Consider the following 57231-nt stretch of genomic DNA (forward strand, 5'->3'; position numbering starts at 1 on the left):
ATCTGTCACCTATGTATCCGGTCATACAGAAGCGCCACCGGGCAATAATCACTGCGCAACGGGTGGGGCGATAACGTTACTACCTGATACCACACCCGCCTGCATGGTCTGCGTGACCTGCTGCTTCTCTGCATTCACCGCATGTAACTGGCCGTTGACTGTGGGCTTGAGCGACGTATCGGCCTGAATGTTGCCGCTGGCGGTGAGCTGAATGTTACCGTCACCGGAAAGCGGCAGTGCGGGCCAGCCCCACTGTTGCAGGATAGTCATTGGCACGCCGCGCCCGTTCAGGCTGACCTGTGCCTGACGCTGAGGCAGTTGCGAAATGCTGGCGGTGGCCTCCAGCAGCCCTTTTTCTGTATAGGCGCTTAGTTCGCTGATATTGATAGTACTGTTGTTCGCCGTTAGCGCCAGCGAAGGACGGCGCACATCGGTGCGATTAAAGGTGGCAGCTGCAGCGTTGAGCGTGGCGTTACCGCTCCAGATCCCCCACTGATTATTCTGTACCAGTCCGAGGTTAGCGCCGTAACCGTCCAGTGCGGTGAGTTGCCACGGGAAGGCCGGGTCGATGTCGATCACCAGATTACGGCTGGCGCTGAATTTCTTCAGCGTCAGGCTGTTTAGCCAGGCTGGCAGAGGCTTCATCCATAGCTGTTTCCAGTTTTCCGGTAGCGTATATTCCAGACCGGCAATCGCGGCATCGTCGAGAACCAGCGCTTTGTTGTTACGCATCCAGTTTCCGGATGTTCTGAGCATTCCCCCTTCCCAGCGGGTCGTGAACTGGCGCAGCGCAATGCCCTGCGGCGAGAACTCAGCGTTCAGAATCGGATCGAAGAAATGCAGTGAACCGTAGATAAACTCGCTGGCGTTCATCGACAGTTTTCCTTCCTGTGTTTGCCAGTCATCTTTGCTAAACGTCATGTTGCGCAAGCTCAGATCAAGGTCCGTGACCGCCCAGTCAGGACCTTGCAGACGGGCATCCGTCACTTCCAGACGACCAATTTGCAAGGATGGAATAGTGGTTAGCGGCGCAAAAAAGTCGGCCAGCGATTTGTCACTTTGCAGCCGGATATCGTTCAGGCGCAGATTCTCTACCACCCAGCTACCGTCGGTATTACGCTGCGCCACGCCGGTTAATGCGCCACGCGCGACGTCTGCGCCAATATTACTTAGCATCACCCGACCATGGTCAATGCTGCCTTCAATCAATACGTTGGTGGTGGGGACATCGTTCAGCGTCAATGAGCTGGCGCTGAGCTGAATTTGTGCTTTGCTGCCGAGAATTTTACCTGCCTCAGGGCTCCAGGGGATCACGCCGCCGTTCACGCGCTGGGCGCTCAGGTTCCACTCGCTGCCGGGGCTGTTGAGCGCCATATCCTGTAACTGCAGGCGATCGGCCTGGAACGGCAGCGGTGCGGTTTGTTGGGACAGATTCAGCGTGCCGTTTTGCAAGAGGATAGTGTCTACGTGCAACGGGTCGGTGATTTGGCGACTGCTCAGCCCGATGTCGACCGTTTTGGCGACCAGCGTCGCGGGCTGACCATCCCGGCCAAAGGTGACGTTTTCCAGCAGAATATGGGAAGGGGAAGAAAACCGGTGATCGATGGCATCAAAGGCCAGATGGTAGCTGCTGTTCTCCGAGACCCAGGCGCTGACGTGCTCTGCGCCCCAACGGGTTTGCAGTAGAAAATAAAGGCCGAGAATCGCCACTGCACAGGCGATCAGCACATAAAGAAGCAGCTTTCCAATAAATTTCATGGTCTTCCATCCCGCGAAGTGCACATAGTCAAGTTATGCACGATTTAGAGGCAATGCTCAAGGCGGGAATGGTGAAAGAGCGTTACAGCGGCGTTGATTCAGAACCAACGCCGCATTTTGCTTATTGCTTCTCTGGTGGGAACACCAGATTCAGAACGATAGCGGTGATACCGCCTGCGGCAATGCCAGAAGAGAGCAGATTTTTCACCCAATCCGGGGCAAATTGCAGAATCAGCGGCTGCTGGGAGACACCCAGGCCAACGGCCAGCGACAGCGCAATAATCAAAATAGCGCGGCGGTTCAGCGGCTCGCGAGACACAATACGCACACCAGATGCGGCGATAGTACCGAACATTACCAGGGTTGCGCCGCCCAGTACCGGTTCAGGAATATGCTGTACAAAACCGCTGACTGCCGGGAACAGGCCCAGTGCGATCAGCATCAGCGCCACCACAAAACCGACGTAACGACTGGCTACGCCTGTTAACTGAATGACCCCATTGTTCTGTCCAAAACAAGAGTTCGGGAAGGTATTGAACACAGCGGAAACAAACGAGTTCAGACCGTTCGCCAGCACGCCACCTTTCAGGCGTTTCATGTACAGCGGACCAGAAACCGGCTGTTCGGAAACATCGGAGGTCGCCGTAATATCACCGATGGTTTCCAGCGACGTAATCATAAAGACCAGCATCAGCGGCAGCAGTAAGCTCCAGTCGATGCCGAGGCCGTAGTACAACGGCGTTGGCACCATGATCAGGTCCTGGCTTACCGGTGCGGTATTTTGCGGCAGCATGTCCATAAACCAGGCCAGCAGGTAGCCTGCCGCCATCGCAATCACCAGGGACGCAACACGCAGGTACGGGTTGCGTTGGCGGTTAAGCAGGATGATCAGCGCCAGCACGACGCCGGCCAGCAGTAAATTCTTCGGTGCGCCAAAGGTGTTATCACTCATTGCGGCATAACCACCGCCAATCGACGTCAGACCCACCTGAATCAGCGACAGGCCGATAATCATCACCACCACGCCTGAGACCAGCGGGGTAATAATCCGCCGCGCCAGATGCAGTACACGCGAGATTACCATTTCAGTACAGCTCGCCAACATCAGCGTACCGAACAGGGCCGCCATCATGGTTGGGACATCTGCGCCACCGGTTTTTAGCGCCGTGCCACCCATAATCAGCGGCGCAACAAAATTAAAGCTGGTGCCCTGAATAGATAACAGTCCGGAACCAACCGGCCCCCAGGCTTTGATCTGAATGATAGAAGCTACGCCGGAAGCGAACAGCGACATACTGATAATGTGTTGAGTATCCTGAGCCGGTAAACCGAGCGCCTGGCAAATTAACAGCGCCGGGGTGATCACCGCAACGAACATGGCCAGCAGGTGCTGACAGGCGGCAAACAGGGTATGGGCTAGCGGGGGGCGATCTTCAAGACGGTAAATCAGTTCACTGTTGTGAGTCTGCGCAACCGGTTGCGCATTTGTTGACTCTACGGCGTTAACGGACATCAGAGGCAATCCCATGGTGGAAAAGCGGTGATTTTATCTGACCAGGGCGGAAAAGCAAACGTTTGCCAGTAGTTATTCTTAATATTTAAAACGGATAAACAAACTTTTTTATATAACTTTTCATCATTTTCTGCTTAAAATCCACCCCGAAAACTCAATAAGAGCTAAAAATCGGTCTGGAATGCATCGTGCGTGATTGTGCTAAACGCACTAATGGAGCTGTAAATGTTTTATCTCGATACGTTATCTACTCTGGTTGCGGCAACCCTTGTATTGCTGCTGGGACGTAAGCTCGTCCAGTCTGTCTCCTTCCTGAAAAAATACACCATTCCCGAACCTGTAGCCGGTGGATTGCTGGTGGCGATTGCGTTGCTGGTGCTGAAAAAAAGCATGGGCTGGGAAGTAAACTTCGATATGACCCTGCGCGATCCGCTGATGCTGGCGTTCTTCGCTACCATCGGCCTGAACGCTAATATCGCCAGCCTGCGCGCCGGTGGCCGCGTGGTGGGTATTTTTCTGATTGTCGTTGTGGGACTGCTGTTGATGCAGAACGCCATCGGTATCGGTATGGCGAGCCTGCTGGGCCTGGATCCGTTGATGGGCCTGATTGCAGGTTCGATAACGCTCTCTGGCGGACACGGAACCGGGGCTGCGTGGAGTAAGTTGTTTATTGAGCGCTACGGTTTTGCCAATGCGACGGAAGTCGCAATGGCTTGCGCAACCTTTGGTCTGGTGTTGGGGGGACTGATTGGTGGCCCGGTGGCACGCTATCTGGTTAAACACTCCACCACGCCTGACGGTATGCCGGACGATCAGGCTGTGCCGACCGCGTTTGAAAAGCCGGACGTTGGACGCATAATCACCTCGCTGGTGCTGATTGAAACTATCGCGCTGATCGCTATCTGTCTGACGGTAGGTAAAATCGTTGCGCAAATGCTGGTCGGAACGGTGCTCGAACTGCCGACCTTCGTCTGCGTGCTGTTTGTTGGTGTGATCCTCAGTAATGGCCTGGCACTCATGGGCTTTTATCGGGTGTTTGAACGGGCGGTTTCAGTGCTGGGCAACGTGAGCCTGTCGCTGTTCCTGGCGATGGCGTTGATGAGCCTGAAACTGTGGGAACTGGCATCTCTGGCGCTGCCGATGCTGGCGATACTGGTTGTGCAGACGATTTTCATGGCGTTGTACGCGGTATTTGTTACCTGGCGCATGATGGGCAAGAACTATGATGCCGCTGTTTTGGCTGCCGGCCACTGCGGTTTTGGCCTCGGCGCGACGCCAACGGCGATTGCTAACATGCAGGCAATTACCGAACGCTTTGGGCCATCCCATATGGCGTTCCTGGTGGTGCCGATGGTGGGGGCGTTCTTTATTGATATCGTCAACGCGTTAGTGATTAAACTGTATCTGCTGCTGCCAATTTTTGCGCAATAACGGCTGTGCGGCGGAGTAACATCCGCCGCGATAAGTCGATTATGCGTTGGAGTAACGTTCGGTTTCCGGCATCCAGCGCTCTATCAGCGCGGCAGCCTGTTGCGGATAACGTTCGTGAATATGGCGGGCTATACGCTGAACTTCCGGAATAATAGCCTGATCGCGCAATAAATCCGCTACTTTGAATTCTGCCGTTCCGGTCTGGCGCGTACCTAACAGCTCGCCGGGTCCGCGGATCTCTAAATCTTTTTGTGCAATCACGAACCCGTCATTGCTGTCCCGCAGAACCTGCAGGCGTTTCTGCGCCGTTTTTGACAGCGGCGATTTGTAGAGCAGGACGCAGTGGGAAGCCACGGCGCCGCGGCCTACGCGGCCACGCAACTGGTGCAGCTGCGCCAGGCCTAATCGCTCCGGGTTTTCAATGATCATCAGGCTGGCGTTTGGCACGTCCACACCCACTTCAATCACCGTGGTGGCGACCAGCAGATGTAATTCACCCTGCTTAAAGGCGGCCATCACCGACTGCTTCTCGGCGGGCTTCATGCGCCCATGCACCAGACCAATATTCAACTCTGGTAAGGCAAGCTTAAGTTCTTCCCACGTGGCTTCTGCCGCCTGAGCTTCTAATAAATCAGACTCCTCGATTAACGTACAAACCCAGTACGCCTGACGCCCTTCGTGGGTACAGGCGTTGCGCACACGGTCAATGATGTCGCTACGGCGGGTGTCGGGGATAGCCACCGTGGTGACCGGCGTACGCCCTGGCGGCAGTTCGTCAATGACAGACGTGTCGAGATCGGCATAGGCGGTCATGGCCAGCGTACGCGGGATCGGTGTGGCGGTCATAATGAGTTGGTGCGGGTGGAAACCCTGCTGCTGGCCTTTCTCCCACAGCGCCAGACGCTGATGCACGCCAAAACGGTGCTGTTCGTCGATAATCACCAGCGCCAGTCCGTTGAACTGAACTTGTTCCTGGAAAATTGCGTGCGTGCCGACAATCATCTGCACCTGACCGCTGGCGATGGCTTCCTGCTGTGCCTGGCGTGCTTTACCTTTTTGCTTACCCGCCAGCCAGCCCACTTCAACACCCAAAGGTTCGAACCAGGTGCGGAAATTATTTGCGTGCTGTTCAGCCAGCAACTCAGTGGGAGCCATCAGCGCTACCTGCTTACCATGCGCAATCGCGCGCAGGGCGGCAAGTGCTGCCACCAGCGTTTTACCGGAACCCACATCGCCCTGCACCAGGCGCATCATTGGGACATCCAGCGCCATATCGCGTTCAATTTCGGCTGTGACCCGTGCCTGCGCGCCAGTTGGCTTAAAGGGGAGCGCCGCCAGCAGTTGATCTTTCAGCCGATTGTCAGGACTCAGCGGTTGGGCGTGAAAACGTTGCGCTCCGGCGCGAAGCGCCAGCATGCTGAGATTGTGCGCCAGGAGTTCTTCCAGAATCAGGCGCCGCTGTGCCGGATGTTGCCCGGTTTCAAGATCGCTAAGCTGTAGCGTCGGCGGCGGGCGGTGCAATGTGCGCAACGCTTCCGGCAGGCTCATCATGCCTTGCAATAACTCAGGAGGTAAAAGCTCGGCAATGGCGCAGGTATCGAGCAGATCCAGCGCCTGATCGGTCAGTTTGCGCAGCGTTGCCTGCTTAACGCCTTCCGTGGTCGGATACACCGGTGTGAGCGTTTCCTGCAGTTCCGGCGTGTTGAGATCGCCCTGTACGCGGTATTCCGGATGGATCATTTCTGCGCCGTACTTGCCACGTTTAGCCTCGCCATAGGCCAGTACCCGACGCCCGGTGGCGAGGCTGTTTTTCATTGCTGCGCTGAAGTTGAAGAAGCGCATAGTGAGAATGCCGGAGCCATCGCTTATCTGGCAGGTCATCATCCGGCGGCCACCGAAAGTGATATTGCAGTTCAGCACTTCGCCTTCAACGGTGGCATAGACGCCCGGCAGCAGTTCACCAATGGGGTACAGATGAGTACGGTCTTCGTAGCGCAGAGGGAGGTGGAGCAGGAGGTCCTGCACGGTGTGCAAGCCAATTTTCGCCAGTTTACTGCTTTGTGCTGCGCCAACGCCCGTCAGAGAGTTGAGCGGGATGGCATCCAGTAAACGGCCTTTCATCGCGTTTATTTCGCAGACTGCATAGTGGCCCACCACGTTGCATCGGCTTCAATTTCGCCCTGCGTGTTTACGTGAGGGTAGGGAAGTCCTTTGCGCTTAGCGACATTCGCCAGCACCGGATAACCGCCTTCAAACAGCAGGCGCTGCTGCTCATCTTCCGGCAACATGCTGTTTTCTCGTCGGTACATGCCAGCATTTTGTCGCTGGCGCTGTGCTTCGTACAGAATCAGCGCAGAGGCAACCGAAACGTTCAGCGATTGCACCATGCCAATCATCGGAATGATGATATCCTGGTCCGCCAGATCGAGTGCTTCCTGAGTGATGCCGGTTTTTTCCTGACCCATCAGGATGCAGGTCGGTCGCGTGTAATCAATCTCGCGAAAATCGACGGCTTTATCAGAGAGATGGGTCGCCAGAACCTGCATGCCCTGGCTTTTTAACTGCGTGACCGCATCGCTAATGGTGGAGTGGGTCTTAACCTGCACCCAACTGTTACTGCCCGCGGCAGAAGAGGCCATGGTACGCATACGGCTACCCGGCCAGACGGCGTGGACTTCATGTACGCCGACTGCGTCTGCGGTACGAATGATCGCAGAAACGTTATGAGGTTTATGGACCTGCTCCATGCAGACGGTCAGATCGGGCTGACGCCTGGCAAGCATTTCGCAAATGCGCTCATAGCGTTTTGAGTTCATATCTCTAGTTTCGGTTGCGGGTGACTTTAATCACGTCCGGCATGACGCGGATTTTGCGCATAATATTCGCCAGATGCACGCGATCGCGAGCGGTCAGGCGAATAAAGGCGCTATAAACACGACCGTCTTTCTCTTCAGTATTCAGACTTTGAATATTGGAGGTCGTCGTGTTGATTGCCGCCGTCAGGTTCGCCAGAGCACCCTGGTGGTTAAACATATCCACCTTAATTTCGGTGATGAACTCCTGCTCTGTCTCTTTATCCCATTCCACCGCCATAAATTTCTCTGGCTCTTTCTGGTAGCCACGAATGTTACGGCAGGACTCATGGTGAATCACCAGACCTTTACCCGGACTGACGTGGGCAATGATCGGATCGCCAGGAATGGGACGACAGCATTTGGCGAAGGTGATCAGTACGCCGTCTGCGCCTTTGATTGGCAGATGACCATGACCAGATGGCGCAGGAACGTTCGCCGATGCTTCACCCTGCTGAAGGTTTTTCGCAACCACCACGCTCATGGCGTTGCCCAGACCGATTTCCGCTAACAGATCGTCAAGCGTGGCGAGCTTCATACGCTCAAGCTCACGCTGGATACTTTCCTGCGGGATTTCAGCCAGTTTACGGCTACCACCCAGGGCATGGTTAAGCAGTCGACGCCCCAGACTGACGGAATCATCGCGCTTAAGGTTTTTCAGCAGTTGGCGAATTTTTGCACGCGCTTTCGAGCTGACGACAAAGTTGAGCCATGCCGCATTCGGCCGGGCGCCTGGTGCAGTAATGATTTCAACGGTCTGACCGCTAAACAGCGGTTGGGAAAGCGGATAAGGCTGTCTGTCGACACGTGCGCCAACGCAGGCATGACCGATATCGGTATGTACGGCGTAGGCGAAGTCGACAGGCGTTGCACCGGCAGGCAACTCGACAATGCGCCCTTCCGGTGTGAAAACATAAATCTCATCCGGGAAGAGATCAGATTTAACGCTTTCAATAAATTCAAACGAGCTACCGGCGCTTTGCTGCAGTTCCAGCAGGCTTTGCATCCAGCGTTGGGCGCGGATTTGTGCCGTGGTGCTGGTTTCGCCATGCTCTTTGTACGCCCAGTGTGCCGCGACCCCCATCTCCGCCATCTGGTCCATGTCTTCGGTACGAATTTGTACTTCAACAGGCACGCCGTGCGGGCCGATCATTGAGGTATGCAAAGACTGGTATCCGTTCGCTTTGGGAATGGCGATATAGTCTTTCACGCGACCTGGACGCGGTTTGTACAGGCTGTGCATCTGACCGAGTACGCGATAGCAGGTATCGGAGTCATGAACGATGACGCGGAAAGCGTAAATGTCCATGATCGAGTGAAAACGCTGCTCTTTGAGTACCATTTTGCAGTAGATAGAGTACAGGTGTTTCTCGCGACCGCTTACGCGACACGGAATGCCTGCTTCCTGCAAACGCCCTTCGATTTCTGAGAGGATTTTTTGGATCATCTCTTTGCGGTTGCCGCGGGCGGCTTTTACCACTTCTTTAATCACGCGATAGCGGTTCGGGTACAGTGCTTCAAAACCCAGCTCTTCCAGCTCGGTCTTAATGTGATGAATACCTAAACGGTGCGCCAGCGGACTGTAGATTTCGAGGGTTTCACGGGCGATGCGGCGGCGCTTATCGGGGCGTAATGAGCCCAGCGTGCGCATATTGTGGGTACGGTCGGCAAGTTTGATGAGAATGACGCGGATATCCTGCACCATCGCCATAATCATCTTGCGAAAGTTTTCAGCTTGCGCCTCTTTCTTATCGCGAAACTTAAGCTTATCAAGCTTCGATACCCCTTCTACCAGCTCTGCAACGCTTTTACCAAAAAGCTGTTCCATATCCTGGTAGGTGGCCGGAGTATCTTCAATCACGTCATGCAGCAGCGCAGCCATCAGCGTTTCGTAGTCGAGTTTCATCTCGGCCAGAATGCAGGCTACCGCTACCGGGTGCGTGATATAGGGTTCACCGCTTGAACGTGTCTGGCCCTCGTGAGCGTCACGTGCAACGAGATACGCCTGCCGAAGACGCTTAATCTGGTCTTCCGGCAGGTAGTTTTGAATCAGCTGATTCAGGCTTTCAAACAGATACAAGGGCGACCCGCTTTGTGATTAACGACGACCTTCAGCAATAGCGGTAACGGCTTGTAATTCAGCGGCTTCCTGCTCTTGCTGTTCCTGGCGCTCACGCACGTCGAGGATCTGGTTGTTGATCAGACCTTCTTCGATTTCGCGCAGCGCGATAACGGTAGTTTTATCGTTTTCTTCCGGTACGAGCGGATCCTTTCCGCCTACCTGCATCTGACGAGCGCGACGCGCGGCGACCAGTACCAGGTCAAAACGGTTACCAATTTTCTCTACAGCGTCCTGAACAGTTACGCGTGCCATACTTAAAATGCTCCACAGGTGAAGAAATGACTGGGCATGATACTGAATGTGGGTTCAGTCTGCCAACAGTTTGCTGATTAAAGCGTCATGACGCTGCTTTTGGCGGCTCATGCGCAGACGTTCGGCGCGAATGATGGTTTTCAAATCGCCCAGGGCGGTATCGAAATCATCGTTCACAATAAGATAATCATATTCGGCGTAATGGCTCATTTCTGCAACAGCTTGCGCCATACGTTTTGCGATCACGTCTTCGCTATCCTGACCTCGACCACGAAGACGGCGGTCCAGCTCAATCTTAGATGGCGGCAAAATAAAAATACTGCGCGCATGCGGCATTTTTTGACGAATTTGCTGCGCACCTTGCCAATCGATATCTAAAAAGACGTCTACGCCGGATGCTAATACTTGCTCAATGGTCTCACGCGAGGTGCCGTAGTAATTACCGAAAACCTCAGCGTGTTCCAGGAACGCGTCTCTGCCAATCATGGCTCTGAATTCGTCATGGTTCACAAAGAAATAGTGTTCACCGTGCACTTCCCCCGGGCGCGGTGCGCGCGTGGTGTGCGAAACAGAAACCTGGGTGTCATACAACGGTTGGGTCTTTAATAAAGCCTGAATCAGGCTGGATTTACCCGCGCCACTGGGGGCAGAAACAATATAAAGCGTGCCTTGAGCCATGAGTATCTTAATGTATGTGATTGTCGAAAGAGAGCCTACATACGGGCTTATTATACACGTAGCCGCTATGTGACGTAGCCTTTGTCACACTTTTTGCGCATGTTTATTGCGTTTTGCGTACCCGTTTCCCGTTTTACCGGCAATTTGCAGCAATACGTCAAAATGTCAGGGAGGCTGCTCGCACGATGAATTTTTGTCGCTCTGTTTCGGTTGCACTCCGCGCTATACCTGTCGGGAAGCACATTGGTTAACGGAGGTAATATGGGGCGATGGAAATGCCTTGGCATAGTTTTACTGGTCTGGAATTTGCCGGTCTGGGCGGTATGCCCGGTCTGGTCTCCAGCCCGGGCAGGCGAGGAAATTTCACGATTACAGCAGCAGATAACACGGTGGAATGACAGTTACTGGAAACAGGGTGTCAGCGCCGTTGATGACGGCGTTTATGACCAGCTCAGTGCGCAACTCATCCAATGGCAGCGCTGTTTTGGCGATGATGCTCCACCAGATCTGTCTGCGCCTCCAATAAGTGGCACAGTCCCGCATCCAGTGCCTCACACGGGGGTCCGTAAGCTGGCAGATAAGCAAGCGTTACAGCAATGGATGCGTGTGCGCAGCGATCTCTGGGTACAACCAAAGGTCGACGGCGTGGCGGTAACGCTGGTCTATCGCAATGGCAATCTGGTAAGAGCGATTAGCCGAGGTAATGGCCTGAAAGGTGAAGACTGGACGCAAAAGATTCTTCAGATCCCTTCCGTACCACACACAACCAAAGGTCTGCTGGCGAACAGTACGTTGCAGGGCGAGATTTTTTTACAGCAGGAAGGGCATATCCAGCAACAGAGCGGGGGAATGAACGCACGTTCAAAGGTCGCTGGAATGATGATGCGCCAGAGTAACCCGGAATTGTTACGCTCGTTGGCTATTTTTATCTGGGCCTGGCCTGATGGTCCGGCGGTCATGTCGGAAAGGCTGGAACAACTCACTTCTGCCGGGTTCAGTTTCACGCAACGCTATACCCAGCCCGTGAAAAATGCGGACGATGTCGAGCATGCCCGTGCCCGGTGGTGGACTTCGGCACTCCCTTTTGTGACGGATGGCGTCGTGGTGCGATCGGGGAAAGAACCGCAAGCGCGATACTGGTTACCCGGGCAGGGAGACTGGCTGGCGGCGTGGAAATATCCGCCCGTGGCTCAGGTATCCGAGGTCACAGATATTCAGTTTTCAGTCGGTAAAAGTGGGAAAATTGCCGTAGTCGCGCTGCTGGCACCCGTCATGCTGGATGATAAGCGCGTACAACGCGTGAATATTGGCTCTGTACGTCGCTGGAATGAATGGGATATCGCGCCTGGAGATCGGATCCTGATAAGCCTGGCCGGACAGGGGATCCCTCGTATCGACGAAGTGGTCTGGCGCAGCACTCAACGCACTAAGCCAGCGCCGCCTGAGGGGCGCTTCAATTCAATGACCTGCTTTTATGCCACGCCGGCGTGTTATGAGCAGTTTATTGCCAGACTGGTTTGGCTGGGCGCGAAAGGAGTGCTGGAATTAGAAGGTATTGGTGAAGCGGGATGGCGTGACCTTCATCAGGCGTATCACTTTGAACATATCTTTTCCTGGCTCGGATTAACTCAGGAGCAGCTCCAGTCCACATTAGGCGTAAGCAAAGGGGAGAAGATGTGGCATCAGTTCAACCTGTCGCGCCATCTTCCGTTCACACGTTGGGTTATTGCCATGGGAATACCGTTAACACAGGCAACCCTGAATGCCAGTCGGGATGCTTCGTGGCAACAATTGCAGGACCGTGATGAGCAAAGCTGGCGGCAGCTCCCTTTAATGGGGGAACGCCGGGCACGACAGATCATTCAGTGGCTGGAGACCAGGGAGGTCATAGCGCTGAGCAACTGGCTGGCTGCTCAGCGTATTACGGGCTTTATACCTTAATGACCTTCATGGCGATAATAAAATACCGGCAGGCCCAACTTCAGGCGCAGCGCCAGTAACCGGGCGGTAAAGCCGAAGAGTAGGGTAGAGATAACCACCACATCGTGGCTGGAAACGTAATGTTGCAGCACGATGTAAAGCACGGCAGCGGCAAAAGAAACTCCAGCATACAGTTCTTTCTGGAACACTAATGGAATGCGTTTGCAGAACATGTCGCGTAACACGCCACCGAAGACGCCGGTAGTGACCGCAGCGACCACGGCGATAATCGGCCCGTGGCCCATATCCAGTGCCACCTGTGCGCCAATAATAGAAAAGACCACCAGGCCCAGCGCATCCAGTACAAGGAATATTTTACGCAGATAGGGCATGACAGGAGCGATAATGGTGGTGAGTACCGCAGCGGCCGCCACGATAATGACGTATTCAGGATGCTTTACCCAGCCAAGCGGATAGTGGCCGAGAAGAATGTCGCGTACCGAACCACCGCCGATGGCGGTCGCAGTGGCAATAATAATAACGCCAAATGTATCCATACGGCGACGCCCCGCCGCAAGCGCGCCTGTCATGGCTTCGGCAGTAATACCAATTAAATATAAAACGTGTAACAGCATGTATTCCCCCTGATGTGCTGGGGGCTAAGGTTATCGATTTGTGCGCATTGTCACGATTGAGATTTTCTAAGGTGAAACGATTTTAATAACTACAGCTAATGTGAATATGTCAGAAATGCGTTATGGCATGCTGTTTAAAATGTGGTGGATGATAATAAACGATGAGAAAATATAATTCGAAGTAAAGGAGCGGAAGCGAAACGCCGGGAAAAATACGTAGTCCCGCCGTTTACTGGCGGGCTACGTTGAGTAATGGCTTACTCGATGTTCTGAATCTGCTCGCGCATTTGCTCGATCAAAACTTTCAGTTCAATTGCGGAGTTAGTCACCTCAGCATTGATAGACTTGGATGCCAGGGTGTTCGACTCACGGTTGAATTCCTGCATCATGAAGTCCAGACGACGGCCAACCGCCTCTTTTTTCTTCAGAATGTTGTAGGTTTCTTTGACGTGAGCTTCCAGGCGATCCAGTTCTTCAGCCACATCGATACGCTGTGCCATCAGCACCAGCTCTTGCTCAAGACGGTTATTTTCCAGTTGCACCTGTGCGTCTTCCAGTTTGGCTACCAGACGCTCGCGCTGCCATTGCAGAATTTCCGGCATGTGCGCACGTACCTTCGTCACTTCAGCGCTGACGCCTTCCAGACGCTGCTCGATCAACGCTTTCAGCGCCTGACCTTCGGTTTCACGCGCAACGATAAAGTCATCCAGCGTACCGTCAAGCGCGGCGAGGATTTCGGCGGCGATGGCATCCAGGTCTTGCTCCTGCGCTGCCATTACCCCTGGCCAACGAAGGATATCAACCGGATTAATTTCACCTTCATCACTCTGCATTTTGACCCAGTTAGCAGCGCTCACGAGCTGTTTAGCGAGCTTTTCATTCAGGATCAGCTCGCCTTGCGCGCTGGCATCCGGCTCAAAACGCAGTGTACATTCGATTTTACCGCGCGTCAGACGCGAGCGAATGCGTTCGCGAACCACGGGTTCGAGACTACGGAACTGTTCCGGCAGGCGAAAATAAGTTTCCAGATAACGCTGGTTTACCGAGCGCATTTCCCAGGTTGCGCTACCCCATTCACCCTTGATTTCACGCCGGGCGTAGGCGGTCATGCTGCGGATCATAGACGTTCCTGTTTTTAAAGATGAGATGGGAGGATTATAGCCATCCACGTCTTGTCAGGATAGGAATAACCGTCGGAAGTCCGTATAATGCGCAGCCACATTCGTTTCAAGCCGGAGATTTTATCATGCGTCCAGCAGGTCGTAGTGCCAATCAGGTGCGTCCCGTTACCCTGACCCGTAATTATACAAAACACGCTGAAGGCTCCGTGCTGGTCGAATTTGGTGATACCAAAGTGCTGTGTACCGCTTCTATTGATGAAGGCGTCCCACGTTTTCTGAAAGGTCAGGGCCAGGGCTGGATCACCGCAGAATATGGCATGCTGCCACGCGCCACGCACACCCGTAACGCCCGTGAAGCGGCGAAAGGTAAGCAGGGCGGCCGTACCATGGAAATCCAGCGCCTGATCGCTCGTGCGCTGCGCGCCGCCGTTGACCTGAAGACGCTCGGTGAATTCACTATTACGCTGGACTGTGATGTTATTCAGGCAGATGGCGGTACGCGTACTGCATCGATTACTGGCGCATGCGTTGCGTTGGCGGATGCGCTGAACAAGCTGGTGGCGAGCGGTAAGCTGAAAACTAACCCGATGAAAGGGATGGTTGCCGCGGTTTCCGTGGGGATTGTCAATGGTGAAGCGCTCTGTGATCTCGAGTACGTTGAGGATTCAGCGGCAGAAACTGACATGAACGTGGTGATGACTGAAGGCGGTCGAATTATTGAAGTGCAGGGCACGGCGGAAGGCGAGCCGTTCAGCCATGAAGAACTTCTCACCCTACTGGCCTTGGCCCGAGGGGGAATCGAATCCATTGTAGCGACGCAGAAGGCGGCGTTAGAAAATTGATTTTAAAGGCGACTGAAGAGTCGCCTTTTTTTTGTCTGTAATAAAGTGAGATGAGGAGCGAATCCATGAAACCGTATCAGCGCCAGTTTATTGAGTTTGCGCTTAGCAAGCAGGTACTAAAGTTTGGCGAATTTACGCTGAAATCCGGGCGCAAAAGCCCCTATTTCTTCAACGCCGGGCTGTTTAATACCGGGCGCGATCTGGCACTGTTAGGCCGTTTTTATGCTGAAGCGCTGGTGGATTCCGGCATCGAGTTCGATCTGCTGTTTGGTCCTGCGTACAAAGGTATTCCGATTGCGACTACTACGGCTGTAGCACTTGCGGAACATCACGATAAAGATATGCCGTACTGCTTTAACCGCAAAGAGGCGAAGACCCATGGCGAAGGCGGTAATCTGGTAGGTAGCGCACTTGAGGGGCGTGTCATGCTGGTAGATGATGTTATCACCGCAGGTACGGCTATTCGTGAGTCGATGGAGATTATTCAGGCTAATGGCGCTACGCTTGCTGGGGTATTGATTTCTCTCGATCGTCAGGAGCGTGGTCGGGGCGAGATTTCGGCGATTCAGGAAGTAGAGCGTGATTATGGTTGCAAGGTGATTTCTATCATTACCCTGAAAGACCTGATTGCGTATCTGGAAGAGAAGCCTGAAATGGCAGAACACCTGGTAGCCGTGCGGGCGTATCGCGAAGCATACGGCGTATAAGAGTATAAGAACTGTAGATGCCGCTGCGCGTATCCGGCCTACGGGTTACGTAGGCCGGACAAAACGAAGCCGCTACTGCAATTGAGCAGCAACCAGCGGCCAGCGGGTGTCAAAATCATCCGTTGGACGATATTTAAATTCGCTACGTACAAACCGGGACAACATACCTTCGCAGAAAGCCAGTAACTGGCTGGCCAGCAGCGTTTCATCCACGGTGTAACCTTCACCTTCACGCATTCTTTTTTCGCGCAGAACCTGGCGCAGCTGGGCCTCAATACGTTCGAAAAGCTGGTTAATGCGGCCTTGCAGACGATCCTGTTCAAACATGAGCGCATGCCCGGTCAGAATGCGCGTCAGACCGGGGTTACGTTCACCGAAGCCTAAAATCAGCAGAACGATCAGACGCAGACGTGCGCTGGTGTCCTTTTCGTCTTTTAAGATCAGATTGATACGGGTAATCAGACTATCTTCGATAAACTCAATCAGACTATCGAACATGCGGGTCTTGCTGGGAAAATGGCGATACAAGGCCGCTTCGGAAACGCCTACAGAGGCTGCCAGTTTCGCTGTCGTGATGCGTTGGCTTCCATCGCTGGACTCAAGCATCAGTGCCAGAGACTGAAGTATTTCTTCGCGACGATTCCTTTTCGCAGTTTGTTTTTCTACCATGTTACAAAATACCCCTGAAAATAAGCTCTTGCCAGGCAGGCATCCACACAGCGACCGCAAACGGCTGTTTGCGGTGTGTTATTGCGTTATTACGCTGTGGGATACTTTTCTGCGGGTTACTTGCGCCCGGAATGGCCGAAGCCACCTTCGCCACGATCGGTGGCTTCAAACTCTTCCACCAGATTAAATTCAGCCTGCACGACCGGTACAAATACCATCTGTGCGATACGTTCGCCCGGTTCAATCGTGAAGCTGTCCTGACCACGGTTCCAGATAGACACCATCAATTGTCCTTGATAGTCGGAATCAATCAGACCGACCAGGTTGCCCAGTACGATGCCGTGCTTATGACCCAGCCCGGAACGTGGCAACATCACCGCCGCCAGAGAGGGATCGGCAATATGGATGGCTAACCCGGTTGGCACCAGCGTGGTTGCACCCGGCGCCAGCTCTACGGCGTCATCAAGACAAGCACGCAGGTCAAGTCCGGCAGAGCCAGAAGTGGCGTACGTTGGGAGCGGAAATTGTTGCCCTACGCGCGGGTCCAGAATCTTAACGTCGATTTTTTTCATCATAACGGGTCACGATCTCGTCGAGTAATAATTGGCCCAGGAGTTCTTTACGCTCAAGCGGTAAGACTTTATCTCCATCCTGCCAAAAAAGGTGTAATGCGTTGCTGTCGCTGTTAAATCCTTGATTTGATAACGAAACGTCGTTCGCACAGATCACATCAAGGTTTTTGCGGATGCGTTTTTGCCGGGCATATTCTTCCACATTATTTGTTTCGGCGGCAAACCCAACGACAAAAGGACGATTAGCATCCAGTGCGGCAACACCGGCGATAATATCCGGGTTTTTGACCATTTTTACTGTTAATTCATCACCCTGCGTCGCCTGTTTTTTGATTTTTTCGGGGGCGACGGTCTCGGCGCGATAATCAGCGACTGCGGCGCAGCCGATAAAGATATGCTGTTGTTGCACCGCAGATTGCACGGCGGCTTCCATCTCCAGTGCGGTCATCACATCAATGCGCTGCACAAATGGCGGTGTGGGTAACGAAACAGGTCCCGACACCAGCGTGACGTTTGCCCCGCGTTTTGCGGCAGCGGCTGCGATAGCAAACCCCATCTTCCCGGAACTGTGATTGGAAATGTAACGCACGGGATCCAGCGGTTCACGCGTCGGGCCCGCCGTAATCATGATGTTGAGATGTTGCAGATCGTTGACAGGCGAGAAATGTTCTGCGGCCATATCGACAATCGTCAACGGATCCAGCATGCGGCCAGGACCGACATCGCCACATGCCTGGCTACCGCTGTCAGGGCCCCAAATGAGCAAACCTCGCGAGGCAAGAATGCCCAGATTGTGCTGGGTCGCGGCAGCACGGTACATCTGCTGGTTCATGGCTGGCAGCACAGCAACAGGAGCAGGCGTTGCCAGACAGATCGTTGAAACCAAATCGTTAGCCATACCTGCGGCGACGCGGGCTATCAGGTCTGCCGTAGCAGGGGCCAGGATAACCAGGTCGGCCCATTTCCCCAGCTCAATGTGGCCCATCGCGGCTTCGGCCGCGGGGTCAAGCAGGCTGTCGGAAACGGGATAACCCGAAACCGCTTGTAAGCTCAGGGGAGTAATAAACGCTTTTGCCGCTTCGGTCATCGCCACGCGGACGTCAGCGCCGCGTTCCCGCAAACGACGCACCAGTTCAGGGGTTTTGTACGCAGCAATGCCGCCACTGACGCCAAGTACGATTTTTTTACCGGCCAGGCTCATCATGATCTTTCCTGTTGGGTTTCACCAGAAGGCGGATATTTTATCACAATCCGCAATGAGTCGTGCTTTTGCCCGCGCTTCAGTTTGCGAGCCGCTACGAAGAAGTGATAACAGAGCGTCGATTCGCGACAGGCGTTATGCCACTATGCGGACGCGAAAGGAGGGGGAGGCATGGAAAATACAGGACGTATGATGCCCCGGGAAAAGCTATTGGCGCAGGGGCCAGGTTCACTTAGCGATGTTGAGCTACTGGCGCTTTTTTTACGCACCGGGATTCTGGGTAAAGATGTGCTGACGCTGGCAAAAGAGTTGATCCAGCATTTTGGCTCGCTGTATGGCCTGTTATCAGCAGACTATATGGCGTTTAGCCACGTTCACGGTATTGGCCTGGCGAAGTATGCGCAGCTTAAAGGGATTGCCGAACTGGCAAGGCGCTACCATAACGTGCGAGTGATGGAAGAGCGCGCGTTACTTAGCCCGGAAATGGCGCGAGAATTTCTGCAAAGTCAGCTCGCGCAAGAGGAGCGCGAGATCTTTCTGGTGATCTTTATGGATTCTCAACATCACGTGATTAAACACAGCAAACTTTTTTCCGGTACGCTTAGCCATGTTGAGGTGCATCCACGAGAAATTGTGCGTGAAGCGATAAAAATGAATGCGTCAGCGGTGATCCTTGCGCATAATCACCCTTCGGGTTGTGCAGAGCCGAGTAAAGCAGATAAACTTATCACCGAGCGTGTTGTGAAATGCTGTCAGTTCATGGATATCCGGGTGCTTGATCATCTGGTCATTGGGCGCGGAGAGTACGTTTCTTTTGCGGAACGCGGTTGGATTTAACGCACTTTACGCGATCCATCGGGATCTTTGTCTGTTCGGGACTTGAGCATAACGCCGGGTCAGCGTATACTACGCCACCTTTGAGAATCTCGGGTTTGGCATTTGGGCCTGGCAATCGAGAGTTCACTTAGAACTATGCGATGACCGGGCTGTAAAGCCTGACGAGGCGCCGATACCCCATACGAAGCTCGAGCTAATTTGATTTTTGGAGAATAGACATGTCCCGAGTCTGCCAAGTTACTGGCAAGCGTCCGGTGACCGGTAACAACCGTTCCCACGCACTGAACGCGACTAAACGCCGTTTCCTGCCTAACCTGCACTCTCACCGTTTCTGGGTTGAGAGCGAAAAGCGTTTTGTCACCCTGCGTGTATCTGCTAAAGGTATGCGTGTTATTGATAAGAAAGGCATCGAAACAGTTCTGTCTGAACTGCGTGCCCGTGGCGAAAAGTACTAAGTACTAAGAGGAAATAAATCATGGCTAAAGGTATTCGTGAGAAAATCAAGCTGGTTTCTTCTGCTGGTACTGGTCACTTCTATACCACTACGAAGAACAAACGTACTAAGCCGGAAAAACTGGAACTGAAAAAATTCGATCCAGTTGTCCGTCAGCACGTTCTCTACAAAGAAGCGAAAATCAAATAATTTTCGCTTTGATGTAATAAAAAACCTCGCTTCGGCGGGGTTTTTTGTTTTCTGGCCGTCCCCATATTAATGTGACCTGATACATCGCCGGAGATACTATGCCTGAATTACCTGAAGTCGAAACCAGCCGCCGCGGTATTGAGCCGCATCTGGTTGGGGCAACGATTATGCACGCGACTGTGCGTAACGGTCGTTTGCGTTGGCCGGTATCAGAGGAAATCTATCGTCTGAGTGATAAACCTGTCCTCAGCGTACAGCGGCGCGCTAAATACCTGCTGCTGGAGCTGCCGGATGGTTGGGTAATCATTCATCTGGGGATGTCGGGGAGTTTGCGTATCCTTCCTGAAGAGCTTCCTGCAGAAAAGCATGACCACGTTGACTTAGTGATGAGTAACGGCAAAGTCCTGCGCTATACCGATCCTCGCCGTTTTGGCGCCTGGTTGTGGACTACCGAATTGGATGGACACAATGTTCTCGCTCATCTTGGCCCTGAGCCACTGAGCGACGATTTCAACGCCAGTTATCTGCAGCAGAAATGCGCGAAGAAGAAAACCGCGATTAAACCCTGGCTGATGGATAACAAGCTGGTGGTGGGGGTCGGTAATATCTATGCCAGCGAGTCGCTGTTTGCCGCTGGCATCCATCCTGACCGCCTGGCGTCATCTTTGTCGCAGGATGAGTACGAACTGCTGGTGCGCGTCATCAAGGCGGTTTTACTGCGTTCGATTGAACAGGGGGGAACGACGCTGAAGGACTTCCTGCAAAGCGACGGTAAGCCGGGCTATTTTGCCCAGGAGTTGCAGGTCTATGGGAGAGAAGGTGAACCCTGTCGCGTATGCGGCGCGCCAATCATTGCGACAAAACACGCCCAGCGCACAACGTTCTACTGCCGTCGCTGTCAGAAATAACATTCGTTGCTGGCCGGGTAAACTTTATGTCTTATCCGGCCAGACGCATTACTTTAGTTTACTCATTAACGCCTGATGGACGTTTTCCGGCAGAAAGTGTGTCACATCACCCTGATGGCGGGCGACTTCTTTCACCAGTGACGATGAGATAAATGACCACTCTTTAGACGGCATCAGAAAGACGCTTTCCAGTTGCGGCATTAAATGGCGGTTCATATGGGCCAGCTGCATTTCATACTCAAAATCTGCTACCGCGCGCAGGCCTCGGATCAGGATGTTAGCCTGATTATCACGGGCAAAATTTGCCATTAAGTCGCTGAATCCCAGAACTTCCACATTGCCGAGATGCGCCGTTGCCTGTTGCGCCAGCTCGACGCGCTCTTCAAGGGTAAACATCGGTTTTTTACTGGGACTTGCAGCAATCGCCAGGATCACGTGATCGAACATGCTGGTCGCACGCGTCACGATATCAAGATGGCCGTTAGTTATGGGATCAAAGGTTCCTGGATAAATCGCCCGTTTTTGCATGATTTGCCTCAATGCGTTTTGGGTGGCAGATAAGGTTCCAGCAGTTGCAGCAGGCGCTGTAGCGCGCCCTGATTTTGATACAGGACTTCAACTGCATGACGGCCATAAAAATTACGATAATCGGCATCGGTCAGTAAAGAAGAGACCTCTTTCACCAGCGTGGTTGCGTCGGTGACGGTGATCAATCCGCTTGCCTGCTCGAGACGAGCACAAATATCTTTAAAATTAAAGGTATGTGGCCCCATCAGTACCGGAATGGCGTGTGCTGCGGCTTCCAGTGGGTTGTGTCCCCCACGTTCAACCAGTGAACCACCGACAAAAGCAAGGTCGGCAATGCCGTACAGCAACATCAGCTCGCCCATGGTGTCGCCGATAACGACCTGAGTATCTGAGGATGGAACTTCGCCAGAAGAACGTGTGGTATAGCTTAGCCCAGCCTGACGTACGAGGTTAATGGCATCCGGGAAGCGTTCCGGATGTCTGGGAACCAGGATCAGCAAAAGATTAGGAAACTGATTTAATAACGCCTGGTGGGCTGCAATGATAATGCTTTCTTCACCATCGTGCGTGCTGGTTGCAATCCACACCGGGCGATGAGGCGCCCATTGACGACGCAACGTAATCGCTTTGGCGGCCAACTGTGGCGTGACGGAAATATCAAACTTCAGGCTGCCGGTGACGGTGACCTGATTGCTCCTGGCGCCAAGGGTAATAAAACGAGCGCCATCTTCTTCGTTCTGTGCGGCAATCAACGTAATTCGACGCAGTAGCTTACCAACAAATTTGCCTAATTTTGCGTAGCCAGCGGCTGAACGCGCAGAAAGCCGTGCGTTGGCGATGACCAGAGGAATACCGCGTTTATGGAGTGCCGCGATCAGATTTGGCCACAGCTCGGTTTCCATGATTAACACCAGCTTGGGGTCAACTTTATTCAGGAAACGGTTCAAAGCATCCGGTAAATCGTATGGCAAATAAATGTGCTGAACGTCAGTACCAAACGCGGATTGTACGCGCTCAGAGCCGGTTGGCGTCATGGTGGTTACCGTGATCGGTAAGTCGGGATAACGATGTCGCAGAGCACGGACTAATGGAATAGCTGCCAGCGTTTCGCCCACAGAAACTGAGTGAAGCATGATGCCGCCTGGTTTTAGCGGACGGCGGTAAAAACCGTAGCGTTCACCCCAGCGTTTACGGTAGGCCGGAGCCTTACGTCCGCGCACCCAAAGCCGTATCCAGATCAAAGGCTGAATAAGGTAGAAAAGGGCGGTGTAAAGCAATTCGAGCATAATGGTAGCTAACTTATGAATGTGCTGGGGATTCTATGTATTTAACTATGGCTTTACCATCATTTTTATCCAGGTCGCAGCAAAACGATGGAATCGTCGGGCACTGTTTTAGCCTACGGCTATTTTAAAAATGCTGATGATCGTACTGACGTGGCTTAACGTCTTGTGCGGCGTGTGTTTTAAGCTGAAAACAGTAATTTTATATCTTTTTGTTTTTAAAGATTTATTTCTTTATTCTGTTCAAAAATTATTCGTTTCGGAATGCGTGATAATAAATGATATACTACTGCGCAATTTCAGGTAGCTAGCCGGCAGAAACATTTCGAAAACATGGGCGGTAAACTTTGGATGTATCAGACCTGCTATGCCTGGCGACGCGATGCGGATATTAATGCATGAATATTGCTTTTTGTTTGTACAAGTATTTCCCCTATGGTGGGTTACAGCGTGATTTTCTGCGAGTAGCGCTCACGGTTGCTGCACGAGGTCATCATGTCCAGGTGTTTACCCAGTCATGGCAGGGCGAACGTCCGGAAGGACTGGAAATTATACTCGTACCCGTCACAGCCAGAACTAACCATGGGAAAAACGAGCAATATTATCAGTGGGTTCAAAATTATTTAAGCCAGCATCCCGTCGATCGTATCGTTGGTTTTAATAAAATGCCAGGGCTGGATGTGTATTACGCCGCCGACGTTTGTTATGCGGAAAAGGTCGCTCGCGAGAAGGGCTTCTTCTATAAGTTGACGCGTCGGTATCGACACTACTCTGCATTTGAAAAAGCGACGTTTCAACAAGGTTCCGGCACCACGCTTTTGATGTTAACTGATAAGCAAATTGGTGATTTCAAACTCCATTATCATACGGAGAGCCAGCGTTTTCGTATTCTGCCGCCAGGTATCTACCCAGACAGAAAATACAGTCTGCAACCTGAAAACAGCAGGAAGATTGTCAGGGAAAAGAATGGTATTGGTCTCGATCAGTTCCTGCTTTTGCAGGTCGGCTCCGATTTCAAACGCAAAGGTGTGCCAAGAAGCTTACAGGCGTTGGCTTCTTTACCTGAGACTATACGTCACCGTACTCAGTTGATGGTTGTTGGTCAGGATAAGGCCGATCGTTATCGTGTTCAGGCCCGCCAATTGGGAATTGAAGAGCAAGTGCAATTCTTCTCGGGGCGAGATGATGTCGCTGAATTGATGTCCGCTGCCGATTTATTGCTTCACCCGGCAGTTCAGGAAGCCGCTGGTATCGTCTTGCTAGAAGCCGTAGTTGCCGGGCTGCCAGTATTAACCACTGAGGTATGCGGCTATGCAGGTTATATCAGTGCCGCCCAATGCGGCGTGGTGATCCCTGAACCTTTTGCGCAGGATAATTTGAATACAGCACTTTTCAATGCGCTGCAAAATAATGAGCAGAGAAGTCGTTGGGCTGGAAATGCGCGACATTTTGCTGATACAGAGGATCTCTACAGCCTGGCAGATAAAGCTGCAGATATCATTTTAGGTCTCGAAAATGATTGAATTAAAAGAACCATTTGCCACGCAATGGCAAGGAAAAGACCCGTTCACGGAAGTCACTAAGCTGGATGGCGAGGTTTTTCGCGCTCTGGAAACTCGGCGTACCCTGCGTTTTGAGATGATGGGAAAAGGTTACTTTCTTAAATACCATCATGGGACCACGCTTAAAGAAGTGGTGAAGAACCTGATTTCTCTGCGCATGCCTGTGCTTGGCGCGGACCGGGAGTGGCTGGCGATTCACCGTTTGCAAGCACTGAATGTGGATACAATGACGGGTGTTGCTTTTGGACAGAAGGGGCTGAATCCGTTAGAGCGAACCTCATTTATTATTACTGAGGATCTTTCTCCTGCCATCAGCCTTGAAGATTTTTGCGCCAACTGGGGCGTTGAACGGCCCGATTTTGTATTAAAACGAACCATTATTACCCGCGTGGCGGAAATGGTGGGTAAAATGCATCGAGGTGGGGTAAATCATCGGGATTGTTATATCTGCCATTTCCTGCTCCAACAGCCGATGCCAGCAGATGTTGCGGAGATCAAACTCTCTGTGATTGATCTACATCGTGCACAAATACGTCAGCAGGTACCACGTCGCTGGCGGGATAAAGATTTGATCGGGCTCTATTTCTCCTCACTGGAGATTGGGCTAACGTCCAGAGATATCTACCGTTTTTTACGTGTCTATTTTTCGATGCCATTGCGTGAAATCTTTCGTCAGGAAGTCAGGTTGTTTGAACAGGCTGTCACAAAAGCGCAAAAAATAAGACAAAGAACAATAAGAAAAGCGCTATAAATTACACATGAAGTTTGAGGCTGTTTTATTATGAACATCGATTTCCAGAAGTTGATCATTCAAAAACATATCATCGACAGCTCGACGCATGACAAGAGTAAAAAACTAAGCGTTGCGTATGGTGTCGATCGTAATTTTTTGTTTGGATCCGGCATTTCTATGACCTCATTATTAGTGAATAATCCTGATATTGATATCCATTTTTATATCGTCACTGACTATCTCGATGACGACTATCTGGAAAGCATAAAACGCCTAATGCAAATGTACAGTACGACAGTGACTGTCCTTGTTTTCGATAATGCGGCCTTTCGTGAACTGCCGAGCACGAAAGCCTGGACTGATGCAATGTACTATCGTTACTTTGCATTTGAATATTTAAGCACCGAATTAAGCTCGGTACTGTATCTGGATGCCGATGTCATTTGTAAAGGTTCTCTACGGGAACTTACAGAGATTAATTTCTGTGGGGAATATGCAGCTGTCATTAATGATGTTGATGAAGTGCGAATTAAATCCGGTACCAGACTTGGTATCCCTGACCTGAGTAAGGGGTATTTTAATTCGGGTGTTGTATTTGCGAATCTCAAAGTATGGCGTGAGCAGCAGTTGTTAACCAAAACATTTTCTATATTAGACAAACGCCAAAAAGAATTACTTTATTTCGATCAGGACGTACTCAATATTTTATTTGTCGGAAATGTTATTTTCCTGAGAAGAGACTTTAACTGTATTTATGAAGTCGATCGGGAACTCAAAAATAAAAACGATAAAACTTATCAGGATTTCATTACCGACGATACGGTATTAATTCACTATGCTGGCGTCACTAAACCATGGCATTCATGGGCCAAGTATCCGGTGGCTAAATTTTTTATTGAAGCATATCAGAAATCCGCATGGGCAGAAAAGTCTCTGTTAAACGCAAATACAGCTAAGTTGTATAAATGTAAGTCACGACATGAAAGAGTGCAGCGAAAATATATCCGCTCTGTGCTAAGTCATGTTATGTATATAAAAAATAAGTTACATAGCTCTAAGGCACATTGAATTTATAAATAGTAACTTATTGATAATAAATTAAATAGGTGTAGCGAATGAACTTTGATTGTCATCAGTCTATAAAAAATATCCTTGACTTTAATCAAGCGCCATCTGAACAACAAACACAGCTCAATATCGCCTGGGGTGTGGACAAAAACTTTATGTTTGGCGCTGCAATCTCGATGACATCGGTGCTATTGCATAATAAAGATCTGAATATTCATTTTCACCTTTTTACCGATTATATTGATGCTGATTACCAGCAACGCATTGCGAAATTAGCAGGGCAATTTGCAACTAACATCTCAATTTACATTATGGATGCTAATGGGTTAAAAATATTGCCTAGTGGTAATGCCTGGTCGCATGCAATGTACTTTAGATTCATTGCCTTTGAATATCTTGCTGAGAAAATAAATTCGCTTTTATACATTGATGCGGATGTGATTTGCAAAGGTTCACTTGACGAGCTAACCCAAATTGATCTTGGTGAGTATGTTGCTGCTGTAATTACTGATGTTGATGATAGCCCTGCCAGAGATATTGAAGAAAATAGGGATTATTTCAATTCTGGTGTCATTTTTGCAAATCTTAAAAAGTGGAAAGAACAAAATTTCATCAACGCAGCCTTTGATATCTTATTGGATAAAAACAATAAGCTTTCATTCCCAGATCAGGATGTTTTGAATATTCTCTTCTTAAAGAAAGTGATCTTTCTGGAAAGAAGGTTTAATGCTATTTACGGCATAAAACAAGAGCTAAAAAGCAAAGATCTTGCAAAATATAAAGAATATATAACATCCGATACTATTCTAATCCATTATGTCGGTGTGACTAAGCCGTGGAACTCTTGGGCAAACTATCCTTCGGCACAGTACTTTGTTGAAGCGTGGAAGGCTTCTCCATGGGCAGATGTTCCTTTGTTACCAGCCAGAACACCAAAGCAATATAAAAAGAAATCACGGCATGAACGGTTACAAGGAAAATATTTTGCTTCAGTAATTAGCTATATCGGCTATTTACGTGCAAAGTTACAAAGCAAGTAAAAAAACTCCCGAAAGGGAGTTTTTTATTTAACGTAGTTTTGTCTTGAGATATTTCATATACCATTTGATAGAAGCGCAGTAATTTCCCCTTTTAGCTTCCTGACGCGAGTAGACCCGATAATCAGTAGGTCTCATGCGTGGAGCGTAGGAACGCATTTCTGTATACCGCCATGGTGTGAAATGATGGTAGAAGAGGTAAAGTTGTTGTGAAAGCCCGGTGTGTTCTTTGTACCAAGGCTTTCTTCCGCCGGTGAAATGGATAATGCGGGGCAGAGTATCTTTTTGATAGAAGAAACACTCTTTTTGTTGGTCGTTAAACCAATTAAATAAAAAATTCCATCGATTATCAATGAATTTTACGTTGCCATCCATTGCAATGTTCAAGGCATCTTGATCCGGATAGGGAAGACTTTCCCCTCGATCAAATAAAATCTGATTGGCTTTTATTTCAATATCATTTTTAAGCCAGTTTTTTATGTTTATGTACAGAAATCCGGAGTTAAAATAAGAAGAGGTGCTAAGTTTCAAGCGTTTCGCATTTTTATTATCATTGTTATTTAACGAATCATGACTGGCAGCACAAATTACTTCACTAATATCAATGCTATTAATTTCATGGATTTTATCGAAGCACAGAGTATCAGCATCTAAATAGATAAAATGCTCTACTTTATCTTTAAGCAGACGCGGTACGGTCAGCCTCATATAAATAGAGCGATTCAGGTGTTTGATTGCAAAGTCATTGTTATACTTTTCAATCTCCTTTTTATCAATATTGATAACCTGAATTTTATCAGTGGTTGAACACAGTTTATTAATTTCGTCGTCTGAGACATCATAGACAAAGACGAAAAATGACAGTTCTTGTCCTGGGTTGTTCATTATGACGGACATAATGGACACAGCTACATATTCCAGATAATTAGCATCTGTACAGTAAGCAATATTAATAACGTTATTTTTGTTGTCCATTTATGCTTTCTCATTACCTTTAACATGGCTACTATCATGAAGTACCCTATCGATAGCGTCAATCACGGCTTGTTCCGGTATCCATGTTAAATATTTTTTTGACCTGTCGAGTTCATTTCTGGAAGGCATTGGATGGTAATCGCCAGCCCAAATCAACACGGCGTTATCTGACCATGGTCTCCATTGCTGATAATTGGTCGCGCCAAACAGACAGACCTGAGGTGTTCCTAATGCTGCAGCCATATGCATAGGCGCAGAATCGACCCCGATGTAAAGAACGGCATGGTCGATTAACGCAGCCAACTGCAGGAAGGTTGTTTTACCAGCTAGCGTCAGGTCAGGGGAAGATTGACACAATTCGGCAATGCGCTGGACTTGCTGCTGTTCACTTTGTGCTGGCCCACAGGTAAGGTAAACATGCAGGCCACGCTGATGCAAATGGTCAATCACATGGGCAAATTTATCATCATCCCAACATTTAAATTCTTGTCTGGCAGTAGGTTGAATCACGACATATTTTTGTGAAGGTAATGCCGGAAGTTGGGAAACCAAATAGTGGTAATCATCCTGCCGATAGTGTAGTGACATCTCTTTTTTCAGATCTGCTTCGCTAAACCCAATGCCCTTCAGAATGGAGAGATTTTGTTCAACTATGTGCGTCCCGGTCAGCGGTGCAACCTGAGAAAAAAGATTGTTCCATTGTTTCTTATCACGCTCAAATGCAATTGACGGGCGACGTAAGGAAGCAATAAGAGCGCCAATCGGCCATTGCTCGGTTAGGTTAACGATCAGGTCATAGTGATTTTTTTTCAGCTGTTGACGCACTGAAAGATAATTTTTTACTGTATCTAAAAGGCCTTTCTTTTTCTCAATGAGATAAAAATCATTGATACTTTCATTTGCTGCCAAAATTGATTTTGTATCCTTATAAAGAAGCAGATCGATTTTAGCATGAGGATAACGAGCCTGAATGCTGGCAATAACAGGTGTTGTTAACAGAACATCCCCATAAAATTTGAGCTTGCAAATAAGAACACGGTCGACTTTATCAAACATGTTAAAATCCCTTTCGAAAAAATAAACTTTTGCAGGCGGATAGTATCTTATATCTAATTTCAGAAATTGAGCGATCGATATGCGGATATTTCATCTTAAGGATTATTTTGTTCTTAACGATTTTTGTATCGCAGCATGCATGTGCATTCTGAATGTCATTTAACATACTTTCGTTATAACGATAGTAGCCTTTCTTCTTGCGTAAAAGTTTGCGGCCTTCCAGGAAACAATTGATAATCATTAACGTGGCAACGGTACGTTTAGCGTTATCTTCATTCACATAGTTATACATTTTTCGCATAGCAAAGAAGATACTGTCCGCATCGCTATCAATAATGTTCTCGGTAATGCTTTTGTCATTTAATCGATAGTAATAAAGCTTGTTCTCTATTTTTAAAATAGAACGACATTTGAAATACTGGAACGGGCAAAAAATGACATCTTCATAGCGACGATGTTCTTCAAATCGGTCCATACCAATCACGTCGCGGTGAAAAATTTTTGTCATGAGATGCCATTGCCCGGCACGAAAAGTTGGCAACAGGGGAGCATAGTTATCATCAGCCAAAATAATTTCGTGTTGAGCCAAGGTATTCTTTGCGCCAGGTTTATTCTGATACAGATTGTTTATATTTCGAGTTAAATTGAATTCCACAATATCATATTTTCCCTCCCTCAATTTAGGGAGGAGGATAGTGAAATAATCTGCACAGACAATGTCATCGCTGTCGACAAAACCAATATACTTTCCCGTTGCCTGGGTCAATCCGACGTTGCGGGTGATTGCAACACCTTGATTTTTCTGGCTTATATATTTTACATTGTTGCAGTTATGCTCATGATAAAATGCCTTGATGTGCTCTTCCGTTAAATCTGTTGAACCATCATTAACAATTATTATCTCCACCTCGTCAGTGATGCTCTGATGGATAGACGCCAACGTCGACGTGATAAATTCGGCATTGTTGTATGCAGGTATTATAATGCTCAATAAATAACCTGAAGCATTAGTCATGGCATTCTTCTCTCGTTGGATTGCGAGTTCAGCATTGCTGCTACACATAACGCCAGCACACTGCTCAAGGCTTCACCTTTGGCATACAATAATAAATCACTCAAGCCATAGATAGCGATAGCGCCTGAGATAACGAACAACAGAGGACTGCGTTGCCAGTAAGCTGTTAAAAACATGGCAGTATAGAGCAAGAGTAGCACAATCACCCCAGGGATGCCCTTCAGCGAGAAGGTATCAACGATTTCGTTATGGAGGTGGACGTTAAGGAAAACAAGCGCCCCTTGCAGAGAGGTATCTTGCACAGCAAGTTGCTGAATTTCTGCCCCACGTTGTTCAAGTGACTGCCCCCCGAGATGTACTTTCCCTGACTCAATACCTGCGCGTTGCATTGCAAGCCGCGCGCCAATAGAGGTTTTACTATTGTTCTGGTTGTAAGAGTGCACATCCCGCATAAAATTTTGGTAGCGATGTTCAAGTACTGGCTTTAAAGGGATGGCCGCCAGACCTATCAGTATCACGAAGCCCAATAATGCTTTAAACAACATGGTACGGTTGTGGCGATGATGCATGAGAAACAGGACGATACTCAGGATCGGGTATACCAAAATCGCCGCCCGGGTTTGCGTGGTAATGATAACCGCCAGCGAGATCAAAAAATGTAACAGATACAGTGAAACGGTATGTTTCATACGCAGGTTGATAATGGCTTGAGATGCCAATAAGCTAATCAATGTCAGCGCATAAGCGGTACCAGTTTGGCGCTCAAAACCAAGTGCTACGCGGTATTTTAAAGGTTCAGTTGCTCCGGCAAGTTGATATCCCGCGAAAAGGTACAAGCCGATTGCTGTAAGAATAACCCAGACACTGGTGATGCGGGCTTTATTGGCACACGGCGCTCGCGATGTTAGCGCGGTCATCACCAGTGCGGCAAAAAGCATTACTTTGCCACCGTTCTGGTATGAGCGGTAGGCTCCGGTAAAGGCTGAGCCTGGTTGTTTAAATATTTCTACCCAAAAAATCTGCAGCAAACCGAAGAGCAGCAACATACAAGGCAAAACCAGATTCTTTTTGTTACTGCATACATGCTTTAAGTTTTTACCTATAAGAGGCAGAGACAGAGCCGTGGAAAAAATAAATATCTTCAGTGCTTCATCCGGATTGACCAGTATCATCCCTAAAGTAGCAAGTATCCCGACATAAAATAAGAAGTATATACCCGTGATCATTGAAGACGCTTGATTTTTCAGCAACAGGAGATCATGCTGTCCCCATGAAAATCTTTATCACTGACCAACAAAAAGCTGAACTTGAGCGTCTTCATGACTCCAGTCGTGATAAGCGCGTTTGCGATCGCATTAAAGCCATTCTTCTGGCCTCCGAGGGCTGGAGTTCGGCCATGATCGCTCAGGCTTTACGCCTGCATCAGACTACTGTTGACCACCATATCAGCGAGTTTCTGAACAAAGGCAAGCTGAAGCCCGAAAATGGCGGCTCAGACAGCAAACTCAGCGCTGAACAAACGGCTTTTTTAATCAGCCACTTATCCGACAATTTATTTTACCATACCCGTGATATTGTCGCGTTTGTCGCGCGGACATGGAACATCGTTTTCAGCATTCCGGGAATGAATAAGTGGCTGCACCGGAACGGCTTCACCTATAAAAAACCGTCAGGCGTCCCGCATAAATTCAGTGAAGAGAAACAAAAGCAATTCATTGAATATTATGAGGAACTCAAAGCCACCGCAGGTGATGAACCGGTTCTTTTTATTGATGCTGTCCATCCGACTCAGGCCACCAAAATAGGTTATGGCTGGATACGTAAAGGCCAGAGAAAAGCGGTAAAAACAACAGGTAGTCGTACACGGCTGAATATCATGGGGGCGCTGAATCTGAAGGCCCCGGAACATCCGCTAATCTGCGAATATAAAACGGTTAATGAATACAACGTATCTCGTTTTTTCAATGAGATACGTAAAATTTATCCAGATTATCAGCAGAAAGTTCATGTTATTCTGGATGGTGCTGGTTATCACCGTTCACAGTTAGTGAAAGACTGGGCGGAGGTGGTAAATATAAAACTTCATTACCTCCCGCCGTACAGCCCGAACCTGAATCCGATAGAACGAATGTGGAAGTTAATGAACGAACATGCCCGGAATAACCGCTACTTCAGCAACAGCAGGGAGTTCAGGGATGCAATATCTGAATTTTTCAGCCATACGTTACCGGGGATAGCGGGTTTTCTGACGTCCCGAATTAACGATCATTTTCAGGTGCTCAAACCTGCATCTTGAGGTTTATTGGGTATATAAAATCAAATGGATTATTTTTTATACTATATATAAAGCGAGAAAACATGTGTTGGTGAAGCATGGTTCATCTCTTAAAGTTAAAGCAAATTATTATCAACCAGCGATGCGTTGACTAAACTAGCATCCAGATCCTGCAATTTTCCGGAATGGCTCTGTTGTGTATATTGGTTTTTCCCATATCCCCCAATCAATCCCGGATCCGTTGGGCCATACAGCGTTATATTGGGGCGATCCAATGCGGCGGTTAAATGGCTCAGGCCTGTATCAACCGACACGACAAATTTAGCCCCCGCCAGAACGCGGGCGACCTCCTCCAGACTCATCCGTGGCAGGACATCAACATAAGTAAACCCTTCCGCCAGTCGCTTGGCACGCGCTTCTTCATGCGCGGCTCCCCAGGGCAGTTTAATGCGTATGCCTGCATTGTTTAACAGGCCAATCAGCTCCCGCCAGTTGGCTTCCGGCCAGTGCTTATCATCACGGGTCGTGGCATGCAGAAACACCGCATACTGCGCTGTATCAGCATTTACTTCCGTCAAAAAATGCTGAGCGATAGCGTAATCACCCTGCGATTGCGGTTTGGTATATCCCAGACTTTTTGCGAACAATTCACGCGTACGTTCTACGGCGTGCTGTTGCCTGGCAATATGGTGCTTGCGATTATAAAACAGGCTCGCCAGCGGTTCACGGGCCGTGCTCCAGTCCATACCATGCTTGATCCCGTGTGCCAGACGGGTAACCAGCGCCGCGCTTTTTACCAGCCCCTGGGCATCAATTATCGCGTCATACTGCTGTAAACGGACGGCATCGCGAAACGCTTTACGCTCGGCTTTGATCGGCGCGGAAAACCACGCTTTACGCCAGCGGCGGATCGCCACCGGTATCACGCGGTCAACGGCCGAATGCCAGGAGGGGATCTGAGCGAACCCTTCTTCCACCACCCAGTCAAAGTGAATATCCGGTATGGCCTGCTGCGCATCGGTTAATGCGGGCAACGTATGCAGCACATCGCCCATAGACGATGTTTTAACGATCAGAACCCGCATCCGTCAGGCTTCCTCTTGTAACAACAGGTCATTCAGTTCTTCCAGTACGCGCTGAGGAGTGATGTCGATCAGGCTCTGGTGATAACCTTCTGCTGCATCGCCCTTGCGCACCTTGTGGTAGCCCGTAATCAGGCGGATGACTCGCGCTTTGTGCGACAACGGCGGGGTAAAGTCCGGACTACTTGGACCATACAATGCTACCAGAGGTCGATTCAACGCGGCGGCAACGTGCATTAATCCAGAATCATTGGTGACAACCGCTTTGCAGGCGGCGAGAAGAATGACCGCCTGCTCCAGCTGTGTCTCACCCGCCAGATTACGGCACCAGGCCTGCTGTTCAAGGCTCAGCGTAGCGAGGATCTCATTTCCGGCTTCGTGGTCTTTTGCCGAGCCAAACAGCACAATCTGATGACCTTCATCGATCAATTGTTTCGCCAGTTCCGCATAGTGATAATGTGGCCAGCGTTTCGCCGGACCAAATTCCGCACCTGGGCAAAAACCGATGATCGGACGTTCGGCAGAAAGCGAAAACTGACTACAGGTCAGAGATTTTTCACCTTCGCTGACCTGCAACTGCGGCCATAGCAGAGGCTGCGGCAAATCTTTGGCCGTCAGCATCACGCCTTTATCATAGGCCAGAGCCACATAGCGCTCGACCATCAACGGCCATGCTTCTTTATCCAACACCCGCGCATCGTTTAGGAGGCCGTAGCGCATCTCTCCACGCCAGCCGGTACGATGGGGAATGCCAGCAAAAAAGGGCACCAGAGCGGATTTAAAAGAGTTGGGTAGCACCCAGGCGCGATCATAGCGTTTCTCACGCAGGCTATGACCGAGCTTACGGCGTTCGCCGATTTCCAGCGCGCCGTGTCCCAGCGGCATGGCGATGGCTTCGTTGACTTCAGGCATACGCGACAGCAGCGGACGGCACCACGCCGGTGCCATCACGTCGATTATCGCCTGGGGATAGCGCGCCTTGAGCGTGCGATAGAGACTTTGCGACATCATCATGTCGCCCACCCATGACGGGCCGATCACCAGTATTTTCATGCTAACTTCTTACGCGTCGCGGTTCAGCCAGGCCATATATTCCGTTACGCCTTCGGCAACGGTCTTAAACGGCTTGTCATAGCCCGCTGCGCGCAGGTTAGTCAGATCTGCCTGGGTAAACGCCTGATAACGACCTTTCAGTTTTTCCGGGAATGGAATGTACTCAATGCTACCTTTTTTATGGTACGCCAGCGTTGCGTCGGCAACGGCCTGGAAAGATTCCGCGCGACCGGTACCGAGGTTAAAGATGCCGGAAACCCCATTTTCGAGGAACCACAGATTTACCGCCGCCACATCGCCAACATAAACGAAATCACGTTTGAAGTTTTCACTGCCTTCGAACAGTTTTGGTGTTTCGCCATTGTTAAGCTGGGTGTTGAGGTGGAAAGCGACGCTTGCCATGCTGCCTTTGTGGCCTTCACGCGGTCCGTAGACATTGAAATAGCGGAAGCCAACAATCTGAGAGTTGGCTTCTGGCAGGATCTGGCGCACGTATTCGTCGAACAGGAATTTTGAGTAGCCATAGACGTTCAGTGGTTTCTCATATTCACGGGATTCGATGAAATCAGATGTACGACCGCCGTAAGTCGCGGCGGAAGAGGCGTACAGGAACGGAATTTCACGCTCCAGGCAGTAGTGCAGCAGCTCTTTGGAGTATTGATAATTGTTATCCATCATATACTTGCCATCCCACTCGGTGGTGGAGGAGCATGCGCCTTCGTGGAAAATCGCTTCGATATCGCCGAAATCTTCGCCAGCCATAATCTGGATCAGGAAGTCTTCCTTATCCATGTAGTCAGCAATATTCAGGTCCACCAGGTTAACAAATTTAGTGCCGTCTTTCAGGTTGTCCACCACCAGAATATCGGTGATGCCTTTATCATTCAGGGACTTAACGATGTTGCTGCCGATAAAGCCCGCGCCGCCGGTAACGATGATCATAAATGTAACCTTCGAATTATGGAGTCAGAGACAATCTCAGACACGAATACTTCTATCATATCACTACATGGTCCAGGCTTCAGCCATTCACCGATAAGCTGTGCGGGTACGCGTGATTTATGCTTCATTTTGAAGAAGTGATGATGCGTCATCTCGTATCAATGTATAGCTTTGGGTAATATGTGCTGAAATTTGCCCAGTCTGGAGAATTGAAATGCGTGGGGATTTTTACAAACAGTTAACCAACGATCTCGAAACCGCACGTGCGGAAGGATTGTTTAAAGAAGAGCGCATTATTACATCTGCCCAGCAGGCGGATATCACCGTGGCAGACGGAAGCCACGTCATTAACTTTTGTGCGAACAATTATTTGGGGCTGGCTAACCACCCGGAACTGATTGCAGCGGCAAAAGCGGGTATGGATTCTCACGGGTTTGGCATGGCTTCGGTACGCTTTATTTGCGGGACCCAGGACAGCCATAAGCAACTGGAGCAAAAACTGGCGGCTTTCCTCGGTATGGAAGATGCCATCCTTTACTCTTCCTGCTTTGACGCCAACGGCGGCCTGTTTGAAACGCTGTTGGGTGCAGAAGACGCGATCATCTCCGATGCCCTGAACCACGCTTCAATCATTGACGGCGTTCGTCTGTGTAAAGCAAAGCGTTTCCGTTACGCCAACAACGACATGGTCGAGCTGGAAGCGCGTCTGAAAGAAGCGCGTGAAGCGGGGGCCCGTCATGTCCTGATCGCCACCGATGGCGTGTTCTCTATGGATGGCGTGATCGCTAACCTGAAAGGCGTCTGCGATCTGGCGGATAAGTACGATGCGCTGGTGATGGTCGATGATTCCCATGCGGTTGGCTTCGTCGGCGAAAATGGCCGTGGTTCGCATGAATACTGTGATGTGATGGGCCGTGTCGACATCATCACCGGCACGCTGGGCAAAGCGCTTGGCGGCGCATCCGGCGGCTATACCGCAGCGCGTAAGGAAGTAGTGGAGTGGCTGCGCCAGCGTTCACGTCCGTATCTGTTCTCCAACTCACTGGCTCCGGCGATTGTGGCTGCTTCCATTAAAGTGCTGGAAATGGTCGAGGAAGGTAGCGAACTGCGCGATCGCCTGTGGGCGAACGCGCGGCAGTTCCGCGAGCAAATGTCTGCCGCAGGCTTTACGTTAGCCGGTGCGGACCACGCGATTATCCCGGTTATGCTGGGTGATGCGGTGGTGGCGCAGAAGTTTGCCCGTGAACTGCAAAAAGAGGGGATTTACGTTACTGGATTCTTCTATCCAGTGGTTCCAAAAGGCCAGGCGCGTATCCGTACTCAGATGTCTGCAGCGCATACCTCTGAGCAGATTACGCGTGCTGTTGAGGCGTTCACACGCATTGGTAAACAACTGGGCGTTATTGCCTGAGGATGTGAAATGAAAGCGTTATCCAAACTGAAAGCGGAAGAGGGCATTTGGATGACCGACGTTCCTGAACCGGAAGTCGGCCATAACGATTTGCTGATTAAAATCCGTAAAACAGCCATCTGCGGGACTGACGTTCACATTTATAACTGGGATGAGTGGTCGCAAAAAACCATCCCGGTTCCGATGGTCGTGGGGCATGAATATGTCGGCGAAGTTGTTGGCATCGGTCAGGAAGTTAAAGGCTTTAAAATCGGCGATCGCGTTTCTGGCGAAGGCCATATCACCTGCGGGCATTGCCGTAACTGCCGCGGTGGGCGTACGCACCTGTGTCGCAATACGACCGGTGTCGGTGTAAACCGTCCTGGTTGTTTTGCACAATACCTGGTGATCCCGGCATTTAACGCGTTTAAAATTCCGGACAATATCTCCGATGATCTGGCGTCTATCTTCGATCCGTTCGGTAATGCGGTACACACGGCGCTGTCGTTCGATCTGGTGGGTGAAGATGTGCTGGTATCCGGCGCGGGTCCAATCGGTATTATGGCGGCGGCGGTCGCGAAGCACGTTGGCGCACGCCACGTGGTGATCACCGACGTGAATGAGTATCGTCTTGAGCTGGCACGCAAAATGGGCATCACCCGTGCGGTCAACGTATCGAAAGAGAATTTGACCGACGTGATGGCTGAGCTGGGTATGACCGAAGGGTTTGATGTAGGTCTGGAGATGTCCGGCGCGCCGCCAGCGTTTCGCACCATGCTGGACACCATGAACCACGGTGGCCGTATTGCTATGCTGGGGATCCCACCGTCAGATATGTCCATCGACTGGACTAAAGTTATCTTTAAGGGGCTGTTTATTAAAGGTATCTACGGTCGTGAGATGTTTGAAACCTGGTACAAAATGGCTGCACTGATTCAGTCTGGTCTGGATTTGTCGCCAATCATCACTCATCGATTCTCCATCGATGAATTCCAGCAAGGCTTTGACGCGATGCGTTCAGGCCAGTCAGGGAAAGTGATCCTGAGCTGGGATTAACCGTATCCACGTAGTGGATTCTGTATGTAATCCCCGGATGTTGACTATCGTTAACTCTCCGGGGATTTTTTTGTTTGCTGCGCTCACTCGTCCGGCGCATTTTCCGCTAAAGTTTTGAGAAATTTTCTCTGAAGATTTACCGCTAAATATGTTAGAAATTGCCGTTAATTATACTGTTTGGCAGGATTTGATATGACCTATACCCCCGGCCTATTGAGCGTCATTATGCCGCTTTACAATACGGGTGAACCATTCATTGCGTGTATGGATTCGCTGATTGCGCAAACGTGGAAAAATCTGGAGATCATCATTGTTAATGATGGCTCTACGGATAACTCTGCGCAGCTCGCACAGGCGTATGCGGATCGTTATCCGCATGTTCATCTACTGCATCAGCGGAACGGGGGAGTCTCAGCGGCGCGTAATACCGGCATGGAAGTCGCCAGGGGCGAGTACATCGCTTATGTTGACGGTGATGATATTGCTTATCCGGAAATGTATGAAACGTTGATGAATATGGCGCTGCAGGACAATCTGGATGTGGCGCAGTGCAATGCCGATTGGTGTATTGCGGAGACGGGGCATACATGGGCATCTATTCCTACCGATCGTATACGTTCTACTGACGTGATGACCGGACCGGACTGGTTAAGAAAAGCGTTAGCCAGCCGCCGCTGGCGGCATGTCGTCTGGATGGGCGTATACCGTCATCAGACGATCCGCGACGCAGGGCTGACCTTCCTGTCTGGCCTGCACCACCAGGATATCATCTGGACCACGGAATTTATGTTTAACGCCAAACGCGCGCGCTACACGGAAGTTCCATTGTACAAATACTTTCTGCACGGCGCGTCCGTGAGTCGTCTGCCGCGTACCGGGCTGAAGAACCTCGCCTATCAGCGCCACTACATCAAAATTACCCGCCTGCTCGACAAGATGAATCACGAGTACGCCGGGCGTATTCCCATTTACCCGGAATTCAAACAGCAGGTGATTTACGAAGCGCTACGCGTTTGTCATTGCATACGTAAAGAGCCGGATGAAAAAATCCGCCAGCGTATGATTGCTGAAGTATTTGTGTCGGGTATGTTCAAACGGATGGTAAGTAATATCTGCAGCGTTAAGCTGGGTTATCAGGTGCTGCTGTGGGCCATCCGTTTTAGCCAGTGGCGCGATAAATCACTGACGCCGCGCCGCCTGGCCCATTTAACGCTGGAACTTAACGACTGATTATTGCCAGCCCTGCCACTGCAGGCGCATATACTGCACCAGCGTGCTTTGGGTGATGCTTTCACCGAGTACGGTGAAGAATCGACTGGCGTAAATGGGTTCTAACGGCTGTTTCGGTTTGCACAATTTCACACCACGGAAAGGATTACGTGGTGCGCTGTTATTCGGCGGCGTGAGGTTGGGTCTGGAGGTATCGACCTGCGGTTCATTGAGCAGACTGCTCGGGCGAACCAGCGTAATATCGGCTGGCAGATTATAAAGCATCTGCTGTAACACTCGCACCGTGGAAGGGTGAGGGTGGCCAATGGCGATTGCTGAGCCGTTGCGGCGTGCAAGATCGACGGCGCGAGTAAACTGACGACGAATGTCAGCTTCATTTTGTGTGTCATCCAGGAAGACTTTGCGTTTGATGACCTTCACACCGGTTCCTGACGCTGCGCGCATGGCCTGGCTGTTGCCGATAGTCATGCTGTCCAGAAAGTAGAGATCGTAACGCTCCAGCGCCTGCATCACCTTCTGCATGCCAAACAGGCTGGAAGTCATTGCGCTGCCCATATGGTTGTTCAGCCCCACGGCATTCGGCACTTTACTTACCGCGTCGCGAATAATGCGCTCAATCTCTTCGCTGCTCATTTCCGGGCGCAAAGTATCTTTCTCTAACGGTTGTTTGCTCAGCGGCGCCATCGGCAGATGGATTAACACTTCATGCCCGCTGTTATGCGCTTTAATCGCCATTTCACGCGCGTGTGGGGCATTAGGGAGAACGGCAACCGAGATGGTGGAAGGCATCGCCAGCACCTGGTTTTCAGTTTGTGGGCGATAGCCGAAATCATCAATGACGATGGCGAGTTTGCCAGCAAAAACAGGTGTTACGAAGGCCAGCACGCTGGCAAGAGAGAGTAATAGACGAAATTGAGGCAAAACTTATCTTCCCAACCACGGCTGTGGATTGACCGCCTGACCCTGGCGACGAATTTCGAAATAGAGTGCCGGCCTGCCCTGACCGCCGCTGCTACCCACAAGTGCAATAGGCTGCCCGGCGCGAACCTGCGTACCGACGCTGACCAGCGCGCTCTGGTTATAACCGTACAGGCTCATATCGCCTTTACCGTGCTCAACCACCACCACCAGGCCATAGCCCTGCAACCAGTCCGCCAGAATGACGCGACCATCGGCAATGGCTTTAACTTCGGTGCCTTCGGATGCGCCAATAACCATACCCTTCCAACGTAGCTCACCTTGCAGTTGTTCGCCATAACGATGCAGCGTTGGGCCACGAACGGGCCAGAATGCCTGGCCGCGCGGCGAACCCAAACCGCCGGTACGGGACATCAGTGATTTTTCGCTTTCGGTCGGCTTGTAGGTCGAGCCTTTTCGTGACGCATCCTTCTGCTTATCACGTACGGCCTGCGCCTCGCGCGCTTCACGTTCCGCGCGCGCTTTGGCCGCGGCTTCGGCGCGAGCAATGCTGTTGCGCAGACGGGATTCGTTAGCGCGCATTTCGCCCAGTTGCTGCTGGCCCTGTTGAATTGATGATTCCAGACCCGACAGTGTTTTCTGGCGTTCGTTACGCGCCTGCTCCAGCTTAGCCTGCTGAGCGCGTTGTTCGTACAGCAGGGTCTGCTGTTCGCTCTGCTTATCTTCCAGCTCGGCTTTTTGCGAGTCGACCTCTTCGCGGGTTTGTTTCAGCTGCGCGATAGTTTCTTGCCGCGCCTGGTTCAGGTAGCCGAAATAGGCCTGCAGGCGCTGTCCGCGCTGGCTTTCTTCGCCGCTGAGGATGAGCTGAATGCCGGTGTGTTCACCCTGGCGAAACGCGGCATCTAACTGTGCTGCCAGGCTGCGCTCTTGCGCTGCCCGCTGCTTTTCCAGCTTCGCGAGCGCGGCGTTCATCTCAGCGATTTGTGCGTTCAGCTGTGCCAGTGAGTTTTGTGTTTCGCGCAGTTGCCTTGCGGCGACGGCAATAGCCTGTTCCTGAGCTTTAAGCTGAGCGAGGAGAGTGGAACGTTGTTGTTGCTGTTGGCGTACCGCGCGTTCTTTTGCCGCGATATCGGCCTGAATAGATTTGAGCTGATCGCGTTCGTCCGCGTGGGCGGAAAAGGCGCACAGCAATACGCCAGCGCTAAGCGCGCTGGCGTAGAACAAGGGCCTGACTGAAAACTTTGGCAGTTTCACGGCCCGAGTGATGGTATTAATCGCCTTTCCCCTCATGGGGAGGGATTATTCCACGATGAACAGCGGCTTACCAGTCATCTCTTGCGGGATTTCCATACCCATCAGCGTCAGCATCGTCGGGGCGATATCCGAAAGTTTACCGCCTTCGACCGCTTTTACGTTTTTACCACCGACATAAATCAGCGGAACCGGCAGGTTGGTATGCGCGGTATGCGCCTGGCCAGTAGACGGATCGCGCATTTGCTCTGCGTTACCGTGGTCTGCGGTGATCAGCAGCTGTCCACCAACGGATTCAACGGCTTTTGCTACCTGCTCAACGCAATGGTCCAGCGCTTCAACCGCTTTAACCGCTGCTTCCATCACCCCGGTGTGGCCAACCATGTCGCCGTTCGGGTAGTTACAAATGATGGTGTCGTATTTACCACTCTCAATCGCTGCAACCAGCTTCTCGGTCAGTTCAGCAGAGCTCATTTCCGGCTGCAGATCGTAGGTAGCGACTTTCGGCGAGTTGATCAGAATACGGTCTTCGCCTTTGAACGGCTCTTCTACACCGCCGTTGAAGAAGAAGGTTACGTGCGCATATTTTTCAGTTTCTGAAATACGCAGCTGCGTTTTTTCGTTCTTCGCCATCCACTCGCCAAAGGTGTTGGCCAGAGATGCTGGTGGGTAAGCAACCGCAGTTTTGATGTCTGCCGCGTATTCGGTCAGCATCACAAAGTTGAGGTTAACGACTTTCTTACGGGCGAAGCCGTCGAAATCAGCGTTAACAAATGCGCGAGTGATTTCACGCGCACGGTCAGCACGGAAGTTCATGAAAATCAGCGTATCGCCGTCTTCCATAGCTGCATCTGCCTGACCTTCGGCACGGATCACGGTCGCTTTGACGAATTCGTCGTTTTCGTCGCGGGCATAAGCAGCCTGCAGGCCTTCAACCGCCGTAGCGAACTGGAACTCGCCCTTTGCCAGCGTCATCAGATCGTAAGCCTGTTCTACGCGATCCCAACGGTTGTCGCGGTCCATAGCGTAGTAACGACCGATGATGGACGCTACGCGACCTTTGCCCAGCGCGGCAAATTTCTCTTCGAATTTCTGCAGTGAATGTTCAGCGCTGCGCGGCGGGGTATCACGACCATCAAGGAAAGCGTGCAGATAGATTTTTTCCGCACCGCGTTCAGCGGCCAGTTCTACCATCGCCATGATGTGATCTTCGTGGCTGTGAACGCCGCCAGCAGAGAGCAGACCCATGATATGTACCGCTTTTCCGGCATTTTTTGCCTGGTCGACCGCGTGGGTCAGCACCGGGTTAGCGAAGAAAGTACGTTCTTTGATTTCGACATCCAGACGGGTAAGGTCCTGATACACGATACGGCCCGCGCCCAGGTTGACGTGACCCACTTCGGAGTTGCCCATCTGGCTATCGGGCAGGCCGACTTCCAGACCAGACGCATCAATCAGGGTATGCGGACGTTTTGCCCACAGTGCATCCATTACCGGGGTTTTAGCACTAAAAATGGCGTTATCCTGGCTGTCTTCGCGATAGCCGTAGCCATCCAGAATCACCAGTACCATAGGTTTTTTAGAAACCGACATTGCGACAACCTCACACTCAATAGATAAAAAATAATTGCGTAATTTTACTACAGCTGAATCGATAAAGTAGCCCCCGAAGATCAAATAATGGGGGATCGCGTGCCAGGGGGAACACCGATTTACATTTTTTTTTCCGTAGCGCCCCGCAAAAATGCAATCCAATGCATGCTCTGGCTGTATTTGCGCCAACGCGCAGGTATACTCCTTTCTTGGTTTTTTTAATCACTGAGTCGGGAGTTGTTACCCCCCATGCAAGAAATTATGCAATTTGTTAGTCGCCACCCTGTCTTGAGTATCGCCTGGATTGCGTTACTGGCGGCTGTATTATTTACCACGTTTAAGAGCCTGACCTCAAAAGTGAAGGTGATTACTCGCGGCGAAGCTACACGTCTCATCAACAAAGAAGACGCCGTTGTTGTGGATTTACGCCAGCGCGACGACTTCCGCAAAGGCCATATCGCAGGCTCCACTAACCTGCTGCCGAGCGAAATCAAAGCCAACAATTTTGGCGAACTTGAAAAACACAAAAACAAACCTGTGATTGTGGTTGATGGTTCAGGCATGCAGTGCCAGGATTCAGCAACTGCGCTGATTAAAGCCGGTTTTGAGCAGGTATCCGTACTGAAAGACGGCGTAGCGGGCTGGAGTGGTGAGAATCTGCCACTGGTTCGCGGCAAGTAATTTACCCGTCTTCTTTCATGCCGCAGGGTAAAAAGAACACTGGAGATAAGTCATGGCCAATATTGAGATCTACACCAAAGCAACCTGCCCGTTTTGCCATCGCGCAAAAGCGCTGTTGAACAGCAAGGGTGTGAGTTTCCAGGAACTTCCGATTGACGGCGATGCCGTAAAGCGTGAAGAGATGATCAAACGCAGTGGCCGTACGACGGTTCCGCAGATTTTTATTGATGCACAGCACATTGGCGGTTGTGACGACTTGTATGCGTTGGATGCGCGTGGTGGACTGGATCCCCTGCTGCGATAAGGCGTACTGAAAGTATTTAAAGGACAACACTAAGGGTTTTCTAAACATGTCAGAACAAAATAACACTGAAATGGCTTTCCAGATCCAACGTATCTATACCAAGGATGTATCTTTCGAAGCGCCAAATGCACCGCATGTTTTCCAGAAAGATTGGCAGCCAGAGGTTAAACTTGATCTTGATACCGCATCTACCCAACTGGCAGATGACGTGTATGAAGTAGTGCTGCGTGTCACCGTAACGGCTTCTCTTGGCGAAGAAACGGCGTTCCTGTGTGAAGTTCAGCAGGGCGGTATTTTCTCCATCAGTGGTATCGAAGGGACTCAGATGGCGCATTGCCTGGGCGCATACTGCCCGAACATTCTGTTCCCGTATGCCCGCGAATGCATCACTAGCCTGGTTTCACGCGGTACGTTCCCGCAACTGAACCTTGCGCCGGTCAACTTTGATGCGCTGTTCATGAACTATTTACAGCAGCAGGCTGGCGAAGGTACTGAAGAACATCAGGATGCCTGATGAACCAAAGTAATGCTTCAATGACTGTGATTGGTGCCGGCTCGTACGGCACCGCTCTTGCTATTACCCTGGCAAGAAATGGCCATCAGGTTGTGCTGTGGGGCCATGATCCAAAACATATCGCGACCCTTGAGCACGATCGCTGCAACGTCGCGTTCCTCCCTGATGTGCCTTTTCCCGACACGCTGCGCCTGGAAAGTGATTTAGCCACTGCGCTGGCCGCCAGCCGTAATATTCTGGTGGTGGTGCCGAGCCACGTCTTTGGCGAAGTGCTGCGTAACATCAAACCGCTAATGCGTCCTGATGCGCGTCTGGTCTGGGCGACAAAAGGTCTGGAAGCAGAAACGGGACGCCTGCTGCAGGATGTGGCGCGTGAAGCGCTGGGAGATGCGATTCCATTGGCGGTCATCTCAGGCCCGACGTTTGCCAAAGAGCTGGCGGCGGGTATGCCGACGGCGATTTCTCTGGCCTCAACGGACGATACTTTCGCTGACGATCTCCAGCAGTTGCTGCACTGCGGCAAAAGCTTCCGCGTTTATAGCAACCCGGATTTCATTGGCGTGCAGCTTGGTGGCGCGGTGAAAAACGTCATTGCGATTGGTGCGGGGATGTCTGACGGCATCGGTTTTGGCGCAAATGCGCGAACCGCATTGATCACCCGTGGACTGACCGAAATGTCGCGTCTTGGCGCGGCGCTGGGTGCCGATCCTGCCACCTTTATGGGGATGGCGGGTTTAGGCGATCTGGTGCTGACCTGTACCGACAACCAGTCGCGCAACCGTCGATTTGGCATGATGCTCGGCCAGGGGATGGACGTGCAGGGTGCGCAGGACAAGATTGGTCAGGTGGTGGAAGGCTACCGCAATACGAAAGAAGTTCGTGAATTGGCGCACCGTTTTGGTGTTGAGATGCCAATAACCGAGGAAATTTATCAAGTATTGTATTGCGGAAAAAACGCGCGCGAGGCAGCATTAACGTTATTAGGCCGTGCGCGCAAGGACGAGCTGAGTCGCCACTAGCTGTAAGGAACTGTTGAATAATAACGACCCGACCCGCGAAGAACGGGTCGGTCGTTTTGCTACCTTCTGGAGTACGCAATGCCGTGTGAAGAACTGGATATCGTCTGGAAAAACATTAAAGCGGAAGCCCGGGCACTGGCGGAATGTGAGCCTATGCTGGCCAGTTTTTACCACGCAACGCTGCTCAAGCATGAAAACCTCGGCAGCGCGCTGAGCTATATGCTGGCGAATAAGCTCGCGTCTCCAATCATGCCTGCCATTGCGATTCGCGAAGTCGTGGAAGAGGCATATGCGGCCGATCCTGAAATGATTGCTTCGGCGGCTTGTGATATCCAGGCGGTACGCACGCGCGACCCGGCCGTCGACAAATATTCCACCCCACTTCTGTATCTGAAGGGCTTTCATGCGCTTCAGGCCTACCGCATCGGCCACTGGCTATGGCATCAGGGGCGTCAGGCGCTGGCAATCTTCCTGCAAAATCAGGTATCTGTTTCTTTCCAGGTAGATATTCATCCGGCGGCAAAAATTGGCCGTGGGATTATGCTCGATCACGCCACCGGTATTGTGGTGGGTGAAACCGCTGTAATTGAAAACGATGTCTCTATTTTGCAATCCGTCACGCTTGGCGGGACTGGTAAAGCGGGCGGCGATCGTCATCCAAAAATTCGTGAAGGGGTGATGATTGGCGCGGGCGCGAAAATTCTCGGCAACATTGAAGTCGGGCGCGGCGCGAAGATTGGCGCGGGTTCCGTTGTTTTACAACCCGTACCGCCGCACACTACCGCCGCAGGCGTTCCGGCACGTATCGTCGGCAAGCCTGACAGCGATAAGCCGTCTATGGATATGGATCAGCATTTCAACGGGATACATCATACTTTCGAATACGGCGATGGCATCTGATTTCGAGCCATGCACGGTGGCGCTGCGTTTACCGGGCCTACGTGGTATTTGTAGGCCGGATAAGGCGTAGCCGCCATCCGGCATTGAATTCTTTTATGACCGTAATACCGCGCCAGGATATCCCAACTGGCGCCAGGCCTCATACACCACCACCGACACCGCATTTGACAGGTTCATGCTACGACTGTCCGGCATCATCGGAATACGAATTTTTTGCTCGGCCGGCAGAGCGTCGAGGATACTGGCTGGCAGACCGCGTGTTTCCGGGCCAAACATAAGATAATCCCCATCCTGATAACTTACCGCGCTGTGCGCTGGCGTACCTTTGGTGGTCAGGGCAAACAGACGCTGCGGGTTTTCTGCGGCGACGAAGGCGGCGTAATCAGGGTGGCGCAGCACGGCGGTAAATTCATGATAATCCAGCCCCGCACGACGCAGGCGCTTGTCGTCCCAGGTAAAGCCCATCGGCTCAATAATATGCAGACGAAAGCCGGTATTGGCGCAAAGACGGATAATATTGCCGGTATTTGGCGGGATTTCTGGTTCGAATAAAACGATGTTAAGCATACTGCCCCCTTAATAACGGGGGGCAGAATAGCAGAAAGAGCGGGTACTATGCGACGGTCAGCGCGTGCGGTTTATAGCGTTGCAGTTTGTAAATTGTCGCCGCAGCAGCGAGCAGCGCGGGAAGGCTAAGGAACATTAAGATACTATCAGCCTGCCATTGCAGGGAAAGCAGCTGGGCGCTCATCATCGTTCCGGCCACGCCGCCGAATCGGCCCACTCCCTGCATCCACGCAATACCCGTCGCGCGGCAGTGGGTAGGATAGAACGTCGCGGCCAGCGTCTGTAGCCCGGACTGCGCACCGTTCATGGTAATCCCCATCAGGAAAATCAGTGCGCCGAACAGGATGATATGGTTATGCTCAAATCCGAGGGCGAGGGCAAACAGCATCGTCAGAATAAAGCCGAGTGATACCACTTTATGTGCTTCCCAGCGATCCATTAACCAACCGGCCAGCAGGATCCCGGCCGTACCGCCGAAGGTAAACAGCGAAGTTAACCAGGCCGATTCCGCCAGTGGATAGCCCATGCCCAACATCAGGGTTGGCATCCAGCTCAGCAGTACGTAATAGATAACCAGCCCCATAAAGTAGGTCATCCACAGCATCAGCGTGCCCGGCAGCCAGGGCATACTGAACAATTGCGCCACGCTGCCTTTTTTGACCGTAACCTTGTCTTCATCCAGATAAAACTGGGTGACCTGTTCCAGACTGCCCGACATAAAGCGTTGGGCAATACGTTTCACCTGCGCAACGCTTTTACCACGGTGGACCAAATACTTAACCGACTCCGGTAGGAACAGCACTAACAGCACAGTGAGCGTCAGCGGGGCGATTGCGCCAGCGAGCAGCACGCTGTGCCAACCATAATTGGGGATCAGCCAGGAGGAGATGACGCCACCGCCCGCAGCCCCTAACGGAAAGCCGCAATACATGGTGTTTATTGCCATCGAACGGCAGCGTTTGGGCGCAAATTCTGACACAAGGGTAATGGCATTAGGCATTGCCGCGCCGAGTCCAAGCCCGGTGAGAAAGCGCCAGAACGTTAACATATTCAGCGTCTGTGCATAGGCGGTGCCGAGACTGGCGAGACCAAAGAACAAACAGGAAAAGACCAGAACGCGCTTACGGCCCATCCGATCGGAAATCGGTCCGGCTAATAATGCGCCAAATGAGAGACCCAATAATGCGGCGCTTAAAACAGGCCCGAGATCCTGCTTCTGGATGCCCCAGTCGGCAGAGAGCGTGGGCGCAATATAACCCATCGCCGCGGTATCGAAGCCGTCAATGGCTAACACCAGAAAGCCCAGGACAATAATCACCCAATGAAAGCGTGAAAAAGGACTGTCGTCTATCGCCTGCTGGATATTCACTTTACCGGAATAAGCCATGTCACCCTCGCCAGTTATGATGGTTGTTATCTGTATAAATCGCTCTTGTATTAGCTTGTATATACATTTGGCAGGTGGATAAAAAGTTGTCAAATATATTGGTTGTAAATGTTAACTGGTCGTTATTTTTGCATAAAAAATGGCCGGGCTGAGAACAGGCCGACCATGCAGAAAACGCGATTTTACGGGGGGAGAGTGTTACGCAGCGCTACCCTGGGCCAGAGGCGCTAATGCAGCAGGCAGATTCTGACCCAGCTCCTGTACCAGCGAATCGCGGCTGATTTCGTTAATCGATTTCGCACCGGTCAGGGTCATCGCCACCTTCATCTCTTTCTCAATTAAGTTCAGTAGGTTCGCCACCCCGGCCTGGCCGTGGGTTGCAAGTGCGTACAGATAAGCACGCCCCAGCAGCACGCTATCCGCACCCAGTGCAATCATGCGCACAACGTCCAGACCGTTACGGATCCCGCTGTCTGCCAGAATGGTGATATCGCCTTTCACCGCATCGGCAATGGCGGGCAGCGCGCGAGCAGAAGACAGCACGCCATCTAACTGGCGGCCACCGTGGTTAGAGACGACAATGCCATCCGCGCCGAAACGGACGGCATCGCGGGCATCTTCCGGATCGAGGATCCCTTTGATCACCATCGGGCCATCCCAGAACTCGCGGATCCACTCAAGGTCTTTCCACGAAATCGACGGATCGAAGTTATTCGCCAGCCAGCCAATGTAATCCTCAAGGCCGGTAGGTTTGCCAAGGTAGGTTGAGATATTGCCTAAATCATGTGGGCGACCGTTCAGGCCCACGTCCCATGCCCACTGCGGATGGGTAACCGCTTGCCAGTAACGACGCAGCGCGGCGTTGGGACCGCTCATTCCGGAATGGGCGTCACGGTAGCGTGCGCCAGGTGTTGGCATATCGACGGTAAAGACCAACGTAGAGCAGCCCGCCGCTTTGGCGCGCTCCAGCGCGTTGCGCATAAAGCCACGATCGCGCAGAACATATAACTGGAACCACATTGGGCGCCTGATGGTCGGCGCGACTTCTTCAATTGGACATACGGAAACGGTAGAAAGCGTGAACGGAATGCCTTTGGCGTCAGCGGCAGCGGCGGCTTGCACTTCTCCCCGGCGCGCATACATTCCGCACAGGCCGACAGGCGCGAGGGCCACGGGCATGGAGAGCGTTTCGTTGAACAGTTTTGTCTCGAGGCTCAGATCGGACATATTCTTCAGCACACGCTGGCGCAGCGCCACTTCCGACAGGTCTTCGACGTTGCGGCGCAGAGTGCGCTCTGCATACGCGCCGCCGTCAATGTAGTGGAACAAGAAAGGGGGCAAAATACGTTGGGCTGCGGCGCGATAGTCGCTGGCTGCTGAAATAATCATGTGTTGTTCTCCCTGCTATTCTCACCAGGGTCACCGGGCAGGCGGGTGATACGCGCCTGGCGGGCCTGATCTTCATCAAATTGTTTAATCGTGGTGTGGACAAAGCTGAGGTGCGCCATCATTGCCTTACGCGCGCCATCAGCATCACCGGCGACAATGGCGTCCAGCACGGCCTGATGTTGTTCTGTAAGCTGTGAAAATACGGGCGGCACAAGATACATACGTTGGCGGCTCTGTTTTACCGAAGACTGCAATACGTCGAAGAAACCGCGCATGGTCTGTAACAGCACCACGTTATGCGAGGCTTCCGCAATGGCGAGATGAAAGCGCACGTCCGCTTGCGAAGCGAGATCCGGATCTTCGCTTTGCGTAGCCTCGAAACAGAGTCTGATCTTCTCTTTGTCGGCGCTGGTGGCCCGCATGGCTGCGTGCCAGGCGGTACTGGCTTCAATGGCGTGGCGGGCTTCCAGAATATCGAAGCTGTAATCAGGATCGTCCGCCAGCAGGGTTTTCAGCGGCTGAACGATGTTTTGTTCAGACCAGGCTTCATGCTGCCAGCGAACAAACGTCCCGCCGCCGCGACGGCTGATCAACACGCCTTCACTCACCAGCTTTGCTAACGCCTCGCGCAGCGAGTTGCGCGACACGCCGAGCTGTACGGCCAACTGGCGCTCAGCGGGCAACTTCATGCCCGCCTCCAACTGCTGTTCTTCAATCAGCGCCCGCACACGAGATGCGACCTCGTCTGACAGTCGTCTGGGCATCACAATCATGGAATCATCCAGGTTAAGACATAGGCCTGCAGGGTGGTAATCACCCCCACCATGCAGGTGAAAATCAGGCTATGTTTCACGGTAAAGCGGAACAGATCAGACTCTTTCCCCACTAATCCCACTGCCGCACAGGCGATAGCGATAGACTGTGGAGAGATCATCTTGCCGGTCACGCCGCCGGTGGTATTTGCCGCCACCATCAGCACATCCGAAACGCCGATTTGCTGAGCTGCGGTGGCCTGCAGGGCGGCAAACAGGGCGTTAGATGAGGTATCGGACCCGGTCAGGAATACCCCCAGCCAGCCGAGGAACGGCGAGAAGAAAGTAAACGCGCTACCGGTGTGCGCCAGGGCCAGTGCCAGGGTTGATGAAAGCCCGGAGTAGTTAGAGATAAATGCGAATGCCAGCACCATCCCGATGGAATAGATCGGTAGCGCCAAATCTTTCAGCGTGTTACCAAAGGTCTGCAGGGCAGCGGACGGCTTCATCTTCAGCCAGACGATAGACAGCAGGGCGGCAAACAGAATCGCGGTACCGGTCGCGGAGAACCAGTCAAATTTGTACACCGCCGCGTAGGCTGTGGCTTCGTGTACGACCGGCGGCATGCGGGCTACCAGCTTGTCGAGGAACGGAACCGGAATATTGACCACCCAGTGGTACATCGCGCCACCCGGCGCAAACAGCGCTTTAAACGGCGGTATGCTCCACAGCGTGACGGTGGCTGTCAGGAACAGGAACGGGGACCAGGCGCGGATGATTTGCCCTGCGGTGTAGCGGGTGCGCGACAGGTCCATATCGACCTGCGAAGCGCCCATATCGCCGAAGCGGAAGATACGTACCGGCTGCCAGCGTTTCAGGAACAGCGTCAGACACACCAGTGAGACCAGCGAAGAGATGATGTCCGGCAGTTCCGGCCCGATAAAGTTCGAGCTGAGATACTGGGCGATAGCAAACGAGCCGCCAGCGACCATTACCGCAGGCCAGGTTTCTTTCACGCCGCGCCAGCCATCCATAATCGCCATAATCCAGAACAGCACGATAATCGTCAGGAACGGCAGCTGGCGACCGACCATCTGGCCAATCTCGAAGCTGTCCAGTCCGGTAACCTGACCAGCAACCAGAATCGGAATACCCATCGCGCCAAAGGCGACTGGCGCGGTATTCACGATCAAGCACAGCCCGGCCGCGTACAGCGGGTTAAAGCCCAGACCCACCAGCAGCGCGGCGGTAATGGCGACCGGTGCGCCAAAGCCTGCCGCCCCCTCAAGGAATGCTCCAAAGGAGAAACCGACGATCAGCATTTGCAGACGCTGGTCTGGGGTAATGGAGAGTATTGATGAACGGATGATGTCGAACTGCCCGGTTTTTACCGAGATTTTATAAACGAATACTGCTGCGATGATTATCCAGGCAATCGGCCACAAACCATAAAAGAAGCCGTATACCACCGAGGCCAGAGCGTGATCGACCGGCATTTTGTAGAACAACAGGGCGACAGCCAGAGCGATCACCACCGTCCATGACGCCGCAACATAGCCTTTCAGCTTGAGCTTAATCAGGGCGAAGAAAAAGAACAGGATTGGGAGCGATGCGATCAGACTGGAAAGCCAGATGTTACCGGCTGGATCGTAGTTCTGTTGCCAGAGATTCATTGCAGGTCTCCTGGGGGCCTCAGACATAATGAAATGAGTCTTTGCTCATCTCTTCGTCACATTATGTGTAAAAGTGGCCCTGCCAATATTGTTGTGTAGGGGTAATGACAATGAATGGTTAATCAGATGTTATTTATTGGCAACGGTATTGTACGCGAATTTTAATGAAATGTGAGGTGATGGTAGGATCTGGTTATAATTGGTAGGGCCAATTGGCGGGGCAGGAAAGACCGGGCAAACGGATGTTGCCCGGCAGGAGATCAGAACTCGGTTTTTGCAAAGCCTGTCATCTCTTTCAGGCCCATTTCACGGCCAAGTTCGGTCATCGGGTGGACGACAATCAGGCCACGCACGCTTTTCTTCAGCTTACCCATGTCGGCCTGTTCTTTTTTGCTAATGGCACGGCGGAAGGGAAGTTTCGTTAGCTTTTGCGCTTCTTTGCTCAGCTTCTGGCCGTGGACTTCACGCAGGCGTGCGATCTCGGTTTCCAGGGTTTCTTTCTCTTTTTCCAGCTCAGCATATTTGTCTGCGGCTTCAACCAGCGACAGGTCAGCCTGCTGGTGGCGGATAGCGTCCAGACGATCGCTCAGGCGTTTAATTTCGTTTTTTTCGACTTCTTTCATAGGATAGCTTCTGATAAAAATAGAATGTATATCCTATAGTATGCGCGCAGAGCGGGATTCTTCACAACAAATCGAAGATAAATAATCAAATGCTGCAAGTATTAATCAGCTAATGATAATATTACGCTTTTGATTGATAAGGAATTTTAAGCAATAAGATCGGCCATGGCGCTTTCTGTTGGCGGGTTGATAGCGAAGCACGTTTTCCTCAATATAATCGCCCAACCGATCCTAAACTTAAATGATCAACCGCGCAGGCTAAGCGTGGTTAATACATGGAGGAGGGAAGATTATGGCGAAAATAGGTGAGAATGTTTCGGTCCTTATTGATAAGACTGTTGATTTCATGGCCTCAAGCCAGGCTTTTCGCGAGTATCTGAATAAAACACCGCCGCGCAACGTTGTCCCTTCTGAAATACCGCAGGAGAATGCGCAACTGTATCTGCAACGTCTGGCGTACTATCGACAGCTGTATCGACCGCAGCAGGAAGAGAAATAAGCCTGCATGGACTTATTTTTGAAAGGCTTTTTTTAAGCTGATTTTAGAAATCAGCTCGGTCAGGGAAAGTACCATCGTGGAGCGTACCATTTGCTGGTAGCGCTGGATCTGCATGGCGTGCAAACCTGAGTCTGAGGTATCAAACTGTGGCGGCGGCGGGAGTGCCGTCACGCAGTGAAGCTCGCCAAACGGCCCGAGAATCTCGTCGTCGGTAAACGCATATTCATTGCCGTCGTGATTCAGCTCTTCCCGCAGCGCCATCAGAAGCTCCGCATCTTCATACTCCGGGCGACTGAGTACGCCCAGACCGTAGATTAGCTTCAAGCGAACCGAAAGATCGCCTAATGGCCCGTCGCCGTCGAGCAACGGTTCTACGGCATATTTCACCGCATAGTCATCTTTGCGAAATACCTGAAGCACAAGGATATTCACCGCCTCAGTGAGCAGTTCTACGGCGGTGATGAGGAAGCTGCGTACGGTTTTGCCAGCATTCAGACGCTCAAGCACACGATTTTCAAAGGCCTGCGTTTGTTCCATTATTGCCTGCATATCTGACAATCTGTCATTCGGGCGCAGGCTGACCTGCGCCACATTCTCTATCATTTGGTTGCGTTATATGCGTTAACCGCCTCCGCCACCACATCACTGTTGGCATCCAGACCGGATACCTGCGCCAGCGCGGCCTGTGGACCTTTTTCGTCAATCAGCGCGGCCAGTTCCTGTGCCTGCGGATCTTCTTCACTGCGATAGTGCATTGCAGCAGCAATACCGGTAACCAGATTAACGTGCGGCAAACCATACTCCAGCGTGCCCAGCAGCGGTTTAATCAGGCGGTCGCCCGCGCTCAGTTTACGCAGCGGCTGACGTCCTACGCGCTCAACATCATCTTTCAGATACGGATTTTCAAAACGACCGAGGATTTTCTGAATGTATGCTGCATGTTTAGCTGCATCAAAGCCATAGCGTTTGATCAGTACCGCGCCGCTCTCTTCCATCGCACCTTTGACCACTGCACGGATTTTCTCGTCGAGAATCGCGTCACGGATGGTCTGATGACCGGTCAATTTTCCGAGGTACGCGGTTATAGCATGCCCGGTGTTCAGCGTGAAGAGTTTACGTTCGACAAATGCCATCAGGTTATCAGTTAATTCCATTCCCGGGATGTTTGGCAGCTCGCCTTTGAACTGCGTTTGGTCGACAATCCACTCGCTGAATGTTTCGACGGTAACTTCCAGCGGATCGTTGGTCGCAGAAGCAGATGGCGGCACGATGCGATCCACGGCGGAATCGACAAAACCGACGTGCTGTTCAACCCAGGCTTTATCGCCATCCGCCAGCGCGTTCATTACGTGGCCTTTCAGCTGTGTGGTGCCGCGCACCATATTTTCACAGGCGATGATATTCAGCGGGGCATCCACGCCCTGCGCCTTACGTTTTACCAGCCCTTTAGCGATGGCCGGAGCGATACGCTCAAGCACAACCGGACCCACGGCAGTAGTGATTAAATCAACGTGGGCAATCAGGTCGACAACATCATCGCCGATGCTGCTGACAGCGTTGACGCCGGAAACGGTATCAACCTGCTCGTTTTCACCCACCACATGAACCTGATAGCTATGATGGGCATTCAGGGCATCGAGCACGACCTGGTTTACATCCGCAAACGTCAGCTGTATCCCCGCGTCCGCCAGCAGTTTGCCGATAAAGCCACGACCGATATTACCTGCGCCAAAATGTAATGCTTTCATAGTATTAACCTTCATTAATGTTTTTACCCAAGAGGGCTGGGGTGAGGGACTGCATAGATTTCCCCTCAACCTAACCCTCTCCACAAGGGAGAGGATTTTGTAGGCCCGATAAGCGCGAGCGCCACCGGGCAATAACGTTTACTTACGACCTGCCAGCAGTTCCAGAACTTCATCCACGCTGGTGGTATGGGCCAGACGTTCGATCACGGATTCATCATCCAGCGCGTTGGTCAAGCTGGTGATGACCTGAATGTGCTCATTGTTACGTGCGGCGATACCAATGACCAGACGGGCAATATCGTCTTCTTCTTCACCGAAGCGTACGCCTTCCGGATACTGGCAGAACACCACGCCGGTTTTCAGCACGCGGTCTTTAGCTTCTACTGTACCGTGAGGTACTGCGATGGATTCACCGAGGTAAGTCGGCGTCAGCTTTTCGCGGTCCAGCATCGCCTCGACGTATTCCGGCTCAACATAGCCGCCTTTCACCAGTTGTTCACCAGCAAAGCGAATCGCCTCTTCTTTGTTAGCGGCTTTCCGACCCAGGAAGATATTCTCCGCGCCCAGCTTGAACAGGTTGTTATCACCCTCCTCAAAGCTGTCTTTCAGATGATCGCGGACTTTCTCTTCGTTCACGTTGTGGCGCTGTGCAGCAACCAGACGTTCGGTCAGGCTGGTGTACAGGCCGCTATCCAGGAAGTTGGTCAGCGAAATATGCTGCGCCTGAGGCACCTGACGCATCGCGCGCTCGGTCAGGTCACGGTGGGTAATGACCAGATCCACATCCGGCGGCAGATTGTTAATCGCGCTGTTGGTGACGGAAATCTGAGACAGACCCGCATCCTGCACTTTCTTACGCAATACGCCTGCGCCCATGGCGCTGGAACCCATACCGGCATCGCAAGCCACGATGATTTTACGTACATGGCTCAGGTCGTTGGTCACGTCGCCAGCCGCCAGCGGAGATGCGCCTTTAGATTCCGCTTTCATGTCATGCATACGACGGGTGGCCGCTTCAATGTCATCTTCTTCTTTCACTTTGCTGGTTTTCAGCAGAATTGCAGAAACCACGAAGGAGACCGCCATTGCCGCCACGATGGCAGCGATGTTAGCGAAGTAAGCGCCTTTTGGCGTCATCGCCAGTACGGCCAGAATGGAGCCAGGAGAAGCCGGAGAAACCAGACCGCCGTTCAGGATGGTCAGGGTGAATACGCCAGTCATACCGCCAAGGATAACGGCCAGGATCAGACGTGGGTTCATCAGCACGTACGGGAAGTAAATTTCGTGGATACCGCCCAGGAAGTGGATGATAGCCGCGCCGCCCGCAGACTGCTTAGCGCTGCCGCGACCAAAGAACATGTACGCCAGCAGGACGCCCATACCCGGACCTGGGTTAGCTTCAATCAGGAAGAAGATGGATTTGCCCATCTCATGGGACTGCTGAATACCCAGCGGTGAGAAAATACCGTGGTTGATGGCGTTGTTGAGGAACAGGATTTTTGCCGGTTCAACGAAAATCGACGCCAGCGGCAGCATGTCATGGACAACCATGAAGTTAACACCTGCCGCCAGAATTTTGGACAGACCTTCAACCAATGGACCAATGCCGAGGAAAGCCAGGATGGCGAGGATCATACCGATGATGCCTGCGGAGAAGTTATTCACCAGCATCTCAAAACCGGATTTGATCTTACCGTCTACCCAGTTATCGAATTTCTTGATGCAGTAGCCGCCCAGCGGGCCTGCGATCATGGAGCCAAGGAACATCGGCATATCCGCACCGACGATAACGCCCATGGTGGTGATAGCACCAACCACGCCGCCACGCTCACCGCCTACCAACTTACCACCGGTATAACCGATCAGCAGCGGCAGCAGATAGGTGATCATCGGACCGACCAGCTTCGCCAGCGTTTCGTTCGGCAACCACCCTGTCGGAATGAATAATGCGGTGATAATACCCCACGCGATAAACGCGCCGATATTTGGCATCACCATATTGCTGAGGAATCGACCAAAGCTTTGCACCTTGATCTTAATATCGGATGACATAAAAACACCCCTTCTTATGTTTGCTATCGCGCAGGCTGAAAGCCCGAGGTTTGTTAATGTAGCGGCAGGAGGTAGCCGGACCCTGTAGATACTGCGAAATCTGGCACTGAATCGTTCAACTGTCCAGTCGATGGCCTTTTATGTGATGTTGGTCACGTAAATATAGGGTGTATGGCGTTAGTTAATGTGATTTTCATCACAAAACACCGGTACAAAAAAACATCACAGCGCGAGAAATCGCTAAAAATGGCAGTTAAATGTGAACTTGTTCACGTTTTTGTATTTGCTGTTTGTTGAATTTTTGTGATGTGATTCACAAAGTATTTTTGTCTGGGTTTAATCAGATGTGATCTGCGACGGGTTCTGGAGCTGACATTTTCCTTGCCAGATTAAGCAACTTAAAACCAGAAAAAAT

At 51.5% G+C, this 57231-nt stretch carries 55 protein-coding genes; 22 read left to right on the forward strand and 33 right to left on the reverse strand.

Annotated features, from left to right (window positions below; translation table 11 throughout):
- Positions 1-48: 48 nt before the first annotated feature.
- Entirely contained in the window at positions 49-1758 is a 1710-nt protein-coding gene (locus tag FDX04_RS00745) for an AsmA family protein (RefSeq protein ID WP_137360310.1), read from the reverse strand.
- A 121-nt stretch (positions 1759-1879) separates the two neighbouring features.
- Positions 1880-3271, reverse strand: coding sequence for a xanthine/proton symporter XanP (gene xanP / locus FDX04_RS00750; protein WP_137370334.1), 1392 nt, complete (start codon positions 3269-3271; stop codon positions 1880-1882).
- A gap of 225 nt (positions 3272-3496) precedes the next feature.
- On the opposite strand from xanP, the gene gltS reads away from it, so the two are divergent.
- Positions 3497-4702 carry a sodium/glutamate symporter gene (gltS, locus tag FDX04_RS00755; RefSeq protein WP_042311549.1) on the forward strand — a complete coding sequence of 402 codons (1206 nt, stop codon included), beginning with the start codon at positions 3497-3499 and terminating at the stop codon, positions 4700-4702.
- A gap of 39 nt (positions 4703-4741) precedes the next feature.
- Here the strand turns inward: gltS and recG are convergent, their stop codons facing one another.
- From recG to gmk, 5 genes are read right to left on the reverse strand one after another with little or no spacing between them, the layout of a single operon-like run.
- The gene (gene recG / locus FDX04_RS00760; RefSeq protein ID WP_042311552.1) at positions 4742-6823 is read right to left on the reverse strand and encodes an ATP-dependent DNA helicase RecG; all 2082 of its coding nucleotides are present in this window, start codon (positions 6821-6823) and stop codon (positions 4742-4744) included.
- Positions 6824-6828: 5 nt separating this feature from the next.
- Positions 6829-7518 carry a tRNA (guanosine(18)-2'-O)-methyltransferase TrmH gene (gene trmH / locus FDX04_RS00765; protein WP_137370335.1) on the reverse strand — a complete coding sequence of 230 codons (690 nt, stop codon included), beginning with the start codon at positions 7516-7518 and terminating at the stop codon, positions 6829-6831.
- A 4-nt stretch (positions 7519-7522) separates the two neighbouring features.
- A complete protein-coding gene (gene spoT, locus FDX04_RS00770; protein ID WP_137360308.1) occupies positions 7523-9634 on the reverse strand; it encodes a bifunctional GTP diphosphokinase/guanosine-3',5'-bis pyrophosphate 3'-pyrophosphohydrolase in 2112 nt (703 codons plus the stop codon).
- A gap of 18 nt (positions 9635-9652) precedes the next feature.
- Positions 9653-9928 (reverse strand): DNA-directed RNA polymerase subunit omega, encoded by a 276-nt coding sequence (gene rpoZ, locus FDX04_RS00775; RefSeq protein WP_000135058.1) that lies wholly within the window; start codon positions 9926-9928, stop codon positions 9653-9655.
- Between the two features lie 54 nt (positions 9929-9982).
- Positions 9983-10606 (reverse strand): guanylate kinase, encoded by a 624-nt coding sequence (gene gmk / locus FDX04_RS00780; RefSeq protein ID WP_042311556.1) that lies wholly within the window; start codon positions 10604-10606, stop codon positions 9983-9985.
- 261 nt (positions 10607-10867) lie between these two features.
- Here gmk and ligB point away from each other — a divergent pair, with 261 nt between their 5' ends.
- Positions 10868-12547, forward strand: coding sequence for an NAD-dependent DNA ligase LigB (gene ligB, locus FDX04_RS00785; protein ID WP_137360307.1), 1680 nt, complete (start codon positions 10868-10870; stop codon positions 12545-12547).
- Here the strand turns inward: ligB and FDX04_RS00790 are convergent.
- Positions 12544-13161, reverse strand: a complete 618-nt coding sequence (locus FDX04_RS00790; RefSeq protein WP_038635410.1) for a trimeric intracellular cation channel family protein — start codon at positions 13159-13161, stop codon at positions 12544-12546. The two genes, ligB and FDX04_RS00790, sit on opposite strands and share 4 nt — an antisense overlap.
- A gap of 257 nt (positions 13162-13418) precedes the next feature.
- Positions 13419-14282 (reverse strand): YicC/YloC family endoribonuclease, encoded by an 864-nt coding sequence (locus FDX04_RS00795; protein ID WP_042311560.1) that lies wholly within the window; start codon positions 14280-14282, stop codon positions 13419-13421.
- Between the two features lie 125 nt (positions 14283-14407).
- Between FDX04_RS00795 and rph the strand changes: the two genes are divergently transcribed.
- On the forward strand, positions 14408-15124 hold the full coding sequence (gene rph / locus FDX04_RS00800; RefSeq protein ID WP_137370336.1) for a ribonuclease PH: 717 nt from the start codon (positions 14408-14410) through the stop codon (positions 15122-15124).
- A 65-nt stretch (positions 15125-15189) separates the two neighbouring features.
- Positions 15190-15831, forward strand: coding sequence for an orotate phosphoribosyltransferase (pyrE, locus tag FDX04_RS00805; protein ID WP_020996052.1), 642 nt, complete (start codon positions 15190-15192; stop codon positions 15829-15831).
- Positions 15832-15903: 72 nt separating this feature from the next.
- On the opposite strand, the gene slmA is transcribed toward pyrE, so the two are convergent.
- The 3 genes from slmA to coaBC form a co-directional block, all read right to left on the reverse strand.
- The gene (gene slmA, locus FDX04_RS00810; RefSeq protein ID WP_003024060.1) at positions 15904-16500 is read right to left on the reverse strand and encodes a nucleoid occlusion factor SlmA; all 597 of its coding nucleotides are present in this window, start codon (positions 16498-16500) and stop codon (positions 15904-15906) included.
- A 116-nt stretch (positions 16501-16616) separates the two neighbouring features.
- Positions 16617-17075, reverse strand: a complete 459-nt coding sequence (gene dut / locus FDX04_RS00815; RefSeq protein ID WP_006687626.1) for a dUTP diphosphatase — start codon at positions 17073-17075, stop codon at positions 16617-16619.
- Positions 17053-18273, reverse strand: a complete 1221-nt coding sequence (coaBC, locus tag FDX04_RS00820) for a bifunctional phosphopantothenoylcysteine decarboxylase/phosphopantothenate--cysteine ligase CoaBC (protein WP_094300993.1) — start codon at positions 18271-18273, stop codon at positions 17053-17055. Before coaBC ends, dut begins: the two co-directional genes overlap by 23 nt.
- 171 nt (positions 18274-18444) lie before the next feature.
- Here coaBC and radC point away from each other — a divergent pair, with 171 nt between their 5' ends.
- The 4 genes from radC to mutM all read left to right on the forward strand — a co-directional run bounded on the left by radC (position 18445) and on the right by mutM (position 20661).
- Positions 18445-19110, forward strand: a complete 666-nt coding sequence (radC, locus tag FDX04_RS00825) for a DNA repair protein RadC (protein ID WP_137360305.1) — start codon at positions 18445-18447, stop codon at positions 19108-19110.
- Between the two features lie 218 nt (positions 19111-19328).
- A complete protein-coding gene (gene rpmB, locus FDX04_RS00830; RefSeq protein WP_003024071.1) occupies positions 19329-19565 on the forward strand; it encodes a 50S ribosomal protein L28 in 237 nt (78 codons plus the stop codon).
- A 20-nt stretch (positions 19566-19585) separates the two neighbouring features.
- Positions 19586-19753: a 50S ribosomal protein L33 gene (gene rpmG, locus FDX04_RS00835; RefSeq protein WP_003024094.1), complete on the forward strand. Its 168-nt coding sequence runs from the start codon at positions 19586-19588 to the stop codon at positions 19751-19753.
- Positions 19754-19851: 98 nt separating this feature from the next.
- The gene (gene mutM, locus FDX04_RS00840) at positions 19852-20661 is read left to right on the forward strand and encodes a bifunctional DNA-formamidopyrimidine glycosylase/DNA-(apurinic or apyrimidinic site) lyase (protein WP_137360304.1); all 810 of its coding nucleotides are present in this window, start codon (positions 19852-19854) and stop codon (positions 20659-20661) included.
- Positions 20662-20709: 48 nt separating this feature from the next.
- On the opposite strand, the gene coaD is transcribed toward mutM, so the two are convergent.
- Together coaD and waaA are read right to left on the reverse strand one after the other, a co-directional pair.
- Positions 20710-21189, reverse strand: coding sequence for a pantetheine-phosphate adenylyltransferase (gene coaD / locus FDX04_RS00845; protein WP_003024099.1), 480 nt, complete (start codon positions 21187-21189; stop codon positions 20710-20712).
- A gap of 8 nt (positions 21190-21197) precedes the next feature.
- Positions 21198-22475, reverse strand: a complete 1278-nt coding sequence (waaA, locus tag FDX04_RS00850) for a lipid IV(A) 3-deoxy-D-manno-octulosonic acid transferase (protein WP_069323706.1) — start codon at positions 22473-22475, stop codon at positions 21198-21200.
- Between the two features lie 395 nt (positions 22476-22870).
- Here waaA and FDX04_RS00855 point away from each other — a divergent pair, with 395 nt between their 5' ends.
- The 4 genes from FDX04_RS00855 to FDX04_RS00870 are packed head-to-tail and all read left to right on the forward strand — an operon-like array spanning position 22871 to position 26875.
- Positions 22871-23995, forward strand: a complete 1125-nt coding sequence (locus tag FDX04_RS00855) for a glycosyltransferase family 4 protein (protein ID WP_137370337.1) — start codon at positions 22871-22873, stop codon at positions 23993-23995.
- On the forward strand, positions 23988-24785 hold the full coding sequence (gene rfaP, locus FDX04_RS00860) for a lipopolysaccharide core heptose(I) kinase RfaP (protein WP_137360302.1): 798 nt from the start codon (positions 23988-23990) through the stop codon (positions 24783-24785). The genes FDX04_RS00855 and rfaP overlap by 8 nt, the downstream gene beginning before the upstream one ends.
- 30 nt (positions 24786-24815) lie before the next feature.
- Positions 24816-25835, forward strand: a complete 1020-nt coding sequence (locus FDX04_RS00865) for a glycosyltransferase (RefSeq protein WP_137370338.1) — start codon at positions 24816-24818, stop codon at positions 25833-25835.
- A 47-nt stretch (positions 25836-25882) separates the two neighbouring features.
- The gene (locus tag FDX04_RS00870) at positions 25883-26875 is read left to right on the forward strand and encodes a glycosyltransferase (RefSeq protein WP_137360300.1); all 993 of its coding nucleotides are present in this window, start codon (positions 25883-25885) and stop codon (positions 26873-26875) included.
- A 27-nt stretch (positions 26876-26902) separates the two neighbouring features.
- Here the strand turns inward: FDX04_RS00870 and FDX04_RS00875 are convergent, their stop codons facing one another.
- Genes FDX04_RS00875 through FDX04_RS00890 form a run of 4 tightly spaced genes read right to left on the reverse strand, consistent with a single transcriptional unit; the run spans position 26903 to position 31168 of the window.
- Positions 26903-27847 (reverse strand): glycosyltransferase family 8 protein, encoded by a 945-nt coding sequence (locus FDX04_RS00875; protein ID WP_137370339.1) that lies wholly within the window; start codon positions 27845-27847, stop codon positions 26903-26905.
- Complete coding sequence (rfaQ, locus tag FDX04_RS00880; RefSeq protein ID WP_137361684.1) at positions 27848-28903, reverse strand: lipopolysaccharide core heptosyltransferase RfaQ; 1056 nt, start codon at positions 28901-28903, stop codon at positions 27848-27850.
- A 1-nt stretch (position 28904) separates the two neighbouring features.
- On the reverse strand, positions 28905-29918 hold the full coding sequence (locus FDX04_RS00885) for a glycosyltransferase family 2 protein (RefSeq protein ID WP_137361683.1): 1014 nt from the start codon (positions 29916-29918) through the stop codon (positions 28905-28907).
- A complete protein-coding gene (locus FDX04_RS00890; RefSeq protein ID WP_249935509.1) occupies positions 29915-31168 on the reverse strand; it encodes an O-antigen ligase in 1254 nt (417 codons plus the stop codon). The genes FDX04_RS00885 and FDX04_RS00890 overlap by 4 nt, the downstream gene beginning before the upstream one ends.
- Before the next feature lie 20 nt (positions 31169-31188).
- Between FDX04_RS00890 and FDX04_RS00895 the strand changes: the two genes are divergently transcribed.
- On the forward strand, positions 31189-32214 hold the full coding sequence (locus FDX04_RS00895; RefSeq protein WP_040118421.1) for an IS630 family transposase: 1026 nt from the start codon (positions 31189-31191) through the stop codon (positions 32212-32214).
- 95 nt (positions 32215-32309) lie between these two features.
- Here the strand turns inward: FDX04_RS00895 and rfaC are convergent, their stop codons facing one another.
- Genes rfaC through rfaD form a run of 3 tightly spaced genes read right to left on the reverse strand, consistent with a single transcriptional unit; the run spans position 32310 to position 35270 of the window.
- Positions 32310-33278 carry a lipopolysaccharide heptosyltransferase RfaC gene (rfaC, locus tag FDX04_RS00900; RefSeq protein WP_137349135.1) on the reverse strand — a complete coding sequence of 323 codons (969 nt, stop codon included), beginning with the start codon at positions 33276-33278 and terminating at the stop codon, positions 32310-32312.
- 3 nt (positions 33279-33281) lie between these two features.
- Positions 33282-34328, reverse strand: a complete 1047-nt coding sequence (gene rfaF, locus FDX04_RS00905; protein ID WP_137361681.1) for an ADP-heptose--LPS heptosyltransferase RfaF — start codon at positions 34326-34328, stop codon at positions 33282-33284.
- 9 nt (positions 34329-34337) lie between these two features.
- Positions 34338-35270, reverse strand: a complete 933-nt coding sequence (gene rfaD / locus FDX04_RS00910; RefSeq protein ID WP_003827312.1) for an ADP-glyceromanno-heptose 6-epimerase — start codon at positions 35268-35270, stop codon at positions 34338-34340.
- A gap of 214 nt (positions 35271-35484) precedes the next feature.
- On the opposite strand from rfaD, the gene kbl reads away from it, so the two are divergent.
- The 3 genes from kbl to FDX04_RS00925 all read left to right on the forward strand — a co-directional run bounded on the left by kbl (position 35485) and on the right by FDX04_RS00925 (position 38946).
- Positions 35485-36681, forward strand: a complete 1197-nt coding sequence (gene kbl / locus FDX04_RS00915) for a glycine C-acetyltransferase (RefSeq protein ID WP_137361680.1) — start codon at positions 35485-35487, stop codon at positions 36679-36681.
- A gap of 9 nt (positions 36682-36690) precedes the next feature.
- The gene (gene tdh / locus FDX04_RS00920) at positions 36691-37716 is read left to right on the forward strand and encodes an L-threonine 3-dehydrogenase (protein ID WP_005120462.1); all 1026 of its coding nucleotides are present in this window, start codon (positions 36691-36693) and stop codon (positions 37714-37716) included.
- A gap of 192 nt (positions 37717-37908) precedes the next feature.
- On the forward strand, positions 37909-38946 hold the full coding sequence (locus FDX04_RS00925; protein ID WP_137361679.1) for a glycosyltransferase: 1038 nt from the start codon (positions 37909-37911) through the stop codon (positions 38944-38946).
- Here FDX04_RS00925 and FDX04_RS00930 read toward each other — a convergent pair whose 3' ends face one another.
- Genes FDX04_RS00930 through gpmM form a run of 3 tightly spaced genes read right to left on the reverse strand, consistent with a single transcriptional unit; the run spans position 38947 to position 42708 of the window.
- Positions 38947-39867: a divergent polysaccharide deacetylase family protein gene (locus tag FDX04_RS00930; protein ID WP_137370340.1), complete on the reverse strand. Its 921-nt coding sequence runs from the start codon at positions 39865-39867 to the stop codon at positions 38947-38949.
- Positions 39868-39870: 3 nt separating this feature from the next.
- Positions 39871-41130 (reverse strand): murein hydrolase activator EnvC, encoded by a 1260-nt coding sequence (gene envC / locus FDX04_RS00935; RefSeq protein ID WP_233639320.1) that lies wholly within the window; start codon positions 41128-41130, stop codon positions 39871-39873.
- Between the two features lie 33 nt (positions 41131-41163).
- A complete protein-coding gene (gene gpmM, locus FDX04_RS00940) occupies positions 41164-42708 on the reverse strand; it encodes a 2,3-bisphosphoglycerate-independent phosphoglycerate mutase (protein WP_137370341.1) in 1545 nt (514 codons plus the stop codon).
- A 249-nt stretch (positions 42709-42957) separates the two neighbouring features.
- Between gpmM and FDX04_RS00945 the strand changes: the two genes are divergently transcribed.
- The 5 genes from FDX04_RS00945 to cysE all read left to right on the forward strand — a co-directional run bounded on the left by FDX04_RS00945 (position 42958) and on the right by cysE (position 46126).
- Positions 42958-43389: a rhodanese-like domain-containing protein gene (locus tag FDX04_RS00945; RefSeq protein ID WP_003024148.1), complete on the forward strand. Its 432-nt coding sequence runs from the start codon at positions 42958-42960 to the stop codon at positions 43387-43389.
- A gap of 52 nt (positions 43390-43441) precedes the next feature.
- A complete protein-coding gene (gene grxC, locus FDX04_RS00950; RefSeq protein ID WP_003024152.1) occupies positions 43442-43693 on the forward strand; it encodes a glutaredoxin 3 in 252 nt (83 codons plus the stop codon).
- A 46-nt stretch (positions 43694-43739) separates the two neighbouring features.
- A complete protein-coding gene (secB, locus tag FDX04_RS00955; RefSeq protein ID WP_003024155.1) occupies positions 43740-44207 on the forward strand; it encodes a protein-export chaperone SecB in 468 nt (155 codons plus the stop codon).
- On the forward strand, positions 44207-45226 hold the full coding sequence (gene gpsA, locus FDX04_RS00960; protein WP_137365854.1) for an NAD(P)H-dependent glycerol-3-phosphate dehydrogenase: 1020 nt from the start codon (positions 44207-44209) through the stop codon (positions 45224-45226). Before secB ends, gpsA begins: the two co-directional genes overlap by 1 nt.
- A gap of 78 nt (positions 45227-45304) precedes the next feature.
- Complete coding sequence (gene cysE, locus FDX04_RS00965) at positions 45305-46126, forward strand: serine O-acetyltransferase (protein WP_016154965.1); 822 nt, start codon at positions 45305-45307, stop codon at positions 46124-46126.
- A 93-nt stretch (positions 46127-46219) separates the two neighbouring features.
- On the opposite strand, the gene trmL is transcribed toward cysE, so the two are convergent.
- The 6 genes from trmL to FDX04_RS00995 all read right to left on the reverse strand — a co-directional run bounded on the left by trmL (position 46220) and on the right by FDX04_RS00995 (position 52517).
- Positions 46220-46693, reverse strand: a complete 474-nt coding sequence (gene trmL / locus FDX04_RS00970; RefSeq protein ID WP_003827329.1) for a tRNA (uridine(34)/cytosine(34)/5-carboxymethylaminomethyluridine(34)-2'-O)-methyltransferase TrmL — start codon at positions 46691-46693, stop codon at positions 46220-46222.
- 46 nt (positions 46694-46739) lie between these two features.
- The gene (locus FDX04_RS00975) at positions 46740-48080 is read right to left on the reverse strand and encodes an aromatic acid/H+ symport family MFS transporter (protein WP_137361677.1); all 1341 of its coding nucleotides are present in this window, start codon (positions 48078-48080) and stop codon (positions 46740-46742) included.
- 198 nt (positions 48081-48278) lie between these two features.
- Positions 48279-49469 carry an FMN-dependent L-lactate dehydrogenase LldD gene (lldD, locus tag FDX04_RS00980; RefSeq protein ID WP_137361676.1) on the reverse strand — a complete coding sequence of 397 codons (1191 nt, stop codon included), beginning with the start codon at positions 49467-49469 and terminating at the stop codon, positions 48279-48281.
- Positions 49466-50242, reverse strand: a complete 777-nt coding sequence (gene lldR / locus FDX04_RS00985; protein WP_042311604.1) for a transcriptional regulator LldR — start codon at positions 50240-50242, stop codon at positions 49466-49468. Before lldR ends, lldD begins: the two co-directional genes overlap by 4 nt.
- Positions 50239-51894 (reverse strand): L-lactate permease, encoded by a 1656-nt coding sequence (lldP, locus tag FDX04_RS00990; RefSeq protein ID WP_042311606.1) that lies wholly within the window; start codon positions 51892-51894, stop codon positions 50239-50241. The genes lldR and lldP overlap by 4 nt, the downstream gene beginning before the upstream one ends.
- A 260-nt stretch (positions 51895-52154) precedes the next feature.
- Positions 52155-52517 (reverse strand): YibL family ribosome-associated protein, encoded by a 363-nt coding sequence (locus tag FDX04_RS00995; protein WP_042311608.1) that lies wholly within the window; start codon positions 52515-52517, stop codon positions 52155-52157.
- Between the two features lie 292 nt (positions 52518-52809).
- Between FDX04_RS00995 and FDX04_RS01000 the strand changes: the two genes are divergently transcribed.
- The gene (locus FDX04_RS01000) at positions 52810-53016 is read left to right on the forward strand and encodes a hypothetical protein (RefSeq protein ID WP_003827334.1); all 207 of its coding nucleotides are present in this window, start codon (positions 52810-52812) and stop codon (positions 53014-53016) included.
- A 12-nt stretch (positions 53017-53028) separates the two neighbouring features.
- Here FDX04_RS01000 and mtlR read toward each other — a convergent pair whose 3' ends face one another.
- The 3 genes from mtlR to mtlA form a co-directional block, all read right to left on the reverse strand.
- Complete coding sequence (gene mtlR / locus FDX04_RS01005; RefSeq protein ID WP_005120486.1) at positions 53029-53619, reverse strand: mannitol operon repressor MtlR; 591 nt, start codon at positions 53617-53619, stop codon at positions 53029-53031.
- Positions 53616-54764: a mannitol-1-phosphate 5-dehydrogenase gene (gene mtlD / locus FDX04_RS01010; protein ID WP_137361674.1), complete on the reverse strand. Its 1149-nt coding sequence runs from the start codon at positions 54762-54764 to the stop codon at positions 53616-53618. The genes mtlR and mtlD overlap by 4 nt, the downstream gene beginning before the upstream one ends.
- 138 nt (positions 54765-54902) lie before the next feature.
- Positions 54903-56816, reverse strand: a complete 1914-nt coding sequence (gene mtlA, locus FDX04_RS01015) for a PTS mannitol transporter subunit IICBA (protein WP_137361673.1) — start codon at positions 56814-56816, stop codon at positions 54903-54905.
- Positions 56817-57231: the final 415 nt, after the last annotated feature.

It is taken from the genome of Citrobacter sp. wls615 (assembly GCF_005281355.1).
Classification (GTDB): domain Bacteria; phylum Pseudomonadota; class Gammaproteobacteria; order Enterobacterales; family Enterobacteriaceae; genus Citrobacter; species Citrobacter werkmanii.

What these genes read in the sequence shown, in the direction of transcription:
- FDX04_RS00745 (WP_137360310.1), bottom strand. Translation starts at nt 1,758, where the DNA reads ATGAAATTTATTGGAAAGCTGCTTCTTTATGTGCTGATCGCCTGTGCA.
- xanP (WP_137370334.1), bottom strand. Translation starts at nt 3,271, where the DNA reads ATGTCCGTTAACGCCGTAGAGTCAACAAATGCGCAACCGGTTGCGCAG.
- gltS (WP_042311549.1), top strand. Translation starts at nt 3,497, where the DNA reads ATGTTTTATCTCGATACGTTATCTACTCTGGTTGCGGCAACCCTTGTA.
- recG (WP_042311552.1), bottom strand. Translation starts at nt 6,823, where the DNA reads ATGAAAGGCCGTTTACTGGATGCCATCCCGCTCAACTCTCTGACGGGC.
- trmH (WP_137370335.1), bottom strand. Translation starts at nt 7,518, where the DNA reads ATGAACTCAAAACGCTATGAGCGCATTTGCGAAATGCTTGCCAGGCGT.
- rpoZ (WP_000135058.1), bottom strand. Translation starts at nt 9,928, where the DNA reads ATGGCACGCGTAACTGTTCAGGACGCTGTAGAGAAAATTGGTAACCGT.
- gmk (WP_042311556.1), bottom strand. Translation starts at nt 10,606, where the DNA reads ATGGCTCAAGGCACGCTTTATATTGTTTCTGCCCCCAGTGGCGCGGGT.
- ligB (WP_137360307.1), top strand. Translation starts at nt 10,868, where the DNA reads ATGGGGCGATGGAAATGCCTTGGCATAGTTTTACTGGTCTGGAATTTG.
- FDX04_RS00790 (WP_038635410.1), bottom strand. Translation starts at nt 13,161, where the DNA reads ATGCTGTTACACGTTTTATATTTAATTGGTATTACTGCCGAAGCCATG.
- FDX04_RS00795 (WP_042311560.1), bottom strand. Translation starts at nt 14,282, where the DNA reads ATGATCCGCAGCATGACCGCCTACGCCCGGCGTGAAATCAAGGGTGAA.
- rph (WP_137370336.1), top strand. Translation starts at nt 14,408, where the DNA reads ATGCGTCCAGCAGGTCGTAGTGCCAATCAGGTGCGTCCCGTTACCCTG.
- pyrE (WP_020996052.1), top strand. Translation starts at nt 15,190, where the DNA reads ATGAAACCGTATCAGCGCCAGTTTATTGAGTTTGCGCTTAGCAAGCAG.
- slmA (WP_003024060.1), bottom strand. Translation starts at nt 16,500, where the DNA reads ATGGTAGAAAAACAAACTGCGAAAAGGAATCGTCGCGAAGAAATACTT.
- dut (WP_006687626.1), bottom strand. Translation starts at nt 17,075, where the DNA reads ATGATGAAAAAAATCGACGTTAAGATTCTGGACCCGCGCGTAGGGCAA.
- coaBC (WP_094300993.1), bottom strand. Translation starts at nt 18,273, where the DNA reads ATGAGCCTGGCCGGTAAAAAAATCGTACTTGGCGTCAGTGGCGGCATT.
- radC (WP_137360305.1), top strand. Translation starts at nt 18,445, where the DNA reads ATGGAAAATACAGGACGTATGATGCCCCGGGAAAAGCTATTGGCGCAG.
- rpmB (WP_003024071.1), top strand. Translation starts at nt 19,329, where the DNA reads ATGTCCCGAGTCTGCCAAGTTACTGGCAAGCGTCCGGTGACCGGTAAC.
- rpmG (WP_003024094.1), top strand. Translation starts at nt 19,586, where the DNA reads ATGGCTAAAGGTATTCGTGAGAAAATCAAGCTGGTTTCTTCTGCTGGT.
- mutM (WP_137360304.1), top strand. Translation starts at nt 19,852, where the DNA reads ATGCCTGAATTACCTGAAGTCGAAACCAGCCGCCGCGGTATTGAGCCG.
- coaD (WP_003024099.1), bottom strand. Translation starts at nt 21,189, where the DNA reads ATGCAAAAACGGGCGATTTATCCAGGAACCTTTGATCCCATAACTAAC.
- waaA (WP_069323706.1), bottom strand. Translation starts at nt 22,475, where the DNA reads ATGCTCGAATTGCTTTACACCGCCCTTTTCTACCTTATTCAGCCTTTG.
- FDX04_RS00855 (WP_137370337.1), top strand. Translation starts at nt 22,871, where the DNA reads ATGAATATTGCTTTTTGTTTGTACAAGTATTTCCCCTATGGTGGGTTA.
- rfaP (WP_137360302.1), top strand. Translation starts at nt 23,988, where the DNA reads ATGATTGAATTAAAAGAACCATTTGCCACGCAATGGCAAGGAAAAGAC.
- FDX04_RS00865 (WP_137370338.1), top strand. Translation starts at nt 24,816, where the DNA reads ATGAACATCGATTTCCAGAAGTTGATCATTCAAAAACATATCATCGAC.
- FDX04_RS00870 (WP_137360300.1), top strand. Translation starts at nt 25,883, where the DNA reads ATGAACTTTGATTGTCATCAGTCTATAAAAAATATCCTTGACTTTAAT.
- FDX04_RS00875 (WP_137370339.1), bottom strand. Translation starts at nt 27,847, where the DNA reads ATGGACAACAAAAATAACGTTATTAATATTGCTTACTGTACAGATGCT.
- rfaQ (WP_137361684.1), bottom strand. Translation starts at nt 28,903, where the DNA reads ATGTTTGATAAAGTCGACCGTGTTCTTATTTGCAAGCTCAAATTTTAT.
- FDX04_RS00885 (WP_137361683.1), bottom strand. Translation starts at nt 29,918, where the DNA reads ATGACTAATGCTTCAGGTTATTTATTGAGCATTATAATACCTGCATAC.
- FDX04_RS00895 (WP_040118421.1), top strand. Translation starts at nt 31,189, where the DNA reads ATGAAAATCTTTATCACTGACCAACAAAAAGCTGAACTTGAGCGTCTT.
- rfaC (WP_137349135.1), bottom strand. Translation starts at nt 33,278, where the DNA reads ATGCGGGTTCTGATCGTTAAAACATCGTCTATGGGCGATGTGCTGCAT.
- rfaF (WP_137361681.1), bottom strand. Translation starts at nt 34,328, where the DNA reads ATGAAAATACTGGTGATCGGCCCGTCATGGGTGGGCGACATGATGATG.
- rfaD (WP_003827312.1), bottom strand. Translation starts at nt 35,270, where the DNA reads ATGATCATCGTTACCGGCGGCGCGGGCTTTATCGGCAGCAACATCGTT.
- kbl (WP_137361680.1), top strand. Translation starts at nt 35,485, where the DNA reads ATGCGTGGGGATTTTTACAAACAGTTAACCAACGATCTCGAAACCGCA.
- tdh (WP_005120462.1), top strand. Translation starts at nt 36,691, where the DNA reads ATGAAAGCGTTATCCAAACTGAAAGCGGAAGAGGGCATTTGGATGACC.
- FDX04_RS00925 (WP_137361679.1), top strand. Translation starts at nt 37,909, where the DNA reads ATGACCTATACCCCCGGCCTATTGAGCGTCATTATGCCGCTTTACAAT.
- gpmM (WP_137370341.1), bottom strand. Translation starts at nt 42,708, where the DNA reads ATGTCGGTTTCTAAAAAACCTATGGTACTGGTGATTCTGGATGGCTAC.
- FDX04_RS00945 (WP_003024148.1), top strand. Translation starts at nt 42,958, where the DNA reads ATGCAAGAAATTATGCAATTTGTTAGTCGCCACCCTGTCTTGAGTATC.
- grxC (WP_003024152.1), top strand. Translation starts at nt 43,442, where the DNA reads ATGGCCAATATTGAGATCTACACCAAAGCAACCTGCCCGTTTTGCCAT.
- secB (WP_003024155.1), top strand. Translation starts at nt 43,740, where the DNA reads ATGTCAGAACAAAATAACACTGAAATGGCTTTCCAGATCCAACGTATC.
- gpsA (WP_137365854.1), top strand. Translation starts at nt 44,207, where the DNA reads ATGAACCAAAGTAATGCTTCAATGACTGTGATTGGTGCCGGCTCGTAC.
- cysE (WP_016154965.1), top strand. Translation starts at nt 45,305, where the DNA reads ATGCCGTGTGAAGAACTGGATATCGTCTGGAAAAACATTAAAGCGGAA.
- trmL (WP_003827329.1), bottom strand. Translation starts at nt 46,693, where the DNA reads ATGCTTAACATCGTTTTATTCGAACCAGAAATCCCGCCAAATACCGGC.
- FDX04_RS00975 (WP_137361677.1), bottom strand. Translation starts at nt 48,080, where the DNA reads ATGGCTTATTCCGGTAAAGTGAATATCCAGCAGGCGATAGACGACAGT.
- lldD (WP_137361676.1), bottom strand. Translation starts at nt 49,469, where the DNA reads ATGATTATTTCAGCAGCCAGCGACTATCGCGCCGCAGCCCAACGTATT.
- lldR (WP_042311604.1), bottom strand. Translation starts at nt 50,242, where the DNA reads ATGATTGTGATGCCCAGACGACTGTCAGACGAGGTCGCATCTCGTGTG.
- lldP (WP_042311606.1), bottom strand. Translation starts at nt 51,894, where the DNA reads ATGAATCTCTGGCAACAGAACTACGATCCAGCCGGTAACATCTGGCTT.
- FDX04_RS00995 (WP_042311608.1), bottom strand. Translation starts at nt 52,517, where the DNA reads ATGAAAGAAGTCGAAAAAAACGAAATTAAACGCCTGAGCGATCGTCTG.
- FDX04_RS01000 (WP_003827334.1), top strand. Translation starts at nt 52,810, where the DNA reads ATGGCGAAAATAGGTGAGAATGTTTCGGTCCTTATTGATAAGACTGTT.
- mtlR (WP_005120486.1), bottom strand. Translation starts at nt 53,619, where the DNA reads ATGATAGAGAATGTGGCGCAGGTCAGCCTGCGCCCGAATGACAGATTG.
- mtlD (WP_137361674.1), bottom strand. Translation starts at nt 54,764, where the DNA reads ATGAAAGCATTACATTTTGGCGCAGGTAATATCGGTCGTGGCTTTATC.
- mtlA (WP_137361673.1), bottom strand. Translation starts at nt 56,816, where the DNA reads ATGTCATCCGATATTAAGATCAAGGTGCAAAGCTTTGGTCGATTCCTC.